This is a genomic window from Vibrio sp. N418, assembly GCF_000222565.1.
GTDB lineage: Bacteria > Pseudomonadota > Gammaproteobacteria > Enterobacterales > Vibrionaceae > Vibrio > Vibrio scophthalmi.
The window spans coordinates 1-57671 of sequence record NZ_AFWD01000044.1; the positions used below are offsets into that span (position 1 = coordinate 1).

Here is a 57671-nt window from a genome sequence, read left to right on the forward strand (position 1 = left end):
AACCTCCATTATCGCTTGGTCTTTACAATAGCCAAGCGCATTGTTAGATGAGCATAACAAGACTGGCTAAATCGCTACCACGAGACGGGAATGAGCACGTATGAAAAAACCGAGTTCAGATTTGCTGACAGGGGAGTTGCTGACCGAGTTTCGCACCGTGTCATTTATGATTGCGATCTATTGCCGAGATCATCATCAAACCCATGAGAAGAATCAGCAAGGCTTGTGCGTTGAATGTCAACGCTTAATGAGTTATGCGGAAGGCCGCTTAGATCGCTGTGCCTATGGGCAGAATAAGCCGACCTGTAATCGCTGTCCTATCCACTGTTACAAGCCTGAGCCGAAAGAGCAGATGAGGCAAGTTATGCGCTATGCAGGGCCCAGAATGCTATTGCCACATCCTATATTGGCATTGCGTCACTTGTTGCACGAACGTAAAGAGGCGCCAAACAAACCGGCTCCGAATCAATCCAATCGTCATTGCCGAATGGCGGATAGAACCAAGTAAAAGTCGAGATAGCAAAAAGGGGCTAAAGAGCCCCTTTTTGTATTGGATAATGTCGCACTAAATCGCTTATTCGCCAGCCATTGCTTGACGCTTGGTCTTGATACTTGCGAATAGCATGTAGATGCACGTTGCCATCAGTGTCGCAAAGAGGTAACCCAATAAGCCTTGCTCACCCAACATAAAGTGATCAGCAAGCACAGGGCCCGCAACAGAGCCGATGCTGTAGCTAAATAGCATCACTTGCGTGACTGATACAATGTAAGCCGGATCAAGCTTGTCACAGCCAAGGTTAATCGCTACTGGGTAAAGGGCAAAAATCGCCATACCCAACACAAACAAGCTAATACCTAAGACGTAAATGCCATTGCCAATCGCGGTAAAACCAATTGCTGCTACACCCAGCAGGCAGAACAGTGCCATTAGCAGAGTACGGCCAAGGTATTTTGATAGCCATGGAACGATAGGTTGAACAGCCATGCCACCTAGAATCACCAACGCCATTAGACTGCCAAGATCACCATTGTCGATGCCACGGTTACGCAGCTCAACAGGCATTAGGCCGTAAATCGCACCCAACGTCATACCAGAAACAATACAGCCAATGATCGCAGCATGGTTTAGTTTGCTGATCTGCTTAAGTGATAGTGCATGGCTTTGCCCTTCTTCTGGCTGATCAGTACGGCCAAAAGCCAATACGATAATCGCTAATACCAACAAAGAAATGATCGCAATAAATGGAATACTGCCTGTTACGCCAAGTGCACCGATACCAAGTTGACCAAGTGAACTACCGCCGTAAAGTGAGCCCATGTACAAACCAAGACGTTTGGCACGCGCGCTTTCATCGCCATGAAGCAACCATGATTCTACGATCACAAATACGCCTGCCACCGCAATACCCGCGACAAAGCGAGCTGACAGCCATGCTGGAGCATTGGTAAAAGCCGGTAGTACAATAATTGTGGCGATAAACGCCAACAAGCAACCAATGAAGGCTTTACGGTGACCGGTTTTATTTACGATTGGCTCAAACACCATCGCACCGACTAACAGACCGGCATAAAATACACTGGCTAACCAACTCGCCAACGAAACGTCCAAACCATAGTGTGGAAGCATTAGCGGGATGATACTCATTAAATAGCCAGACGCCACCGCATATAAAGCAAGCGCAATTACAGGTACTGAAATGCGAGCTGGAGATGCAGGAGCAAGTGTATTTTCCAATGTCGTAGCCTCATGTTACTCGCTCTTATCATGGAGGGATAAGAGACAAAAAAGGGGGAGTTGATGGGCGGACTATGGGGATTTTTTGAACAGGCGTAAAATGAAAAGTTTTTCCCTTGACGATAAAAATTAATTATCGATATAGAGCCTGTATATTTATGCAGATAAATATACAAAAAAGCCGTCAAAAAAGACGATTTGACGGCAGTTAAGTTAGATTAATTTATTTTGTAATAGCTTGTGCAAGCCATTGTTCAAACTGGCTTTTAGGTAGTGCGCCATTGATAAAATCGACTCTTTGGCCGTTTTTAAACACCATAACGGTTGGAATGCTTCTAATCTGATATTGCATAGCCAAGTTTTGCTGTGCTTCGGTATCGATTTTTACAAAACGAATTTTCCCAGATTGTGCTTGAGCAACGTCGGAAAACACCGGCGCAAAACCGACACACGGGTTGCACCAAGGCGCCCAAAAATCGATCACGACAGGTTGTTCGCTATTGAGCAGTGTGTTGAGGTTTAATTCCGTTCCTTCGATCGGAGCACCATCAAGTAACGGGTGCTGACATTTACCACAAACTGGGCTTTCTGAAACACGTTCAACCGGCACGCGATTGACACCTGAGCAAGATGGACAACGAGTATTAAATGTAGACATGGCAACTTCTCTTTTTATTTGAATTCTTTTTGTGTAATCGCGCTCTCTTGAGGGCACGTGCCTATAGTTATACTATCAGGTGAAAGAGAAGAAAATACCAAGGATCGTAATGAGCACCAATAACACTCAAGTACAACCCCAAACAGCAGAACCTGATTATGCACAAACTCGTTTTGCGGAAATAACGGGTTGGGGTAAATGTCTTCCGCCAGCGACGCTGAGCAATGACGATTTAAGCACCTTTCTCGAAACGTCTGACGAATGGATCAGAAGCCGAACGGGCATAGAGCAGCGTCGCATCAGCCATGTTGATACCTCTGAGATGGCAACGGTCGCCGCGCAACAAGCCATCGCGTGTGCAGGATTGGTTGCGCAAGACATTGATTTGATCATCATCGCCACTTGTTCACCCGATTCATTGATCCCAAATATTGCCTCTAAAGTATCGCAAAACTTGGGCATACAAGGCGCCACGGCGTTTGACTTGAATGCCGCTTGTACTGGCTTTGTTTACGGTTTGGAAACGGCGACGCGGCTGATTCAGGCTGGTAACTACCAGCATGCTCTGGTTGTCGGGGCGGAGCGCCTCTCGTTTTATATTGATTGGACGCAGCGCGATACCGCAGTGTTATTTGGTGATGGCGCAGGTGCGGTGGTACTGAGTAAAACAACCCAAGCACTTGGCTTACAACAAGCTCAATTGGGTTGCGATTCACAAGGGCGAGATATTCTTGCTGTACCGAAATTTGGCACTTCAATGGACCGTTTTGCCGCAGATAACGGTTATTGGAGTTTTAACTTCGTTGGTAAAGAAATTTTCAAGCGTGCAGTGAAAGGCATGAGCGCGGCGGCGCAAAGTGTTTTAACTCGCAGTGGATTAACCACTGAGCAAATCGATGTTGTGATCCCACACCAAGCGAATATTCGCATCATTCAAACCTTGTGTGATATTGCGGGCATTGAGCAAGACAAAGCGTTTATTAATATTCAAAACTATGGCAATACCTCGGCCGCGACCGTACCGATTGCTTTGTGTGAAGCGGTTGAGCAAGGAAAAATCAAAGCGGGTGACAACTTACTTTTAGCCGCTTTTGGTGCGGGTTTAACATGGGGCGCTGGCCATATTAAATGGGGTCAACGAGTGACTCCGTTAGAACAAAGTGCTCTCGCATTGCCTGAATGTCAGCAAAGTGCTCTCGAGTTATTAGAAAGCGCGATCGAGCATTGTAAAAACAAGCCGGTATAGCGAAAAACAAAACCATACAGATAGTTACTCTCGCCAGAGAGTGTTAAAATTGCGCCCAAAATAACGATACCGTTAGGGCGCAAATGAAGTTCCTCCACACCTCCGATTGGCACTTAGGCCGACAATTCCACAACGTCTCACTACTTGACGATCAACAAGCGGTTCTCGAGCAAATTATTACTTATCTTGAGCAAAATCCAGTGGATGCCTTAGTGATTGCTGGTGATATCTATGATCGCAGTGTTCCACCAACCGCGGCGATTGAATTGATGAATCATTTTATCGATAAAGTGTGTGGAGAACTCTCACTCCCGATTATTCTCATTCCTGGCAACCATGATGGTGCGCAGCGCCTCGGTTTTGCCGCTAGCCAAATGAAAAATTCGGGCCTGCACATCTTAGCCAATTTTGACGATATGCTCACTCCCGTCGTGATTGCCAGTGATGTTGGCGAGGTGGCCTTTTATGGTATGCCTTACAATGATCCGGAATTAGTGCGCCATTATTACCAGTCTCAATTGGCCTCTGAACCGGATGCCTCCGCCGTTTCTATTAAAGATCACGATGATGCTCATAAATTGTTGGCTGAGCGCATTACTGCACAATTTAACCCGAAGCAGAAAAACGTATTGATTAGCCATTGCTTTGTTGATGGTGCGATTGAGTCTGAATCTGAAAGACCTTTGTCGATTGGTGGATCTGATCGCGTTAGTCATCAACATTTTGTGCCATTTGATTATGTTGCGCTAGGCCATTTACATCAGCCGCAGAAGAAAGGCGAAGAGTATATTCGCTACAGTGGCTCGTTGATGAAGTACAGCTTTTCGGAGCAGCACCAGGCTAAAGGCATGACCTTGGTTGAGTTAGATCAAGATGGCTTTAAGAGCGCGACACATATTCCGCTCACCGCGCCGCACCAAATGCGTATTATTGATGGTGAAATGGAGGCGATTTTAGCGCAAGGTAAGAGCGATCATAATCGCCACGATTACCTATTGGTTAGATTGCAAGATAAGCATGCCATTCTCGATCCAATGGAAAAGTTGCGTAAGGTTTACCCAAATGTTTTACACCTTGAGAAGCCGGGAATGTTGATTGGTGTTGATCAACAACTGGGTAAAGCGCGTTTAGCGCGCGGTGAACTTGATATGTTTAAAGATTTTTTCCTCGAAGCCAAGCAAGATTCAATGACCGAAGCCCAAGAGCAGGCGGTTAGCCAAGTTATCGAGCAATTGACTCGTCACAAGGAGGCTTAACCGATGACACCATTAAAACTCACCATCCAAGCCTTTGGTCCATTTGCAGGCAAAGAAGAGATTGATTTCACCAAGCTGGGTCACGCGCCGCTGTTTTTGATCAATGGCCCAACGGGGTCGGGTAAAAGTTCGATTTTAGATGCCATTTGCTTTGCACTTTATGGTGAAACGACCGGTAGTGAGCGTACCGGCGATCAAATGCGTTGCGATCATGCCGCGGCCGATCTAGTCAGTGAAGTGAGTTTTGAATTCTCGCTTGGTTGCAAGCAATATCGAATCGAGCGCGCCCCTGATCAGATGATGCCGAAAAAACGCGGTGATGGTCTAACTAAAAAAAGCCATACCTGTACCTTGTTTCAAATCGATGCGGGCCAAGAGATCCTCATCGCTAATAAGCCGACACCAGTGGGGAAGGCGATCGTTGAAATTATTGGTTTGGATGTTAAACAGTTCCGCCAAGTGATGGTATTGCCACAGGGCAAATTCCGCGAACTCTTGATTGCCAACTCTAAAGAGCGCGAAGTGATCTTTGGTCAGCTATTCCAAACGCACATCTATTCAGCAATTGAAAAAGCGTTATTTGATAAAGCCGCGCATATCCGCCGTGCTAAAGATGAGTTTGATAATCAAATCAAAGGTGCATTGGATGTTGCTTCAGTCACCAGTGAAGATGATCTCAACGCCCAACGAGACGCGCTAACTCCGCAAATTACTCAAGCTGATGAGCAACTTATTAGTGCGAAACAGGTGCTAGAGAATGCTCAAAGCCAATATAAAAGCGCGGCTGATCTCAGTAGTAAATTTGCTCAGCGCCAAGCCCTGCAAAGTGATCAGCAGCAACATCTAGCCAAGCAACCAGAAATGGAGCAATTGACGCAGCGTCGCAAACAAGCCCAGCAAGCGCAGTCATTGAGCCTACCTTACAGTCAGCAACACCAAGCCAGTGCCAAAAATCACGCTGCGCAAGGAGAGGTCACGCGAACCGAGCAGCAACTTAGTATGGCGCAGCAAAACTTAACCCAAGCGCAGGTTCAAGCTGAGCATGCGAGCCAAGCGGCTATGGTGATTCCTCAATTGAATCAACGCTTATTTACACTCAATGAAGTGACAAAGCGATTGGTTGAGCGTGATAAACAGCAAGCGCATCTCAATCAAGCTGAGCAAAACTGTCGTCAACTTCAGCAACAGTTTGAAGGTAATACTCAGCAAGCAGAGAAGATCGCACAGCAAATTCAAACTCAGCAACAGGCGCTGCAGCAAGCCAAAGAGCAACAAATTGGCTTACCGACAAAAATTGAACAGCTTAAGCAGATCATGAAACAGATCAATACCCATCAAGATCTGTTGAACACTCAGCAAGCCGCGCAACAGTTTCACGCGATTTTACTTACCAAGCAGAGCGAGTTTGACCAAGCTAAGCAGCGTACAGAACAGGCGCAACGCGAGGCCGATCAATTAGAGTACTACTGGCATACTTCCCAAGCGGCGCAACTGGCGAAAACACTGCATTTAGGCGAGCCTTGCCCGGTGTGTGGCAGCAACGAGCATCCGCATCCCGCGACGTTTACCGAACGTGAGGTGAGTAAAGAGCAAGTGGATCAAGCTCGCCTAGTCCAGCAACAACATCGACAGCAGCAAGAGCAGTGTAGCCAAGCGCTGCAGCAGGCGCAGATGGAGGTGGCTAAGGTTGAGCAAGCGGTTCTTGGCTGGCAAGCACAATTAGGCGACTCTCCGAGCTCAATAGAATCGTTAAAAGCGTCGGCGGCAACGTTGAGCCAGCAAATTGAAACCTTACAAACGATCAATGTGGAACAACTTAGCCAAGCGGTGCTCTCTTCAGAGCAGCAGGCTGCGCAGTTGAAACAGCAGTGCCAGTTGGTGGAGAAGCAACTTGATGATGCTAAGCAGCAGGCGGCGACACTGCGTGGTACGTTACATTCATTGATGCAAGATATTGCGCCGAACGAACAAGATATTATCGCCGTCAACAGTGAAAAGCAGATGCTTGAGCAACAACTGCAGAAACTACAGCGTGACGAAAGCCAAACGAAAGCACAGCTTGATAGCGTACAAACACAGCAAGTGGCCGCTTACACCCAGTGGCAAGAAGCGGAGAAGCAAGCGAACAATGCAAAAAGGGATTTAGAGCAAGCACAACAAGCGTGGAGTTCTGCATTAACGCAAAGTGTCTTCAGTGATGATAATAGCTACTTGATGGCGAAACTTGAGCCGCAACAAATTGAAGCGATTGAGCAGACCCTCAATCAATATGCTGAACGTAGCTCGACCCTAAATGGTGCGCTAAGTACCTTAGAACAAGACTTAGCGGGATTAGAGTTACCGAATGTTGAATTGCTTGAACAGCAAAGAGCACAAGCGGATGGTGCTTATCAAGCCAGTTTGGATGTGAAGAGTAAACTGCAATCGGTGCTGGATAACCTCAACAAGGTTGCCGCTCGTTTGAGTGAACTGTATCAGCAGAATGCCGCACTAGAAAAAGAGTATCAGGTGATTGGTACTTTGAGTGATATTGCCAATGGCCGCACGGGATCAAAAGTGAGTTTGCACCGCTTTGTCTTAGGGGTCTTGCTTGATGATGTTCTGATTCAAGCTTCACAGCGCCTGCGAGTGATGAGTAAAGGTCGCTATGAGTTGCGTCGTCGTGAAGAACGCGCGAAAGGCAATGCTGGTTCTGGTCTCGACTTGATGGTGGAAGATGGCTACTCCGGTAAGTTACGCGATGTAACGACGTTATCCGGTGGCGAGTCGTTTATGGCAGCGCTTGCGCTTGCACTCGGCTTATCAGATGTCGTGCAATCATACAGTGGTGGTATTCGTCTTGATACGCTGTTTATCGATGAGGGCTTTGGCAGTTTAGATCCTGAATCACTCGATCTGGCGATTCAAACCTTAGTCGATTTGCAGCAGGGTGGGCGAACCATTGGCTTGATTTCACATGTTAGTGAACTAAAAGAGCAGATGTCACTGCGGGTTGATGTGGTTGCTGAACGAAACACCAGCCATATTAAATTGCATGGTGCCAGCCTCTGAATCTTAAATCAGTCGTGATATTGGCAAATATCACGATTGACGACTTCTTTTTAAATGATAAATTTCTCAAATCGTGTCTAATTAATTAAACTATCGATACGCAGTTGGCTCAATGGTAACAAAGAGCTGAAAAATCGATATGAGAAATATGATGAATTCGGTTCGTAAGGTATATCAGTATGCAGAGCCCAACTTAACCGTCATTGGTTGGATGGGCTTTTTGGGTTTCCCTGCTTATTACTATGTGTGGGCGCAAATGTTCCCGCAAAGTTACGAATCTTTACCTCTGCGTTTGTTTTGTTCATTACTGTTTGGCGTGATTGCTTTGCGTCATTACGTGCCTGCTTATCTACAGCGCTATCTGCCGCTTTATTTTTCGATTTGTGTCCCTATTTGCTTGCCGTTTTTTTTCTCATACATGATGTTTAAGAATGACTGGTCAACGGTGTGGGTCATGTCTTTTATGGCAGCGATCTTAATTCATGTCTTGTTGGTGTATCGAACGGCACTTATGTTGCTGCAAACCACTAGCGCGATTGGTGTTTCGCTTCTACTGGTTTATGGCCCTAATATTGATGCTATTGCCAATCACATCGTATGGCCTTACGTACCAATATTTGCTTTTACTTATACTTTTGGCAACGTCTTCTATCTGCGCAGTCAAACGGAATATCAAAGCCAGGTCTCACTGGCAAAATCCTTTGGTGCCGGTATTGCCCATGAAATGAGAAACCCACTCAGTGCGTTAAAAGCGTCGTTAGATGTACTGGAGTCTCTGTTGCCCAAAATGGCCAGTAAGACCGATTCGGCAACGCCTCTACTCCTTGATAAACAATCGTTATTGTTGGCGAATGAGGTGATCAATGATGCCAACGAAGCGATTCGTAGCGGTACGGAAACCATCGATCTGTTGCTCACTTCGATAGATCAGAACCGGATCACTAATGCGACCTATCGTAAGCATTCAATGCGTGAAGTGGTGGAAAAAGCGATAGCCAGTTTCTCTTATCCAAGTAAAGTGGACAAAAATTGCGTATCGATTTCACTCGAACAAGATTTTTTCTTTTTTGGCAGCGATACGTTGCTTAAATACACCTTGTACAACTTGCTAAAAAACGCGTTTTACTACGGGATACGTGACAATTTCATTATTTCAATCGAGCTCAAGCGATGTAACGGCGTTAACCTCTTAATTGTGCATGATAATGGCGTCGGCATGAGCGCCGACGTGCGTAAGCATATCTTTGAAGACTTTTATACTTATGGAAAAGCGACTGGTCATGGCTTAGGGCTGCCATTTTGCTTTAGAGTGGTTAAAGCGATGGGTGGCGAAATTCGTTGTCGTTCGGAGCTGAATCACTTTACTGAATTTACGATTTCATTACCGCCTTATAGCTCAGCGGCGGTGAATAATATTAAGCTTGATATGATGAAGGCCAAGTCGATACTTTATATTGGCACATCGAGCATGCTGAAACGTATCTTGGAGGATAGTGCTTTTTATCAAGGTTTTAAACTCACTTCAATGACACTAGAAAAAGCCCTCAACTGCGAAGAGTACGAGTTTGAGTACGATGTGGTGATGGTAGATATTGACAAAAATATGGCCAAGCAAGCCAGCCTTGAGGCACTGGAGATGAAATTCAGTTTTACTCAAGCCCGAATTGTCTATCTATACGATAAAGAGTCAGTGTACAGCTATAACATCGAACGCAGTGTTGAATTTTATCCAGTTGAAAAGTGTCAACTCTTAACCCAATGCCGCCAAGTGATGGATCAATTGTGTTTTGAGTCACCAAAAACCAGCCGCAAGCTCGAGCATCGCGAGCAGAGCTACAACGGAAAAACCTTATTGATTGCCGATGATAACCAATCTTTTCGGGCTTATACCGCGATCTTGATGCAGCAGTATGGATTCAATGTACTGCAAGCGCAAAATGGTCAAGGGGTACTTAATCTTTTGGCTCAAGTACCTGTTGATTTGATTGTGATGGATATTGAAATGCCGACGATGGATGGTGTGGCCGCCGCAAGAGCGATACGCTCTAATGAGAGCGAATATGCGTTAACGCCAATCATCGGTTATACCGGAGATTCAACACATAGTATGGCTGAGCGTATCCGCAGTGCCGGGATTAATGATTACTTGGTGAAACCAGCCAACAGTGAACGCTTACTGCAAAAAATTGCTCAGTGGCTCTAATGACTGACTGATCACTACCAATGACTATTCAGATGCTAGCTTTTACTCTCATGGCGGCGAAATCCTTCGGGAAAGTACATTTTTACATATCCAATCGAAACCCAAATCACCAACACAGTGGCGATCGAGAGCTCAAATAAACCGAAGTCGTGCAGCCAGTGCCAACGTGGATGATATTGCTCGAAGAAAGAGGTTAGCCGGTGCATGGCGACGGCGCTGATCACCGACGGAAATGTGACAGCCGCAATCGACGGTTGGAACTTCAATCGCATCAAACGTAAGTAGCATAGGTAGATCATCAACGTCATGGTGATCGCAATACCTGCTAAGGCTCCGGTAAGAATAGGATCGGGCTGCTTAAAGTTAACCAAGTAGGTTGCCAAGGTTAAATTGATTGGTGCCGCCATGATGGCGAGAGTAGGCCTTGCTCTACGCGGTAACATCCCTTCAAAAACCAAGCGATACAAAACCAGTGGTAGCATGAAGAAGTAAATCGTAATACAAATGTTGACCAAGGTTTCTGAGAAGAGCGTATGGCCAAATTGCGTTCCCGCCAGCGAGCTGCTGATGAGTCCCACCGGATACAAAAACCAACTCGGCACAATGTTCGACATTTTGAAATTGGTCAGCTGAAAGCCAAAAAATAGCACCATCATGGTGACATGTAACAGCAATGCAGCAAACCAGATAGGGTAGGCAATAATCGGGGAGATCACCGCGAGATAATCACACAGAATTAAGAGTGCCATACTCATCGGCGCCATCAGGCTACCGCTCAATGGATGGCGTAAATCAGCAATAAAAATTTTTGGATTAGTGAAATACTTGATCAGTACTGGCGCCAGTAGCAGCGCACCTAAGGCGGCAAGATAAGGGCGGATCACTTCGCCTATTTCGGGGATATATAATGCCCACGCATGACCAAGACCGATCATACCAAGAGCTAAAGCCGCCTGAGAAGGGGGAACGTTTTGAAATTGTGTCAGCCTTCTCCAGTTCAAGCCGAGCTCCTAAGATATATATTTTGCACAGCTATTTACTGTACTTGATCGTCAACATGATAGGCAGCGTAGATAGCCCAATCGATAGGCGCAGATAATATCAAGCTCGGTGCTAGTGATGCAATTCTCAATTCCCGTCGCGCGGTAAGTCAGCTTGTCTTAGCTTCTCATTTTTTAGTGTACGGTGGAGTAACTGGCTATAAATCGGTTGGCCACCAAGCATTTGGGCAAAAATTACCGCGCCTAAACTGGTGATGATCAAGGGGAGGATCAAATAGTAGTTATTGGTCATTTCGATCACCAATAAAATACCGGTGATTGGCGCGCGCACTGTGCCTGCAAATAGTGCTCCCATTCCGGCAATCGCGAACATACCCGGAGTGATTGGCAGTTCAGGAAACATTTGTTGTGCGATAAGACCAAAGGCATAACCAAATAGGGTACCTAGGGCCAACATTGGCGCAAAAATCCCACCGGGAGCGCCGGAACCAAAACAGATCATGGTAGTGACGATTCGACCTGCAAATAACAACAACAAAAAGCCTGCCGCGTAATCGCCGTTCGTGATGTTAGGAATGAGCGCGATGCCGCCGCCAGTCAGTTCTGGCATATAAAGCAACATGATGCCAAAACTACCGCCAATCAGTGAACCTGTCAGCAAGTAGCGTTTACGGTCATTATTGTGAAAACGAACAAACAGGTCTTGGGAGAAGGTCACTAATCGGTTGAAGACGACGCCAAAGATACCAAACAGACCGCCGAGCACTAAAAACAGCCATAAGGTATTGAGTTCGGGTGACTGATATTGCGGCATGGTGATCACCGCTGATTGACCATTGATATAGCGAAAAACAATATTGGCCGAAACCGAAGCGATGATCACCGCGCGAATCGAGATAATCGAGTAGCGAAATTGTGGTCGCATCTCTTCAACCACAAACATAATGCCGGCTAAAGGTGCGTTAAAGGCGGCAGCGAGGCCCGCAGCAGCGCCGGAGGCCAGTAATGAATGACGGGTATCATCATTCTTGATCCGGAAAATGTCCGTCACCATGCGACCAATCGCACCGCCCATTTGAACGGTTGGACCTTCACGGCCAAGCACCATCCCTGAGCCTAAAGCGCCCATACCGCCGAAAAATTTCACCGGTAGTACCCGCCACCAACGCACAGGACGGATGCCATCCATTGCGCCTTCAATTTCAGGAATACCAGACCCTGCTGCTTCAGGAGCAAAACGGTGTACTAGATAATAACCCACAAACGCGAGAGCAGCACTGATGATAAACGCCGCTAACCATAATGGTAATGCGCTACCAATCTCGGTTTTTAACCACTGGGTTCGGGTTTCAGAAACAAACTGAACAGCATGTTCAAAGTAGGTGCCAACAAAGCCAGCAAGCACACCCACCACTAAGGACATCAGCAATACGGGGATTGGCGTGGTGTCTTTCGAGAGAAACTGATTAATCGCATCTTTAGGCATTTTTGCAAGAAACGATTGCTTAATTTGCTCTCTTTTAGTCATGGAATGTCGTACCTCTTCACTGGGTGGAACGTAAAATACTCTTGAATTGGATGCTAAAATTATACGCCCTTACACCTCTAACTATAGCGATAAGAATGCAATTTTGATTTCCATATTTGATTATTTGTGACCAATAGGCATTAATGTGTTTTGTTGCTTATTTGTTGGGTTTTTTAGCTGTAAATCACACTTTGAAACTTGCGCTTTAGCTAAATTGAGCCATATTTAAGGTGTAAGGCAATGTGAACCAATTCGCATGGAGGAATAAATGCCTTACCTACAATTTGGATGGAATCAACAATTCATTTCTATAGCCTCGTTTTATATCAGAATGCATCTATAGACACTCTGATTCGCAAACTCACGATTGAGTAACGAGGGATAAGGCGCACTGATGGTGCGCCTTTTGTCGTTTAGAGCATCGACTAATGTAGTGTTGCTAACTATCCGTCTATTATTCAATCGACTAATCAAGCAATTAGCCTTGTAAGGGGCGGTTTTCCTTCATACTGATACTGCAACCAAGCGGAAGATAAGGGTATAATTTACCTAATATCAGTTCGGAGAATCGCAATGACGTTAAGAGTGCCAACCAATATCATCACTGGTTTTTTAGGTGTTGGTAAAACCACCACCATCCTAAACCTGCTAAAAAACAAACCTGCTAACGAGAAGTGGGCAGTATTGGTGAATGAGTTTGGTGAAATCGGTATTGATGGTGCGATATTGACCGATCAAGGCGCGTTGATCAAAGAAGTCCCAGGCGGCTGTATGTGCTGTACCGCAGGTGTGCCGATGTCTGTTGGTATTAATGCGTTACTGCGCCAAAAGCCGGACCGTCTCATCATTGAGCCCACTGGACTTGGCCACCCTAAGCAAGTTGTCGCAACGCTGACTTCCGAGCAGTATCAAAATTACGTTGACCTGAAAGCGACGATTGCTTTAGTTGATCCGCGTAACCTGCTGATTGAAAAGTACACCACCAACCAAAATTTCAACGACCAACTTGATAGCGCTGATGTGGTGGTTGGTAACAAAGTCGATTTGTGTGCGGTGGCCGATATTGATGCGTTCAACGATTGGATCACCAATCAATCGCCGGCAAAGATCTTCAGTAAACTGGTTAAGCAGGGCGATCTCCCACTGGAAGTGTTGGATATCGAACGTGTACACGGCAGCGCATCAAGCCATATTGAACATCACCATCACGATCACGCCAGTCAAGAACCACAATTTGAACTGCCACCGGGTGAAGCTTTTATTCGTCGTGAGAACAAAGGGCAGGGCTACTTTAGCTGTGGTTGGTTGTTTGGCGTAGAATATGAATTTGATTTTGATTTGCTGTTTTCAATGTTGTCAGATCTGACCGCTGAGCGTATCAAAGCGGTGGTGAATACCGATCAGGGTACTTATGCATTTAACGTGGCCAACGGTGTGGTGTCAGTCAATCAGATGAGTCTATCAGGCTTTGAATCACGCCTAGAAGTGATTGACTCTCAACTGATGCCTTGGGGACAATTAGAGGCTATTTTGCTGAAATTGTGCGGTATTACATCATCTGATTGCGACAAATAGTGTCGGGCTATTTTGCCTAGATAAAAAGAAAGGGTGACGTTAGGTCACCCTTTTGCTTGTTCAGAGATCGCGAGGCTATCTCGCGCTAAGCATCAATTAACGTTTGTTCTTCAAGTAACGCTTACGACGCTCTTCTTTCTTTTTGATCTTTTCTTCGAGCTTACGTGCTGTTTCAATTTCAACTTGCACAAGCTCTTCAGTGATCATCTCTGGACGCTCAAGAGTGACTTGGCCCAACGTACCGCTACGCAGTTCATGCAGCAAAATTTCAGAGGCTTTGTGTAAATCAACACGACCACCAGAGCGCAGAGCTCCGCGACGACGGCCAATCTCTTCCATTAGCTCAACATCGCTTTCAGGCAATTCTTCGATCTGGTAACGCTCTTTCAGCTTTTCTGGATAAGCTTGTGCAAGGTATTCAACCGTGTAGAAAGCCACTTCGTCATATTCCATTGCCGTATCTTTTACTGCGCCGGTTGCGGCAAGGCGGAAACCGCTGTGTGGGTTTTCCACTTTTGGCCATAAAATTCCCGGAGTATCCGACAATACAACCCCATTTTGCAGGTTAATACGTTGCTGACGACGAGTCACCGCAGGTTGGTTACCAGTGATCGCAATAGTACGACCAGCCAGTGAGTTGATAATGGTCGATTTACCGACGTTAGGAATACCCATGATCATGGTGCGAATGTTTTTACCAATCTCTTCACGGTGTGGTGCTAGTTTTCGGCACAATTCTAGAATCTTTTGTACTTCTTGCGGCTGTGATGTGGTGATCGCCATCGCTTTAACATTTTGCTCTTTTTCCAGATGCTCAATCCAAAGTTGAGTCATTTCTGGATCGGCAAGATCACGTTTGTTCAGCACTTTTACTACCGGTTTATCACCACGTAGTTCGGAGATCATTGGGTTTTCACTACTAAATGGAATACGAGCATCTAGCACTTCGATGATGACATCGATTTGAGGGATCGCTTCTGCAATCTCCTTCTGTGCTTTGTGCATATGGCCAGGGAACCATTGAATAGACATGAAAATAACCTTGTTTTCTGATTTTGAGCTAATTGTAAGGGGAAATAGCACAGAGTAAAGGATTGAGTCAGTAAAGATCGCGAATCTCACCTTAAATCCACAAAGCCTCGGCGATTGATTCTACTTTAAAGGCTAAGCGAGGGGGCGAAATCAACGTAAACTAATGCTACTGATTGAGCGAATAATGTGTTTGTCGTAGGGTTAAAATTTTTTAGATTAAGAATAGGATAAACCGATTGAACTAATAGGTATTTACAATTAAACAAATAATTCGAATAAATATATAGTTTTAGAGGGCAGAAAAGAGCTTTTGTATGTCCATTGATTAAGTCGATTAATGGATAGCACGCATTGGAGATCAACCATGCAGATGTCAAAAAGCTTTTTACTAATTACAGTTGGTATTGTCAGTACATCTCTACAAGCTCAAACGCTAACAAGAGATAATGGCGCACCAGTTGGCGATAATCAAAATTCAATTACAGCAGGTGAAAACGGCAGCGTTTTGCTACAAGATGTTCACCTGATTCAAAAGTTACAACGTTTTGCCAGAGAACGTATCCCTGAACGCGTCGTCCATGCCAGAGGTACCGGAGTGCACGGTGAATTTGTAGCATCGGATAACTTCAGTGATTTAACACTATCCGCACCTTTTTCAAATAAAGGGAAGGTTACTCCAGTATTTGTTCGCTTTTCAACGGTGATTCATTCGCAAGGGTCGCCAGAAACACTTCGTGATCCACGAGGTTTTGCTACTAAATTTTATACTGAGCAAGGAAACTGGGATTTAGTCGGCAACAATCTGCCCGTATTCTTTATTCGTGATGCAATTAAATTTCCGGATATGGTTCACTCGTTGAAGCCGTCACCCGTTACAAACGTTCAGGATCCAAATCGATTTTTTGATTTTTTCAGCAATGAACCAAGTGCGACAAACATGCTAACTTGGGTTTACAGCAATTTAGGTACACCTGCAAGTTATCGTACAATGGATGGCTTTGGCGTTCATGCCTATAAATGGGTAAATAAGCAGGGTGATGTCAATTACGTTAAATTCCAATGGAAGAGTCAACAAGGGATTGAAAATTTACGTCCAAAGGAAGTTACTAAGATGCAAAGTAAAGACTTTAATCACCTAACTAACGACTTGTATGCTGAAATTGAGCAAGGAAATTTCCCTAAGTGGGATCTCTACGTAAAATTGTTGACGCCTGAAAGCTTAAGTCAGCTTGATTATAATGGGTTGGATGCGACGAAAGTCTGGTTGAATGTGCCGGATCGAAAAGTAGGGACGATGACACTGAACCGCTTACCTGAAAATTTCTTTCTAGATACGGAACAAGCGGCATTTGCGCCTTCTAATCTTATACCTGGTATAGAGCCATCAGAAGATCGTTTGCTCCAAGGAAGATTGTTTGCCTACGCGGATACTCAACTATATCGTCTGGGTGTGAACTTGTTCCAACTTCCAATAAACAAACCACTAAATCAAGTGGTCAATCATAATCAGAATGGAATGAGTAATAATGAGGTTACACAAGGCGATGATGTCAACTATGAGCCAAGTGTAAAGTTGAAACTTGGGCAGGATGATCAATTTAAAATTGTACAAAGCAAGTTGTTTGGAACCACCCAACAAAAAGCTATTACTAACCCACGAAATTTCTATCAAGCCGGTGTTCAATATCGTGCCATGAACGCACTCGATAAAACGGATTTAATAGAAAATCTTGCTGGAGACTTAAATAAAGTAACGGATAAGGACACCAAAACAACGATGGTGAGTTATTTCTATCGTGCAGACAAGGAATACGGAACACGTTTAGCTAAAGCGACAAATACTGCACTCTCATTGGTTGAAAAAAAAGCAGCTATGTAATTTTAAGGTTTGGCCTACAGGAGAATTTAACTGCTCTTTTCTGCCCGAAAATCAGATCTTCTGTAGGCCATTTTAGCAGTTATTAAAGATGATAAATAAATGAAAAAAATAACTATGATTAGTTCGTTTATCTTTTTACTGAGTATGCCTTTGGTCTCAATGGCTTCTGAACAAAAGTCTGAAGAAGAATATCAAGCAATTGTAGAGCTATATTTCGATGCAGCACGGATAGGAAACAATGAAGTGATCGATATGTTTTTGTCTGAGGGATTTCCAGTCGACCAACGTAATCAACAGAGTTATACCGCATTAATGGTAGCTGCATATCAGGGAAACAAAGAAACGGTTAGATTGTTACTTGCTTCCGGTTCTAATCCCTGCTTACAAGATAAGCGAGGAAATACGGCTTTGATGGGAGCATTGATTAAAAGAGAAGTAAGTATTGCAAAGGATCTGTATGTATCCGAATGTTCAAGCGAGGTCAGAAACAAAGCGGGCTTGAATTTATATGAGTTCGCCAAAATATTTGGTCAAAGTGATGTATTAAAAGATTTACAAAAAAAGTAACATAAGCTAAGCCTGTCTATATTTTTATAGACAGGCATTGAATAATGGCTAGATTATTTTTGTATCACAGTTTTCGCTAATGGAATGTATGATTAACGAAGATAGGAACGCAAATCGTCTTCTATCGAGTATTTTAGATATTATTTTCTTCTTTCCGCTTAAACCGAAGTGCTTAGAATGAATTTTTATTTCAATAATGTCACCTTTTTCAAATGTGTAAACATTTTTCTTAAGTAAGTCTTTAGCTTCCTTTCTAATCAAACCCAGATCTAGCAATCTGTTTATTATAATTATGTCCAATTTGTTCTGATTTGTCATATTTATTATTCTTAGGCGTAATTGTTTTTATTGAATAAGTCAGGAATTCTGATTTTTTTCTTTCCCAAGCTAAGTTTAATTGTGTGGATGTCTAGTTTTGAGTGACAATGTTCAGAAAACTGTTTGCTTTTGAATTCTCTAATGCCAATTCTAAATTTAGTCTTGAAGACTCTTACGGCGGTGTTGTAGTTTTTAAATCCGGCTTTGTATATTAAATTATTAACCGGTGTTTTTGGGTACGACAACAACAAGTTTTTTAAAACTTCCACACGATAGTTGTTTACTAATTCAACGAAATTTGTGTTGTTGTTAGAAAGGATGTACTGAACTTTTCTTCTAGACATATAAGCTTTTTCGCAAAGAGAATTAAGATTAAACTCTTCGTTGGATGCGTTTGACTCAATTATGCCTATAAGTTTGGAAAAAGTGCAGTTTAAATTATTCTTGTAATTATCTACGCCAATAATATTTGCAATGGCCATGATTTCATAGAATGGGCTTGGAGAGGATAATAATGCTTCGAGTAATATTCGAACTAATCTTTCATGTATATGTGTCTCTAGAAGATCGTGGAATTTAGGCATTCCAATGTTAACATAAAATGATTTTTCGATGAAAATAAATTGAGTTTTTTCATTTATTTGTGCTTTAAAAGAGTCTTTTACTAGAATCAACTGATTATCATTACAGAGAGTTTTTCTAGTGCCATTTTCGAATGTGATACATTTTTTGCTATTAGAAATAAGTATGATGAATTTACCTGAATATATTGGATTGGAATTGTCGAAGTGAAACTCTCCTCGTGCTCCATCCACATATGTCACTAATTGGTGGTTTATCAACCTGAAATTTTCGGTTTTTATCGTTGATTTTTGGTTAAACAAGAAGTTAACGTCTTTATTTTTATTGTATGTCATTAGGGGATGCATTCCATTTATATCTAATACTATTCCGGCTTTAGCGTCGCTAATGTTGTCAATGAACTTTTTTTATTTTTAATTTTAAGTACTAGTATCTCGTGCGCATTTAATCTGCGACTTAATAATAACATTATCAAGTTAATTTATCTTTATTGCGCAAAATGGGTTATTTATTGCGCATTATGTTAAGTTTTATTTTCTTTCAAAGCTTGGGTGTTAGTGTTGCGCAAAGTGGTGTGTTTATTGCGCAATTTGATGAGTGTGGTTTTAGATGAGCGATTAATATGAGCGGACCAAATGAAAAGTTACCAAAAATTTAGGTTAAAGTTTTTCATAAAGGTATCACGCCTAACTACGGGCAATACTACGAAAGCAAAAGAGAAAGAAAAAATGAAGTCTATTGATACATCAAATAAACCAGCTTTGAACATATTGAAAAAGCAGCGCGGTATGACATTGCTAGAAGTGATTATCGTTCTAGGTATCATGGGTGTCATCGCTGCTGGTGTCGTCGTACTCGCTCAACGTGCAATCGACAACCAGAACGTAAGTAAACTGTCGCAAGCACTAAACGTTATTCAAACATCCATGGTTCAAACATACCGAAGCCAAAAATCTTACCCGCCAATCGCTACGGTGGCTGATTCGGCAAAATTAACCAAGGCACTAATTTCTATGGGTAAAATATCAACTTCTGACATAGTGAACCCATTTACCGGAGCCCAACTAGAAGTTTACACTACCGCTGACAACAAGGCCGCAAACCGCGGTTTTGCGATTAAAGCAGGTAACCTATCTCAAAACCAATGTCGCGCAATTGTATCAAGTAGCAACGAACTATTCGCATTCATACAAGTAGAGCCGGTTGGTGGCACGTTAGCTACTGATATGTATGTGGACCCGAAAGCAAATGAACCAACAGGTGTAATTAAGTCGACTAAAGGCGGTGTAAATCAGTTTGATATTTCAAATCTGGATCAGTTGACAGCGCTATGCGGTGGTGATGCTGGTGCAACAACATATTACGACTTGTTCGTAGGTAACAGATAATTAATTAAAACTATACACCAGGGCTAATTATGAAAGCTAAACAGCGTGGAGCTACGTTGCTTGAAGCAATATTGGCTGTGGCTGTTATAGGGTGGGTGCTTGCATATTCAGGCGCCCAACTTATAAGAACTGCAAAAGAGAAAGAATTAGAGAAAGCAGCAGGAAAAGTTGTTGAGCTACAGTATGTAATTAAACAATATATGACGGATATTTATCTACTGACTGACAAAGATGCGCCACTTGATAAAGTAGTTAATCCAATTCTAGAAATAGATGAACTAGGTCCTGATATACAGCTGTCTAACAAACTTGAATGGTTAAAAAACGCAAGTTGCAAATTTACAGACGGTTCTTCAGGGGACATACCTAGTGATGTATTAAGAAGATACCTAAATTGTAACTATAGTGCAGACGTATTTTCACTAAACTACTTAGGTAGTAGTTTTGATTTTAAACGTTACGATAACATCACTTATCCAAAAGCTAAACGAATCGCAATTGATGGCTCTAGTGTTTACGTAGCTAATTCAGCCAATTTTCAAGATTTTTACAGTGTTGTGGGGAAGCTGACAAATATCGAAGAAGATGATGGTTACAAAATAACGGAAGATAATATAGAGATTGGTGAAATATCCGTATCTGGTGAAAAATACCGTTGGGTTGGTGAAAGAAAAACATTATCAGAATTCTTGTCGAATGACATAGAAGAAATTGATGCTTTTATAAAAAAAATTGAAACATCTGCGAATAAAGTAGGACTGAAAATACGTATATATTATGAAAACGATATTTCGTTAAAGCGTGATGGCTCTATACCTATCGCTATAGGTGCATCATTATGTTGGGATAGTGCATCATCTAGCAGTCGTCCGTGCATTTCTTTGAATAGTAGTAAAGATGAACCGAATAAAGACCATATAGTTATAGATAGTGGTCTGGTGTTTGGTAAAGACAAAAAAAGAACACCAGTGATAATTGATTACCATTCATTTGGTTCAAGCGGTTCTCCAGTAGAAGTTAATTTTTTATCTTGTCCAATAGGTGACCGTTGGAGTAACAAAATTGTTGCGATAAACAGTTCTTTTTCATCAGGTTCAGAAGCAGGAACAAATTTCAGTAATCCAGAAGAAATTATAAGTAAAGGCACTAAAGGTGCAGATGGAAAACATGCTTTTATTTCCGGATTGTCGTTAGAGTGGAAAGCTATTGACGAGAAATGGGAGATCAAGGGCGCGGTGGCAATAGATGCTGCATTTGAAAAAGATAATGGTAATTCATCATTACTCAAAAATCCGAAGTCAATGTCTTTTATAACCATGCAGTGGTGTGAAGAGGAATAATAAAATGAGACTAGCGTTACTATTGATCTCTGTCTTTCTGACAGGGTGTGGAAGCCTAAATAGCAATTCAACAAGTATTGAGCAAGATGAGTCTACGCTACTTTACCCCGATACTAATGGGGAGGAAATACTAGCAAGTGAAGAGAATGTTAATTGGTTTGAAGAAGGCTTTGTTGAAGAAGAATTGGCAGCCGACGTTGAACTACTAAAAAATGAAAACGAGCTAGTGTCATTTGATTCGACAATGAATGGACTGAAATTAACGGATGTTGAAGTAATAAACCAAATAAAAGTCAATTTCGAGTCCGGTGATTCACTAAAAGAAAGGCTTTACGAATTTCTAAGTGAAAATGGATACACGCTGATATGGAAAACTGACAAAAATGTTATTTTTGATAGCCAAGTTATCTATTCGGGAGCTGGTACATTAGATGTAATTAAATCCTTGGCTAATGATCTCAATTTAATGGGTTTAGATCTGCATGTTAATGTTTACAAAAAGAATAGTGTTGTTTTAATTTACTCGGTAAGAGGCTAGTATGAATAAGTTTGTTTTTATTATTGCGACAGTACTTGTTGCAGGTTGCTCTTCGACTGATAATAATGGTCTTAATAAAGATCTATTTAATCAGATTGATGCTGGAGTTAAATCCAGAGATAAAAATATTTCAAACTATTCAGAGTTCGATAATTCTTATCTTTCTATTACTAATAGCACTAAAAAGAGTGATTTTTTAGAATTGCCAATGAGTTTCTATAGTGTGTCACCTATGACTGTAGGTGAGGTATTAGACGTAGTAGAATCACAATTTAAGGTGTCTTATTACCTATCGGATATGCTTTCTCTTTCTGATGAAGACAAAGATATAATAGATGAAAAACGAAAAGTGGCCTTTGAGGGTAAATTAGGTGATTTCTTTACCTATGTAGGCAATTTGTACGGCATGCACCTTGAAATTGATGCAAGTAACATACTAAATGCCAGTCTTTATCAAAGCAAAACATATAGCCTTGACCAATTTATAGATAATACAAAAGCCAAAGCATCGTTATCTGTAGGTGGTGGTGATGGCGCTGCTACAGGATTTAGTGCATCTTCCGAACACAGTGTAGAAAGTGATACGTGGGAAAAAATTGAAGAATACCTAGAAAATTCAATTGGAGAGGATGGTTCAGCAACGATTTTAGAAGATTTTTCAATAGTTAAGGTAAAAGCAAGGCCGTGGGTGATCAAAGATATTGATCAATTATTCGCGAGGCTGAAAGCTGAAAGTCAAATGCAGGTATCTATTCAATATCGCGTTATCAGCATCAATAAATCGAAGTTAGATTACGTTGCAGCAAATCTTGGTATCGATAAAACAGGCGATGATTTCTCAATTACTAGTGAATTAATTGACGTGATTTCATCGAATTCGGTGACTAGTGGTGTTTCGTTTACAAAACGTTCAGTTAGTGGTCGATTAGAAGCAATCGTTAGAACTATTGGACAAGATGTTGTGAGTGAGGGGCAGTTTGTTGGTTTGCCAAACCGAATTATGCCTATCAATTTGACCACAACATCATCATACATTTCAGAGATTGAAAAAACCGATAACGAAAATATCGATAAGTCGACAACTTCGATTAAAACTTCTGAGCTTAAAACTGGTTTAAGCATGCTAATTCTACCTAAAGTTTTAGAGGATGGTCGAATTCAATTGACATCTGGGTTTACTCGCAAGCAATTGATTAGCCTGGTTCGTCTAGACGGTGTGCAATTACCAACAGTGGATGAAAACGAAACGCTATCAACAGTTACTTTGGACTCTGGTGATGTAGAGTTAATTACTCTTTATAGAGGGAATTCGGAAAACTCACAAAAAGCAGCGCAACTGTTTGGTGCAGGATACGAAGATAGCAAAGAAGACAAGGTTATTGCAGTATTGATTGGTGCCGATAGCTACAAACTAGATAGTATAGTATCGAGTAAATAATGTACTTAGAAGACTATTTGTGGATACAAAAAACCGACTCAACATATAAAGAATATGAAAAAAAACAATGGAAGCCGATATTAAGTGTGAAGACGGTAAGCGGGGAAATATACTACTGCCTAGCCAAATTTAAAACACCGATATCAGATGCAGATAAAGAGAGACTACTCGCACCACTTTGTTTGGTTAACGAGGAGTATCGTAGTGGAATTACAAGTATACCAACTAAAGACTTAGGATACTTATGGCTGGATAATAAGTGTTTCTTCCTTGCTAATGATACAGTAAATGAGATTAAAGAATCACTAATAAGTAACACGCTTGATATCAATCTTATGGACGCAAAATCTCTTGAAGGTATGGTTCAATCTGCTGATATAAAAGTAAGGAGCTATATCGGTGCGAGTATATATCTTATTTCTAGCTTAGTGTTGGCTCTAACATTTGTTGGTGGGTTTTATATATGGTTATTTTAGATAAAATTTCTGGTAAATTTAGTAAAGTTATAATCGCGATGTCTGCTTTTATATTTATTTTGATCGTGATTGGTGTGATTTACATGGTTGATAAATATAATAAAGAAGAGGCGGATAGACTTAAAGTTCAACAACAGGTTCAACAAGAAAAAAATCAAAGAGACCGATATATTACTGCGATGGATTCGATATCTCAAACACCTGGAATCCAGGATGTAGAAGGTCTTTTTGATGAACTTGAAGGCGATAAACAAAATCTGCAAAGCTTAGGTTGGAAGATGCAAGAGTTCAGCTGTACAGGGTTCTTTTGTAATATTAAATTCTCTAAGATTGATGGTGCGTTCTTCGAGTACGTAGACATCGTTAAGAAAGGAGAGGTTCATACTCCGATGTTTAATGAGAATGAACTTGTTTTTGAGAATTTACCGTATGATTATATCGAAAGCACAAATGACAGTCCCTTTAAATATCAATCATGCACGGATGCTATCTCTTCTATGTATGAATTTAAATCTATATTCAACAATCGCATTATCAATGACTTGACAGTTTCAGAGCCAGCTCCAGTTTTTAATTTTAGTAAAATTTATGATTGGGCAGATATGAAGGATCTTAAATATATTGATGCTAGTGTTAAGTTTGATAATGTTATTACAATCAATTTGTTGAATGATTTCTATACCGAAGAAGAAGTGTACTTTAATTTTTTCAGCGCAAAAGAGAATTCTTTTGATCTGGGATTGAAAATTTACTGCATGTGAGATGATTATGAAAAATAAATTTATTTGTGTGAGTTTTATGTTGGCTTTTTCTACTGTTTCGTTAGCGCAAGACGTTAAGTTCTACGAGAATAACATTAGTTCAATAGAATCTTTGAAAATGAAGTTAGAACAGTTAGAGCTGAAGAAAAAAATATTAGATGTTGAAATTGAGATAAAAGAAGGTTCAGACAAACTACAACCTACGGTAAGCAAAGCGATTTCTACATCTTCTGAGTCAAAAGCAGTGGTTAGATTAGAATTGTTGAAGGAAGAATCTTTTGATCCTAAATTAGTAAGATTGATGTATTTAGTCGGTTCTGGAGACCACGTTGCGGCAATACTCGCTTACAAAGATAAAACAGAGAATGTCATGAATGGGCGTAGTTATAAAGGGTGGCGTTTAAATATCAAAGATAGGAAAGCATCACTGGTCAAAGGTCCTGAAGTCATCGAATTATGAGAATACGATTCTTAACTGACGACGTTAATCGCAAGTTTATTAAAGAAAACGGGTCTATTATCACTTGCCTTGAAGATAGTCGGTTTCAGGTTGTCTCAGAACGAAACCTGAGTGAAAAATTGATTGATCTACAGTTAATTAATGAAGACGATGTCAATTATCTTTTTACGACTGACGAGCACTATAAATTACTTGATATCAAGTTGGTAGAATCCGTCCAATTAGAGCTTTCTACAAAGACAAAGTCTGAAGAACGAGTAATCAGCGTGTTGAAACAAGCAATATCAAAAGCTGCGAGTGATATCCATTTTATTCGTGATTCTGATACTGCTAAAATTAAATTTAGAGTCAATGGTGAACTGGAATTACAACAAGAAGTATTATCAACTGATTGTGATGAGATGCTATTCGTATTATATAACGTTATGGCCTCGACAAAGGAAACTACGTGGAATACCAAAAGTCCACAAGATGCAAATATCATAATAAGTATTGAAAGTAATCAGTATCGTTTTCGATATGCTCATATGCCAATATTTTCTTCTGGTGTTGGTGGGCTTAGTTATCATGCTGTAGTTCGCGTTATATATCCAAACAAGAAAAATAGTGTTTGTAGAGATTTAAAGCAACTTGGTTTAACTGACCATGAAAGTGTAATCATTGACACAATGTTGTCTAATCCAGCGGGACTGGTGGTCGTTTCCGGCGTCACCGGATCAGGCAAGTCTACATCACTGAAAAATTATATGGAGTATTTATTTAATACCAAATATCAGGAGAAGGGTTGTTTTGTTACCGTAGAAGACCCAGTTGAATATGTTATTGAGGGTGCACAACAATCTTCAGTTGTAAAATCAAAGGAAGATAGCAATTTATTCGCTGAAGCTGTTCGGTCATCAATGAGGCGAGACCCTGATGTATTAATGATTGGAGAAATTCGCGATATAAAAACAGGTCAGGCGTTATCCTCAGCCGTTGAAAGTGGTCATCTATGTATGACTACAGTACATGCAGGTAACGTAGTGGGTGTACTACAGCGTTTATATGGATTAGGTATAGATCTTGACAAGCTTGCGACACCAGGGTTCATTGCTGGAATTATGAACCAAAAATTGATTCCTATTATTTGTAAACATTGTGCAATAAGTAAAAATAATGAGTATGACAAACAAGTAAAAACACAAGGTGCTGGATGCTTAGAATGCGACTATCAAGGTGTAATTGGTAGGACATTAGTGGTTGAATATTTAATTCCTGATTTGTATATACTAAAGTTGATTTCAGAAAGAAAATGGGTAGATATATACTCATATTTGAAATCAAAAAGATCTCATCACTGTTTGGGTGTCGGTTATACAATAAAAGATAAGGTTTATAATTTGTGCTTAGAAGGTATTGTTTGTAGCGATTATTTTAAATCATCATTTGGACCAATGGAAATACAAGATGAAGAGCTCATTTTTTCAGTACATCAGTCAAAAAAACAGATTGATTCTTTATAAGTTATTGTCAGACCTAATCGAGGATGGCGTACCACTATATGATGCATTGTTGATGTTGAAAAACAAAGATGGTGAAGCTGTTTACGGACGGGTTTTTATTAAACAAATGAATACCTTGGTTGATAATATGAAAAAATCAGCATCAGTTACTGAATCACTAACTGGATTAGTCCCAGGGCAAGATTTGATGGTTATCAACGCAGCTGAGCAATCTGGTCAGTTATCTGACGGGTTAAAAATGCTCGTAGACATGATTGTAAAAAGTAACGCGATAAGTAGTAACGTAAAAAAATCTTTGGTGACACCAGTATTACTTTTTGTCGTTGTTCTATTTGTGATTATGGGTTATTCAATGCAAGTTTTCCCGACATTTCTTGGCGTATTACCTATAACCCAATGGCCGTCAGTGACCAAATCACTATATGGTTTTGGAACTTACTTATCTGAAGGGGGATTGGTAACTATACTGCTTTCTTCATTTGTGATTGCTGCAATTATTAGAGCTTCTATGCCTATTTTAAATGGTAAATATCGAACTTTAATTTTAGACAAGATACCGCCTTATAATTATTATCGTCAGATACAACTGGGAATTTTTTTAAGAATGCTCTCGACTCTAATGCTAAATAACATACCAATGGTTGATGCGATTGAATTGATTAAAAGTAAATCGTCTATTTGGTTGAGATCGCATTTGAATTTATTCAACGATAATATGAAAAAGGGGAAAAGTTACAAAGACTCTTTGGATACTGGTCTTGTGACAAAAGAAATGCTTCTGATGATAAACATATATTCTGGTCTTGATTCATTTACTGTTACAGTCAAGAAAATGGCTGATGAAATAGATTTTAAGATTAATAATGATGTTAACAGGTTAAGCGTAATCTTAAAAAATGTGTCACTTGTTGTTTTAGCGAGTGCAGTGATTTGGATTTTTGGTGCGATATTTAGTCTTGTAGATAAGTTAGGTGCGGGGTATTAAAATGAGGTTATTATTGCTAATATTTCTTACAGCTATCACTCAGCCAAAAGTGTGGGCATTTAATAGTGATTATGAATCTCAGTCTTCCTATGATGGACGGAGCTTAACATCAGCTCGGACTATATTTAATGCTCCTTATAGTCTTTGTAGAATGGATGGTATTGCTGACAGTGCATGTAAGCAAGTTTCATTGTCACTGGGCGGAGAAACGTTCAAAAATGTATATTTTTCTGAGGCAGAAGGAAATAAACCAAAATCTTATTTTGAATCTATCGGCCAAAGTTCGCTAGAAAACTTAGTCAAAGATTACAAATTGGAAGGTATTAGTGACAAGCAGTGGTTGGTTCCGACGTTAGGTCAGTTAACGAGTATGATGTCATCAGGGTATATTCCTAAAGTGTATGGTAGAAAATATTGGTATCGATCAGATTCAACAAACGCTTTGAAGATAGCGACGTATGGATATAGTCCATCAAGTGGTTCAAGTGCTGGGATTTACCGTTTAGCTACCTTAGATCAACCAAGTAGTTGCCGAGAAGAAGACTGTTCCCCATGGAGCAATTCATCGCCTTGGATTTTACAGACAAACACGGGCTCCAGTTTCGCAATTAGATATAACTATGGTTATAAAGTGAATGGTAAGAGTTTTAAATGGACTAACCAGTGGGGACGTAATGCACTTCATATTCCTGGTGGTGCTAGTGATGTTTATATTGAAATTTGGCATCACGGTGCGCCAGGTTGGTCTGGTAGAAATTACAATATCGAACGTCAAAGAGGTGCAGCTAGTACGATGTGTATAACGCAATATGGTAGTTTGTTCGTAACGTCAGCGGATTTAACAAAAGGAGCATGTTGGTGAGTGTGTTACATGAAATTTTTGTCGATAATTTTTTAGGTTTAGCTTTGATCAAATCTTTAGATAATGACCAGGTTTTTTATGCTAATTCTCAGTATTTGGATTTTGTTTTTGAACAGAATGTAAAAACTGATTGTTTAGGTCCCGATCATTTGAATATATTGATTAATGAAAGTGCAACGGCAATGAAAGAGTGTGGTTTCCAGTTTTGTAAGTATGTAGATAATGTTTTTAAAGAAACGAAGTTACCTCTGTTTGCAAAAGAAGTGTTAGAAAAAAACAAATACATCACTTACCGAACACTAATTCGTTATAATGGAGAGCCAGCTGTTATGGTGTTGATAAGTATCTGTTCGAAAGATAAGAGTGCTTCTGATATTAATGAACTTCAAAGTATGGATGTTTGTCAAGAAATGATGCAATGCTGCCTAGGACGTTAACGGCATAAATTTTATCTAAGGTTAAAGGAGTTGTTATTTTCTACGTTTGATCTATTTCAACTCCTTTCTCTAATGAGTTTAATTCATGTTTGAATCGATATTGATATATATTTTTAATGAATTTGGTTTTGATGGTTTTTTGTTTCTTCCCCTAGTTATTTTACTTTGTTTGTTTTTTTTGATTCTCATTTTTTTTAAGATTAAATTAATTTAATGTCCATGATTTTTTATTAATGATTTTTCAGTTTCACTCTAAATTTATGTAACATAAGGGTTTCTTGTGGATTTGGTCAAGAAGAACAGTATGTGTATCGATCAGGTTGACATCAACTGTTTGATTTGCCCGATCGCGATGAAATGCGAAATATACTTGAAAAATCGATATCCTGGCTATCAAGTAAGCGTACTTCCTCATCCTTCCAATAATCTTAACGCCATTTTTTTGGAGGAAAGATAAAAACCTCCATTTATAGCTTAAACGAGTTTTTAATCCATTGTGCAATATCATTTTTAGAGGATGTTATAAAGCTGATGTTGCATTTTATAATTTAAGGTCTGAAATATGCTATCCCTGTTTACAAACAAGAATAATGACATCTTAAAAAATCAGTTAGAAATGTTAACTTCAAAGTATGAGATATATGAAAGCGAACAAGTAATCCAAGCGGCTAGCCAAAAGTCCGTTATAGAAATGCTAGAAAATGAAAAAAATAATAATTATGAAATGTTTTCTTTATTACTCAATGGCAGTGGTTTTATAAATGCCATTCGTGATGGTATGGCAATCTGTGCTCAAGAATTAGCATCAGAAAAAATTGCTTTAAAAAAAATGGAAACCATGTTCGTCGATGCAAACTCAGCGACGCAGATCTTGACGAATGAAACTGAAAAAATTAATTTTCTCGCAGTCGATAGCCATAAAGCAGTATTGGAATTGACAGATTCTACCATCGTGATAGGACAACTGGTCAATAGTATAAAAGAAATATCAAAGCAAACAAATCTGTTGGCTCTCAATGCTGCTATAGAAGCGGCTCGAGCCGGCGAGTCAGGTAGAGGTTTCGCTGTTGTAGCGGATGAAGTCCGAAACTTGGCAATCAAAGCCCAAGTAGCAAGTACAGCTATAGAAGAGTTGGTTCGAAAGATCTCTGAACAAAGTGCAACCATAAAAGATGCGGTTGACAAAAGCGTTCAATCTGCGACTGAATTTAAGAGAACGACAAGTCGTATTAAAATTGTCGTTAAAGATGTAATTCTGCACTCAAAAAAAATGCAAGATATCATTAATTTGTCTGCAACGAGAGCTTTTTTGGACACGGTTAAACTTGACCACGCTGTTTGGAAAAATAATGTTTATAAGCATATTTCCACTAACGACAAGAACGCCCGAGTAAATGGACATCGAGAGTGCCGCCTAGGTAATTGGTATTTCGAGGGGGAAGGTGCTAGTTGTTATAGTCATTTTAAAAATTTTAAGGGTTTGAGTATTCCTCACGAAATGGTTCATCACTCCGGAGCTGAAGCATTGAAGTGTGCGAACGATGGCGACCAGTCAGGTGCAATCCGCCACCTAAAATTGATGGAATCAGCGAGTGTAGAAGTGCTTTACCATATTGATAAAATTTTGGAAGAAAGTGAGAGAGTAACAATTTAGTCCTTGGGATTATTAAATCACCACTGTTGGCTGGTGGATAGCTCTTGGATGACAGAGGATAGGTGTCTCATCTAACGGTGTATAGCAAGGTATGACCCTGCGACAATCATCACGGCCCCCGCTCCTTGGTTTAATCTTTTCTGTGAATTTGGTGTTGTTAGTTTTTTCGCGACGACACTAGCGCCCAATGCGACCAGCATAATGGCAGACATTAAAGCGATAGATGAAAGCAAGGAGACAAGAAAAACATCACGAGCTTGCAGCACGGTAAGGTCAATAAAGGTGGGTAAAAACGAAATGTAGAAAAGAATGACCTTAGGGTTGGACGCTGAAATTAAAAATCCTTGAGTAAAGTTTGCCAAAGGCTCCGCAACTTTATCTTGCGTCGGTTTTGATAGGGCGTCTCCTTCAAGATGTTCAGGTAATGCACGGAACATCTTATAGCCGAGGTAGATCAGATAAGCGGCACCTAAATAGCGAACAAGCAAAAAAACGTTCGACCAATTGTCGGCGATTGTCGCGAGTCCAAAACACGCCAGATTCAGATAGACAAGATCACTGGTAATGATTCCTGTCGCTAACATGAGGCACTTTCTTGGTCCATACACGATCGCTCGAGCCAAAATGGCAAAAATACCAGGCCCGGGCGTAATTCCGAATATGAACATGGCAATGAAAAATGTTATGGCAGATTCTAGTGACACTGTATTACTCTACATCATGCTGAGAAAGGCAGGAAAATAGCATATAAAGTTTTCCTATTCGAGCCGTATGTAGCCGCGGCAATGAACGCACCCCCAGAACTTAGAGCGCGAGGATAAGTGACGTTCATTAAACGATGTTTAAGATAATTTTGAGACTTAGCCCTTTTAGTTTAACAAGTCATTAATCGTGCAATCATTTAGACTACTTGGCTGGTATTTTACTTCTTCCTAGGTATTACGAATAAGGAGAAAGCATTGAGAGTTATCGTTATTCTCATGTCATTAATCGTCACTTTTGGCGTTCATGCCACTGAGCGAGACAAGGTCGCCAAACATTATGTTGCGGCAATAGTGAGTCATGATTTTGAACAGGTTGCAGAACTTATCCATCCTGACGCTCTGGCTGTGTTTAAACAGAAAGTAGATAATGCCCTCCAAAGTTCAAAGCAAAATTTGGTTGAGAAAGAGTTGCTTCCGTTGCTCGATGTGGATTCTCGTCAGCAAGCGGTAGAGTTGACGGCTAAACAAGCCTATATTAATTTTTCCCAAAGCCTCATGGCAAAATTCCCAAACCAAGACATAGAGATCGCGAATTCTTCAGTTGAGTACCTTGGTGAGGTCACACATGGTGACACCATCACCGTTACGTACAAAATGACATTTAATATTGGCGGTAAGTCGGCGTCTAATATTGTTCAACATAACTTTAAAAAGTACCAAGATAGCTGGCGCATATTACTCACGCCCGAGACGCTAGTCTATTTTGAGCAATACACATCACCTAGTCGTTAATTTGGATTGGTCTTATTAAAGTCAGAGAGTTGTAGAGCTCATTTTGGTGAGAGATAATCATCATTGGTAAGCGAGGAACAAATGCAATGTTAGCATGGATTTTTGTTGGTCTTGCAGTGCTGTGCTTATGCAGCGTGCTAATTTCATTGAAGATGGGATTTACTCCCACTGACCAAAGGGTCGCTAAGCAAGCATTAGGTGTCCCTATAAAATCAGACCAAGATCATTTTGGTGAGTCGCGCAGATCCTCGGCTGTGAGTCATGAGGCTTATGTGGTGGCTGCTTACGATTATTCCATGGAAAGTATTGTCTCTGCATGGCGTTCAGGTAAACCGGGGAGTGTTATTGCGGTCGTGGGATTGCTTGGGGGATTTTTCGGAATTTTCGTTTTTATAGCTTGCGCGTTATTTGCTGTTGGTACCATGCCTTTTGTTTTCGCTGGATTGATAATGACATGGATGACAATCAAAGGCTTCAAACTGCCAATAAAGGGCTTTCTTGAGGAGAATAAGCGTCAATCGGCTAAAGCCTCAAATTCTTAGCAAGAGATTGATTGCAAAAATGCGCGTTTTTGACGCTATTTTCATCTCACATAGAAGTATTTCTGAGCATTGACCCCAGTGATTGCATTGTGGCAACCCTATCTAAGCACAGGTAATGGTTGCCGCTTCGTTGGTTTCCCCGTGACCCAAATTTTTAACGGAATTCCTTTAAAGTTCGAATTACATGACCACTTAGTCTTGTCACTTAAGTCAAAACACCAAATTGGAAAGCTAAATACCCAATTTAATCGTTCTAGCCACATACCTAAATTCTATTACAACATACATAGGAGACGCATCGAATAGGTTCCAGAGCCAGTCACTAATCTATTGTACTATCGCGACGACTGATGGAATGTTGCTTTAAAAATAGAGGGCGCTTTGGCGGAACGATAATAAGGTGTCAAATAATAAACATGTTGATGGAAAGTTGACACTTTTGCGTATAGGTTCATGGTTTGATATTGAATTATAATGTTAAATGTAAATTGTATAGTTAGTTCAATAGGAACAAAAATTGTTCAAAACGTTTAGCTACCGGGGCGTTGCAGTTCAGAATTTAAGGAATGTCGCTATTATTCACCCTTGCATCATCTGGATAGTTAATGGAGAGAAAAGACTAGCAACCAATGGCAAAATAGAGTTATTAACGTGCGGGGATGGGTTGTTTTTAAGTGCGAATCGAAAAATCGTATTTGAGAATATTCCACATAATGGCTACTTCTCTTCTAGACAGATTAGCTTTATGTCGCCGCCATGCGAAAAATACCTAAAGCAAAGCCGAGACAACAGTCAATACAGTAGTGGTCTTGAGATCCTTCGTTTAGATGATGATCTCACCAGAATATTGGATCTCATTTATCAAGCTGAAAAAATCATAACCAGTAAAGAAGTGAGAAAGCACTGGCTTAACGGTGTTTATTCCTTGCTGGCAGAAAAGGGAATACTGCATATTTTGTTTCCCTATCACAAGATCCAGTTTCACGAAAAAACGTATGATTTATTAGAAAGCTTACCACCTGAAGAGCACAACATCATTCGTGTGTGTGATCAGTTTGGTGTCAGCAAAGCGACTCTAATAAGGCGTTTGAGAAAGTCAGGTACGCAATTTAAACATTTAGTCCGGCAAGTCAGAATGAATCATGCTCTGTTTCTCATTCAAAGTGAAAACTTTCAATTAGAAGAGGTCGCTCTACGCTGTGGTTATCAATCGGTGAGTCGGTTTGAGGCTTATTTTGAAGAGCAATTTGGTATCTCGGCTAAAGCCTATATGGCGTCTTTGCAAAACATAGAGGCAGAGATTGCCACCTAGCAACCCCCCGCGGATTTGCTTGTCCTCTGATGAGTAACACTAGACACAATAGAAATGCAGTGAAAAATTATAATGAACTTAGAACATGCACATATTGTTTATCAATCAAAATTTAAAGCTCAAGAAATTACCGCGGTTGAAGCTCTATTGCGGATTGATGGGTGTTTAGATATCCAAGACTATGTCAAAAATTATCGTAATCCAGTCGAGTTAGATTCAAGAGTCATTGAATTGGTTCAACAAGATCTGGTGAGTCAGCAGCTTGTTATCCCTGTGGCAATTAATGTCAGTTATCACAGTCTGATTAATGATGAGTTTCAACAGCAAGCGATCGATATGCTGAGTGGTTACGAGGTGACTTTAGAGCTTACCGAGCACTTCGATATTGAGGATATTGCCGCACTTCAAGCGAGTATTGAAGCCTTTCGTGCGCATAATATTTCCATTTCATTAGACAATTTTGGGTACGATTTATCAAAAGCTCATTTGCTTGAGCATTTGAAATTTAGTGAAGTGAAGATTGATAAACGTATCGTTGATGGGATTGATAGCGATTTCTGTAGCTATAAACATTTGGCGTTTATCGCCAATAAACTGCGTCAGTTTGGTGTTTGCAATGTGGTTTACAAAGGGGTTGAGCGTCAAACGCAGATCGATTTGATCGCTTTGTTTGATCCCAATGCATTTATTCAGGGCTATTACTATTCTCACCCAATCCCTATTGCTCAATTGAGTGATTCAAACGCGTCGATTGCGCGAGAAAAGGCGCCGCTTTGCATTGGCGAAGAGAATATTGAAAAGCTGGTTTATGATATGGCGCTATCTCAGGATAAAGGCAGTATTAACGATAAGATCCAACAGGTGGATAGTATCGGCACGATATATCATGAGGATTATCGTCAAACGTTAGCGAATTTTAGTGATGTTTATTATCGCAAGAACGATATTTCCATCAATTCAATCCTGAAAATTATCGATAGTAGTTCTAATCTGGTTGTGATTCGAAATGCCTCTGGTCGGGTGATTTATGATAACCAAGCTCATCAAGATTTAATGGGAATGAGTTTAGTGGGATTGAATCCCGAAGACATTACCCAAATCTTCCCGGATTATGAGCGATGCTTGATTGATGATAAGGAACTCATTAGCTCAACGCAGTTTTTCTCGATTAAAAGAGAATGCTTCGATAAAGAGAACTATAAGGTCATCCGACAAAAATTACGCCAAAATGACCAGTGCTTTGTGATTGTTTCGATCTATAAAGAGGAGCATGGTGGCAGTTATTCAACGGATACTTTGACTGGTTGCATGCTGCGTGATTACTTGACTCGTTCTGATATTAAAATGAAGTTTCGCGATAAAGTGGTCGCATTTATCGATTTGAATGGATTTAAATTTATCAATGATAGCAAAGGGCATGAATTTGGTGATGATTGCCTTGTTGAGTTTGTTAATATATTCAAGCTGAACCTTCGTTACACGCATAGTAATGATGTACTCATTCGGTATGGAGGGGATGAGTTTGTTGTGCTGTTTGATTCTTCTGATGCTGAAGCCATCAACAATAAACTTGAGAATATCAACGCTAAAATCAGTCGCTATTTCGAGCAAAAAGAACTTAAATTATCATTCTCATTTGGCACTGTTTTGAATGATATTGATGACATTAAAGGTTCGATCAAAATTGCAGATGATGTGATGTACGAAAACAAAAAGCAGTTCTACAACAAAAGCAGCCAATAGAAGTGCTGTAATCCTTCTCTTATTCTTATCAAGTACGACTAAGCCTCAACCTAGCAAGCAGATCACGCTCTACTGGATTGAGGCTTTTTGATATATCAACACCCATAAAGACATCGATATCAATGCCGGCTAATAGGCGCGCCTAGTACGGTATGAAATCAATTTAATGATTTAGGGTAAAGCTGTTCACAATTACATTTAGTTCTTCAAAAACAGCGTTATTTTATTAAATTGTTATTGCCTGTTCATAATGTTAAATCTTGGCGTTAAATGTAATTGGTTTTCAATCTGACTTTGATTGTTTCCATTAACGCTCTAATGCTGACACTCCCTTGAGTTTCTTTTTGTACAAGGCATTGTTTTTATTGATTTTGTTGGGTTTGTGTTTTTCTGCTAGCAGTAAGGCATCACAAAAAACAAGGCTTTAGAAAAGCAGTGAAATTTATATTGATAGCTTGAATGTTAAATTTGTCTAAGATGTGGGGCACTACAAAGGTTATCGAATTTACACCAGAGAGTCTGACTCTTTAGGCGTAAGTCATTAACGAAAATAACTATATGCCCTAGAGACTTCGAGGTGGTTATTGTGCCTTGGAGCTACTCGGTGACAACTGGAACAAAACAATGCTGAATCTGATTATTTCTACTATCCCGATCATCCTTTTGATCTGGATGATGACGAAGAAAAATGCCCTGCCATCCCATATTGCATTGCCACTCACGGCTCTACTGATTGGATTCATACAACTGTTTTATTTTGGCGCAGACACCACCCATCTTCTCGCCAATATCATTGCCGGCTCCCTTTCTGCGATTACTCCTATTTCTATTATTGCTGGCGCTATCTTATTGAATCGAACCATTGCGATTACCGGCGCTGAAACCGTTATCCGTCATTGGCTGGAAAGTATCAGTCGCAATCAAGTCGCGCAGTTAATGATCATTGGTTGGGCCTTTGCCTTCATGATTGAAGGTGCGTCAGGCTTTGGTACGCCAGCGGCAATTGCGGCCCCTATCCTGGTTGGATTAGGTTTTCCGGCATTGCGGGTTGCAATGTTGGCGTTAGTGATGAACTCCGTGCCTGTTTCGTTTGGTGCGGTGGGTACGCCGACATGGTTTGGTTTTGCAGGACTAGGCTTAGATGAAGCTGCCTTACTCAATATCGGTCAGTACTCTGCCATTTTGCATACCGTCGCGGCCTTTGTGATCCCAGTGATTGCTCTGAGTTTTGTTGTGGATTGGCAGGCCATCAAACGTAACTTCGTTTTCATTCAATTGAGCATTCTTGCTTGTACCATCCCTTATGTGCTGTTTGCCCAGTGGAACTATGAGTTTCCGGCGCTGGTGGGTGGGGCGATTGGCCTTGCGATTTCCACCGTGTTAGCTCGTTACAATGTCGGTATGGAAAAACGTATCGAGAGTGACAATCAGAAAACAGTGTCGGTGTCGTTTGGGCAAGTGTTCAAAGCGATGAGCCCAACCTTGTTGTTGATTGTAATTTTGATTGTGACCCGTATTCAACAGCTAGGGATCAAAGCGCTGCTTACTGACGGCACACCATTGCTGAGTGTGCAGCTAGGAGGATTAGGCGATTTCAGTTTAAGTCACGCCTTGATCATCAAGTTTGCTGATATTCTTGGGACGAATGCGACATGGTCGTACAAAACACTATATGTACCCGCATTAATCCCATTCTTGCTGGTGGTGTTCGTTTCTATCTTTATTTTCAGCATGTCTCGTTCACAGGTGAAACAAGTCTTCAGTGAAACGGGCAGCCGCATCAAAATTCCATTCATCGCCCTGGTTGGCGCGCTGATCATGGTCAAATTTATGATGATGGGCGGTGACCACTCACCAATTATGACCACTGGACGCGCTTTTTCTGAGCTCACTGGCACCAATTGGCAGTTCTTTGCCTCTTATCTTGGTGCGCTGGGAGCGTTCTTCTCCGGCTCTGCGACGGTCTCTAACCTCACTTTTGGTGGCATTCAACAAAGCATCGCACTCAATGTTGGTTTACCTGAACATTTGATTCTGGCGCTGCAATCGGTTGGTGGGGCAATGGGTAACATGGTCTGCATCAACAACATTATTGCGGTATCGACCATTCTCGGCATTGCTAACCAAGAAGGTTACATCATCAAGCGCACTGTGCTGCCAATGCTGTTGTACGGCGCCATTGTAGGCGTGGTTAGCCTAGCGCTTTAGCAATTCATTAAATCTGCCTAGCTTCACGCCAAATTTTATAAAGGAAGCTAGGCTTTACTCATATAAAAAAGATAAATTCCTTAATCGGAGCAATGTTATGAAGGTCAATTTCTTTGTTACCTGTATCTGCGATACGGTGAAATCGGAAGTCGCGAAAAAAACAGTCTTGTTACTAGAAGAGCTTGGTTGTGAAATTCTCTTTCCCAAAAAGCAAGGGTGCTGTGGTCAGCCCTCGTTAAACAGCGGCTATATTGAGCAAAGTAAACCTGCGATGAAGAATTTGATTGAAGCATTTGAAGGTAATGATTATCCCATCGTTACGCCTGCAGGGTCTTGCGCGGCGGCTATTAAGAAGTATCCAGAGTATCTGGTTGATGAGCCAGAATGGGCGCTGCGTGCACAAAAGGTGGCGGATCGTTTGTACGAATTGACGCAATTTATCGTCAATCAGTTGGGAGTAACCCATGTGGGTGCGCGTTTACAAGGTCGCGCGGTTTACCACCCATCTTGCAGCTTAATTCGCAAACTGGGTGTACGTGAAGAGCCTCTCGCGCTGCTTGCTGCGGTGGAAGGATTGGAAATGGTGCCAATCAAAAACCAAGAAACCTGCTGCGGTTTTGGCGGCACATTCTCCGTTAAGATGGCTGAGATTTCAGGTGAAATGGTTAAAGAGAAAGTGCAGCATATTAGCGATGTAGAGCCAGATTTTCTTATCGGTGCTGACAGCAGCTGTTTGATTAACATTGGCGGTCGCGTTTCTCGTGAAGGTAAACCCGTTAAAGTCATGCACATCGTCGATGTGTTGCTAAGCCGATAGGAGAAGCGATTATGTCGATGAAAACCAGCAACGAGAGTTTTAAACAACGTATCGATGTGCATATGAAAGATGACTTTATGTTGAAGTCAGTCGCTAATGCCCAAGAGCGCATGTTCGCTAATCGCCAAATTGCCGCAGATAAGCTCGGTCATTGGGAAGAGTGGCGTGAAATGGGCATGGATATCCGCAATCACGTATTAGAAAACCTCGATTATTATCTTCACCAATTGAGTGAGAAAGTGCTCGATAATGGCGGTCACGTCTTTTTCGCTAAAACTGCTCAAGATGCAACAGACTATATTGAAGGCATTCTCAAGGCGAAAAATGCCAAGAAAGTGGTCAAATCCAAATCGATGGTGACGGAAGAGATTGGGCTTAATCAGATGATTTTGCGCAACGATTGTGAAGTGATTGAAACCGATTTGGGTGAATACATATTGCAAGTGGACGATTGCGATCCACCTTCTCACATCGTGGTGCCAGCACTGCACAAAAATCGCACTCAGATCCGAGATATATTTAAAGACAAGCTTAACTACCAAGGCAGTAATGATCCTGAAGAGATGACGCGTTTTGTACGTAATCACATTCGTCATGATTTTTTAGAGGCGGATATTGGAATTACGGGCTGTAACTTTGCCGTTGCCGAGTCTGGCACGATTGCCCTTGTAACTAACGAAGGGAATGCGCGAATGGCGACCAGTTTGCCTAAAACGCATATCGCCGTGATGGGGATGGAGCGCATGGTGCCCACCTTTGAAGAGTTGGATATCGTCATCAGTCTTCTGTGTCGCAGTGCTGTGGGTTTGCCGTTAACTGGCTATGTTACGGCATTAACCGGTCCACGAGAGGATGATCAATGTGATGGGCCAGAAGAGTTCCACTTAGTGATTGTCGACAACGGGCGCTCGGAGATCTTAGGCTCAGAATTTCGCGATATCTTGCGCTGTGTGCGCTGCGCAGCATGTGTGAATACCTGCCCGGCTTACCGTCATATCGGTGGGCAATCCTACGGTTCTATCTACTCCGGCCCGATTGGAGCGGTATTGTCGCCACTGCTTGGTGGTTATGACGATTTTAAAGAGCTGCCGTATGCCTGCAGTTTGTGTAAAGCGTGTCATGACGTTTGCCCAGTGAAGATCCCATTGTCCGATTTACTGCTGAAGCACCGTCAAAAAATGGCTGAACAGGGCATCACGCCATTGAGCGAACGTGCGGTGGTGAAGGGCTTTACCGTGCTTAATGCTACGCCATTGGTATGGAATGTCGGCGTAAAAGTGGGCGCGGTTATGGGCGGTATGCTGATCAAAAATGGCAAAATGCCGTTCAATATGGGCGCGATTGGCAAATGGTCACAAACGCGTGACTTACCTCAGCCAGACGGAGAATCCTTCCGTAGTTGGTTTGAATCAAGAGCGAAGAAGTAGGAGCTACCATGAATAATATCAACAATAGAGAGCAGCGCTTACACAATCGCAATGCGTTCCTTAGCAACATTGCCAGTCAACTGGGGCGAGATAAACCGCTTGAACAGGTAATACGTCCTGCATTACGCCACACGTGCCACCATGAAGTGATGGCGGATCTAACCCAAGATGAACTGAAAGATGTGCTAGTGGGTTATACCGAAACCTCATTAGGCGCCCATGCCGTCATCACCACTAAAGCGCAGCTCGAAGCGACCTTAAAACAGGTTTGTCTGGATTACTGTAAAGATGATAAGGGTGAAATCAATCGCGGCGAAACGATACTTTCCGCCTCACCAGCTTTGCTGGAGTGGGTTTCACCACAGGCATTAGCTACACCAGAGCATGCGGTGCATGTCTGGGATGTGACGGCGGGGTTTGAGGCGAATATTGCCATCGCAGAGCGAGCCAAAGTGGGCATCGTACTGGCTGAGCAAGCTTTGGCGGAGTCTGGCACCATGGTGCTCTATAGCCAAGCCAAACAAGGCCGCGCAGTGAGTTTATTGCCGGAAGCGTCGGTGTTTGTGGTGGCAAAGAGTACTCTTGCTCCACGTTTGACTCAAGCAACGGCATTGCTTCATCAAAAAGCGAGTCGTGGCGAGCGGATTCCGTCGTGCGTCAACTTCATCTCTGGCCCAAGCTCCACCGCTGATATCGAGTTAATCAAAGTTGTTGGGGTTCATGGCCCTGTCTTTGCCACTTATGTCGTAGTAGATGATATGTGAGTTAATGCGTTGAGCGATGTTGGTTAACTATTTTGGTTAACTATGTTGGTTAGCCGTGTTGTTTAGAAACGGTCGCTCAACGAATGAAAATGCTCTTTGGAACAGGGCGCTAGGGCACACTCTTCGGAGTGTGCCTTTTTTTAACGGCGTGATGATAGGACAAAGGGTATAATCGAGTAAAAGGTGATCGTAACCCATTCCATTATTGATTAGCCGTAGAGAGCAGGGTATGCCACAAATAGATGATCTGGTTTTATTTACACAAGTGGTCGAACATGGTTCATTTAGCCAAGTGGCTCAGGCCAACCATATCACCAAATCGATGGTGAGTAAGCGGGTGAGTAAACTGGAGACAGAGCTCGGCACTCAATTGCTCTATCGCACCACGCGTAAGCTTACTCTCACAGAAGCGGGCGAAGTATTGTACTACCGCTCGAAAGATATCAATGCCACGGCAAAAGCGGCGTTTGATGCGGTGACTGGCTATAACGAAAACCTCTCCGGCCATATACGCATGTCAGTGCCGACCATTTCAGGAGAGTTGCTGTTAGCGGAAGCCATCTCAGACTTTTGCCAGCAAAATCCCGGTTTAAGCGTGGATATGGCGATGGACAACAACTTTGTAGATTTGGTTGCCGACAATTATGATCTGGTGATCCGTACCGGCTACCTGGAAGATTCGAGTTTGATTGCTCGTTTTATCTTTAATTCCCACTGGGCCATTTGTGCTTCGCCTGACTATTTAGCCAAGCAGGGGACTCCTCAGCTACCAACCGACTTACGCAAGCATAACTGCTTAGGCTATACCCATGAAAGTGGCGGAACCTTTGATTGGCAATTTAAAAACAACAGCGACGTTTATACCGTTAAGGTTAATGGCAACTTTTCTTCCAATAACGCTGCCGGCTTGCGCAAGTCAGTGCTTGCCGGCCATGGCATCGCCTATCTGCCAATGTGCTTGATTTACGATGATATACAACAAGGAGATTTGGTCGAAGTGCTTGCGCCTCACAGCGCCAAAGTAGTAGGGGTGTATGCGGTTTATCCCTATACCAAAAAGCCCGCCAAACGAATCCAAGTATTGATTGAACACCTTCGCCAGCGTTATCTTGCCATGCAAGAACGTTTCTAATTGTCTTGTTGCGATGACAATTGAACAGAGATAAAAAAGCCCCTGAACGCGTTCAGGGGCTTTTGATTTTCAGTGAGTAAATCAACACAACGGTTAATTTTCTCAGTGCATTTTATTTAGTAAAGAATGCGCGCTTTAAGCCAAGCTCTAGGCCACGAACTTCAGCAAGACCTTTTAAACGACCAATGGCAGAGTAACCAGGGTTGGTCTTCTTCTTCAGGTCATCCAGCATTTGGTGACCGTGGTCAGGACGCATTGGGATCTTACGCAGATCGCCAGCTTCTTCACGACGCTGCTCTTCTTCAAGAATCGCCATTACTACGCCGTACATGTCCACGTCGCCTTCTAGGTGCGCCGCTTCATGGAAGCTCATTTGGTTCTCTTCACGTTGCGTTGAACGCAGATGAGTGAAGTAAACGCGATCGCCGTGCTTTTTGATCATGTTCACTAGGTCATTGTCACCACGAACGCCGTAAGAACCAGTACACATAGTGATACCGTTGTTCGAACTAGGCACTTTTTCGGTCAACCAATCGATATCTTCGATGGTTGAAACGATGCGTGGAAGGCCTAGGATAGGGCGCGGTGGATCGTCCGGGTGAACCGCCATCTTAATGTTTTCTTCGTCACACACGGTCATGATTTCCGCTAGGAAGTACGCCATATGCTCACGCAGTTTGTCTTTAGTAATACCCGCGTAGCGATCAAGTTGAGCTTGGAATGCTTCTAGGGTGTAACCTTCTTCAGCACCAGGAAGACCGGCGATGATGTTCGCGGTCAGCTGCTTGATTTGCTCTTCAGACATGTTGTTGAAGTACTCAAGCGCTTGTGCTTGTTCCGCTTCAGTGTAATCAGCGTTTGCGTTAGGGCGCTTTAGAATGTGCAATTCAAACGCAGCAAATGCGATTTGGTCAAAGCGAAGTGCTTTTGAACCATCTGCCATTTCGTACTCAAGGTCAGTACGGGTCCAATCAAGGACAGGCATGAAGTTATAACAAACGGTGTCGATACCACATTGCGCTAGGTTACGCAGTGTTTGTTTGTAGTTGTCGATCCAAAGTTGGAAGTCACCCGTTTGAGTTTTGATTTCTTCGTGCACAGGCACACTTTCCACAACCGACCAAGTTAGGCCTTTTGCTTCAATGATTGCTTTACGTGCAAGGATTTCTTCTTTTGACCACACTTCACCATTTTTAATATGGTGTAGAGCATTTACGATGCCTGTTGCGCCTGCTTGACGAATATCGTCGAGAGAAACTAGATCGTTCGGACCGTACCAACGCCACGTTTGTTCCATGACAAATCACCTTTTAATAGGCAGACTTAACCCGCTCAAGCAAATTGAGAGTATTAAGTTGCGAATAACAAATATAAATAACGACTTATTTAGTTTATTTTTTTACTGCTCACGCAGCTTTTTATAGAAGGCGAGGGTTACTCGCCTCCAAATAAGACGACCGGGTTAGAGCTAAAGAGGTAGCCATCAAAATCCGGATCGTCAATATCTGACAGTTCGAGAAGTCGTTGTTTCACATTTTCAAGGTGTTGCCACATAGCGCTTTTTGCCGTGACCGGATCTTTACGCTGCATTGCAGCTAAAATCCGCGCATGATCTTCCATCCATTCCTGACGGTAATCATGGCCACTAATACGTGAGTGAAGCTTTTGCCACATAGGACTTTGCTCGCGACGTTCCCAAGAGTTTTTCAGCATATCGACTAACACAGAGTTGTGGGTCGCTTCTGCAATACTCATGTGGAACTGTTCGTCACCGATGCAATGTTCACTTTGTGCCGCAAGTTCTTGGCGCTCTAATTTGAGTGCCGCACGCATTTTGGCAATATCTCCCGGCGTTACTTGTAATGCTGCAAATTCTGCAATATTACTCTCAAGTAACTGGCGCGCCTGTAACATTTCAAAAGGTCCCGCATCATCAGTGATGATACGTTCACGATGGGGTGATTGGTTTGGAATATTAATCACATATACCCCAGAGCCTTTTTTCACTTCAACAAGATTTTCCAGCTCAAGCATAATGATTGCTTCTCGCACTACAGTACGGCTGACATCAAGTCTTTCCGCAATATCGCGCTCAGGCGGGAGACGATCGCCCACGTTATAGTGGCCATCACTCAATTCTTGTCGTAAAACCAAACCCAGTTCTTGGTAAGGACGTTTGGGTTCAAAAGGCATCATGATGATATTGTCGCTTCTTTCCATTACTATTCACACCATCATAACTAACCAGAATAATTGGTCAACCTATCTCAATAGTTATGTGGCAATACCTTAACTTCTCTAATAAAACGATTGACTAATTTACTTAACTGATTGAATACGCTCGATCAAAGCAAACAGTTCAGGGTTGTTTTTCTTCACATCGTCGTACATTGGTTGAACCGCAGTCACGAATGGTGCTTTATCAACATTAACGAATTTCACACCAATTTCTTCTGCTTTAACGCGTTCTTCTTTTTCAGATTCAGCCCAAAGTGTTTTCATTAGCTGCATAGAGTTCAATGCCGCTGTTTTAACCGCTTGTTGGTGCTCTTCAGATAGACCATCAAAAGCGTCAGTAGAAATAACCAATACGTCAGGAACCATTGTGTGCTCGTCTAGAGAGAAGTATTTAGATACTTCACTGTGACGGCTCATGCCGTATGAAGGAATGTTGTTTTCTGCTGCGTCTACAACGCCTTGTTGTAGTGCCGTGTATAGTTCACCGTACGCTAGAGGTGTTGGGTTGCCGCCTAGTGCTTCAACCATTGCGATCGCTGATGGGCTTGGTTGTACGCGTACTTTAAGACCTTTTAGATCTTCAGGCGTGTTGATTGGTTTATTGGTGTAGAAGCTACGTGCGCCTGCATCGTAGTAAGTTAGACCAATGAAGCCGCTGTCGCGTGATGATTCAAGGATCTCTTCACCAATTTGGCCTTCTTGCGTTGCATAGAAGTGTGCTTGATCACGGAAAAGGTAAGGCATGTTAAATGCAGAGTAGGCCGGAGCAAACGCTTCTAGTTCAGCAGCATTGGTTTTTACCATGTGCAGCGCGCCATTTTGCATCAGCTCCATTGACTCACGTTGAGAGCCAAGCTGTGCATCTGGGTAAATACGAATACGCACTTCGCCATCAGTGGTTTTACGCACTTCTTTCGCCATTGCGTCCATCGCTTTGTGTACCGCGTGGTCACGAGTGTGGTTGTGGCTCAGTTTTAGAGTAGTTGCTGCAAAAGCTTGCGCACTCACACCAAATGTTAGTGCTGCACCGATCACTGCAGTCAGTAGACTCTTACGTGTTTTCATTATTATTTCTCCGTGAGATGGAATCCGTTAATTTTGTAGGGATAACAAGTTTCGAGGCCAATCTTGCGACCAATTTTCGTCACCGTCAAAGAAAAAAAGGCAATTGGTTGAGCAATATCACACTTACAACCAAAGAATTGGTTAACCAATTCAAGTGTGAAGTTGGTCACGGACGATGTGAGAGTAGTGAATATAATGCCCGCAGAAAAAGAAATGTTATTGAGTGAAGGATATGAGCATGAGTTTATATTGGTTGACCAGTAACGATAATTTGCTCGTCATATGACATGACAGCGATGTTAAGGAAACAATAATGAAAAAATTGGTCGAATACATCAATAAAGGCTTGGCAGGGTTTACTGTCTCGCTTTCTACTTTCCTCGTACTGTGTGTAGTTTGGCAGGTGTTGTCTCGCTATATTATTGGTCGCCCAAGTACCGTAACGGATGAGCTAGCTCGCTACTTGTTTATGTGGGTTGCCCTTGTAGGCGCAGCTTACACCACTGGTCAAAAACGCCACCTTGCTATCGACCTATTAACCATGAAGTTAAAAGGTAAACGCAAAATCATTAACGAACTGATTATCCAAATCGCTATTGCTGTTTTCGCTTTCGTTGTACTGGTGTACGGCGGCTCAAACCTAGCAATCAAAACGCTAGCAACTGGTCAGCTAACGCCAGCTCTAGGTTGGGAAATGGGTTACATCTACTTCTGTCTTCCAATCAGTGGCGCATTGATGATTTTCTACTCTGTGGTTTATGCCATCGAAAAAATCCAACAACTTATTTCTGGTGATGTAGCTCTAAGCGACGCACAACAAAACTAATTTCGAAGAGGAATTCCACAATGGAATGGCAATTAATTCTTACTCTATTTGGCACGTTTGGTGTGCTATTGGCACTGGGTATTCCAGTCTCGTTTGCGATTGGTCTGTCTTCGCTTGCGACCATTATGATGAGCTTACCGCTGGAACCTGCGATTGCCGTAGTGGCGCAGCGTATGGCTGCTGGCTTGGATAACTTTGCACTATTGGCAATCCCTTTCTTTATCCTTGCGGGTAACATCATGAACCAAGGCGGTATTGCAATCCGTCTTATTAACTTCGCTAAAGTACTGGGCGGTCAGCTACCAGGTTCACTAGCGCACGTTAACGTTCTTGCTAACATGATGTTTGGTTCAATCTCGGGTTCTGCGGTTGCGTCTGCAGCAGCAGTGGGCGGCACGATGGCGCCACTACAGAAGAAAGATGGCTACGATGAAGCGTTCAGCGCAGCGGTAAACATCACTTCTTGTCCGACTGGTCTATTGATCCCACCAAGTAACACGCTAATCGTATTCTCACTGGTTTCTGGTGGTACATCGATTGCCGCTCTTTTCCTTGCAGGCTACCTTCCTGGTATCTTGATGGGTCTAAGCTTGATGGTTGTGGCAGGTATTATCGCCAAACGTCGTGGCTACCCAGTTGCAGCGCGTCCAACACTGGCAGCAGTTTGGGATACCTTTATTAAAGCAGCACCGTCACTTCTTCTTATTGTTGTGATCATGGGCGGCATCATCGGCGGTATCTTTACGGCAACAGAAGCATCAGCAATTGCGGTGGTTTACACGCTGGTTCTTGCGGTGGGTGTTTATCGTGAAGTAACGGTTCGTGATTTACCAAAAATCGTGCTTGAGTCTGCGGTAACGACGTCAATTGTATTGCTATTGGTTGGCGCTTCAATGGGCATGTCTTGGGCAATGGCGAATGCTGATATCCCTTACATGATTGCCGATGCACTACTAGCGGTTTCAGAAAACCCACTAATCATCCTATTGATCATCAACGTAATCCTTTTGATTGTTGGTATCTTCATGGATATGACACCAGCGGTTCTGATCTTTACACCAATCTTCCTACCAATCGTGTTGGATATGGGCGTGGATCCTGTGCACTTCGGTATCATGATGACATTCAACCTTGCTATCGGCCTATGTACTCCACCAGTGGGTAGTGCACTGTTTGTTGGCTGTTCGGTTGCAAACATCTCTATCGATAAAGTAATCAAGCCACTACTGCCGTTCTACGCGGCGCTATTCCTAGCACTATTGGCGATTACGTTTATTCCACAAATCAGCCTATTACTTCCACAGCTGATTCTAGGTTACTAATCTAGCGCTACAAATTTCGACTTTATACGATTTGATTATCGGATTTGCCTCCATCTAATCGCCTCGCAGTGCTTAATCGGCTGCGAGGCCAAGGAAAAACAATGAAAACAATCGCAAATACCAACTTGAATGAACAAGTCATTCGTCCAACTTTCGCTCGCTCAAACCTGAAAACTCGTATTGTTCACCTTGGTTTTGGTGCTTTCCACCGTGCACACCAAGCGCTATTCACCAATGAAATGCTAGAGAAGACCAACAGTGATTGGGGCATCTGTGAAGTAAACCTATTTGGTGGCGAAGATCTGATTGAGCAGCTGCGCGCACAAGACCACCTATACACAGTGGCAGAGAAGGGCGCAGAATCAACTGACGTAAAACTGATTGCCTCAGTAACTGAATCACTGCACCCAACATTAGATGGTAAAGCAGCGGTATTAGCGAAGATGACCGAAGAGCAAGTGGCTATCGTTTCGATGACCATCACTGAGAAAGGTTACTGCGCTGACCCTGCAACAGGTCGTCTAGACAAAAACAACGGCTTAATCATTGCTGATTTGGCCAACCCACAAGATCCAAGTTCGGCTATCGGTTACATCGTTGAAGCACTGCGTCAGCGCCGTGAAAAAGGCATCCAACCATTTACTGTGATGTCTTGCGATAACGTACAAGAGAACGGCCACGTAGCACGTGCAGCTGTTCTGGATTTCGCTAATTTGGTTGACGTTGAATTAGCATCATGGATTGAAGCGAACGTTACGTTCCCATGCACCATGGTTGACCGCATTGTTCCAGCTGCAACAGAAGAAACGCTGACTGAAATTGCAGAGCTTGTGGGTGTTGAAGACTTGTGCGGTATCGCTTGTGAGCCGTTCCGTCAATGGGTTATCGAAGACAACTTCGTTGCAGGCCGTCCAGATTGGAACGTTGCTGGTGCAGAATTTGTTTCTGACGTGGTACCGTTTGAAGAAATGAAACTGCGCATGCTAAATGGCAGCCACTCATTCCTTGCTTACCTAGGCTTCCTAGGCGGCTACGCGCACATCTCTGACACCATGACGAATGATGATTACCGCAAAGCGGCGTTCGACATGATGATGAAAGCGCAAGCGCCAACACTGAATATGCCGGAAGGGACTGATCTAGAAGCGTACGCAACGCTGCTGATTGAGCGCTTTACCAACCCAAGTCTAAAACACCAAACATGGCAAATCGCGATGGATGGCAGCCAGAAGATCCCACAACGTATGGGTGGCTCGCTACGTCATCACCTAGCGCAAGGTACGGACTTCAAATGGTTGGCAATGGGCATTGCCGGTTGGATGCGCTACGTTGGCGCTGTGACTGAACAAGGCGAAGCAATTGATGTACGCGACCCAATGGTTGAGCAGTTCCAAGCGATTTACGCCGAACATGGCTTGAACGTTTCGGCGGTGAAAGCACTACTTTCAATTGAAGCAATTTTCGGTACAGACCTTATCGCTAACGAAACCTTCGTGAGCGCAGTGACCGATGCTTACCAATTGATCCTTGATAAAGGTGCGCGCGCAGCCGTCGCTTCTCTTTAATCGATATAATGATGCCCTCCTTATGTGAGGGCTTCTTTGCTTTAAATATTGCTGTTGTAAATAGTGCTTAAAATTTCTTTGGTGTGGGCGAGGCCGGCACCTACGGAGTAAAAAATGAAAAACTTTTTGTGTGAAGACTTCTTACTATCTAACGATATCGCTCGCGAGCTATACCATGATTACGCCAAAGCGATGCCGATCTACGATTACCACTGCCACCTAAACCCAAAAGAAGTGGCTGAGAACCGTCAGTTCGAAAACCTAACTAAGATCTGGTTAGAAGGCGATCACTACAAGTGGCGTGGCATGCGTTCAGCTGGTGTACCTGAAGCGTTGATCACAGGCAGCGAAGCGTCAGATTACGAAAAGTTCCAAGCGTGGGCAAAAACCGTTCCGCAAACATTGGGTAACCCACTGTACCATTGGTCACACCTTGAGCTGCGTCGCCCATTTGGTATTACTGGCAAACTGTTTGGCCCAGAAACGGCGGATCAAATTTGGCACGAGTGTAACGAGCTACTGGCAACACCTGAATTCTCAGCACGCGGCATCATGAAGCAGATGAATGTTGTGATGGCAGGTACCACTGACGACCCAATTCATTCACTGGAATACCATAAAGCTATCGCCGAAGATGATAGCTTTGATGTTGAAGTTGCGCCAAGCTGGCGCCCAGACCGTGCGTTCAAAATTGAACTAGACGGTTTTGCGGAATACATGACTTTGCTAGGTGAAGTAGCAGATGTTGAAATCACCCGCTTTACCGATCTACTGACTGCGCTAGAGCGTCGTCTAGAGCACTTTAGTGCACACGGCTGTCGCGCCGCTGACCACGGTATCGAAGTGGTTCGCTACGCAGCAGTACCAAGTGAAGCAACACTGGATGCAATGTTAACGCGCCGTCTGCAAGGTGAAACGCTGAGCGAACTAGAAATTGACCAGTTCAGCACGGCGGTTCAAGTGTGGCTTGGCAAGCAATACGCGAAAATGGGCTGGGTAATGCAGCTGCACATCGGTGCACAGCGTAACAACAGCACGCGTATGTTCCAACTACTAGGCGCTGATGCAGGCTTTGACTCAATCGGTGACCGTCCGTTCGCACTGCAATTGTCTTGCTTAATGAACGCGATGGATATCACCAACGAGCTACCCCAAACCATTCTTTACTGCCTAAACCCGCGCGACAACGAAATGATGGCGACCATGATTGGTAACTTCCAAGGTGGTGGCATCGCAGGCAAGATCCAATTCGGTTCTGGCTGGTGGTTCAACGATCAGAAAGATGGCATGGAACGTCAAATCCAGCAACTTTCTCAACTGGGTCTATTAAGCCAGTTTGTTGGTATGCTAACAGACTCTCGTAGCTTCCTATCGTACACGCGTCATGAATACTTCCGTCGTATCCTTTGTAACATCATCGGCCAATGGGCAGTGAATGGCGAAGTGCCAAACGACATCGCAATGCTGGGCAAAATGGTTCAAGACATCTGCTACCAAAACGCTAAATCTTACTTCGTTCTACCAGGAGAGAAAGCATGAAGCGTATTGCCTTAATCGGGGAGTGCATGATTGAGTTAAATGGCGCGCCGTTTGGCGCCATGACTCAAGCATTTGGTGGCGATTCACTCAATACGGCGGTTTACCTTGCTCGTGTTGCGGGTGAAAAGGTGGCGATTGACTACGTTTCTGCGCTAGGCAATGACGCCATCAGCAGCGGAATGCTTACACGTTGGCAACAAGAAGGTGTCGGCACAGACTTGGTACTGCGTGACGAGACTCGCCAACCGGGTCTATACCTGATCCAGTTAGATGATCAAGGTGAGCGTACCTTCCTTTATTGGCGTAATCAATCAGCGGCACGTTACATGATGCAGCATACGGATTTTGCCCAAATTGAAGCGGCGTTAACCAAGGTTGATATGGTGTATCTAAGCGGTATTAGCTTAGCGATTCTACCCGCAGAAGATCGCACTAAGTTGGTGGCGCTGCTGGCAAACTTGCGTCAACAAGGTGTGGAAGTGGCGTTTGATTCAAACTACCGCCCAGCGCTATGGCGTGATGCTGATGAAGCGCGCGATTGCTACCGTCAAGTGTTTGAGATTACCGATTTGGCATTGGTGACCAATGACGACGAAGCAAACCTATGGGGCGATAGCGATGAGCACGCGACCTTAAACCGTCTACAAGCCGCGGGCGTGAAGAAAGCCGTGGTGAAAATGGGCGCGAAGGGCAATTTGTACCAAGAATTTGCGGCGGGTGATTTTGAGACCATCGCGACCACGCCTGTGGAAACTGTCGTCGATACGACTTCGGCGGGTGACTCATTCAACGCCGGATTCTTAGCAGGCTACCTGCAAGGGAAAGACGCGCAGCAATGTTCGCGTCAGGGCCACCAATTGGCGGGTATCGTGATTCAACACAAAGGCGCGATCATCCCAATACATGCAACAGAAACGATTCGCTTTGTTTAGTCAGCTCGATGATTAGAAATTGATGACTAGATATTGATGTAGAGAAACGGATTTAAAGTAAGGATTTAAACATGACCACGATTGCACAACAACTGGCTGAAATCAAAGTTATTCCAGTCATCGCGATTGACCGCGCAGAAGACATTATTCCTCTGGGTAAAGCACTAGCAGACAACGGTTTGCCAGCGGCTGAAATTACTTTCCGCTCAGATGCGGCAGTAGAAGCGATTCGTCTATTGCGTGAAGCGCAGCCAGATATGCTAATCGGCGCCGGTACCGTACTCAACCGCGAGCAGGCGATTGCGGCGAAACAAGCGGGTGCGACCTTTGTGGTTTCACCAGGTTTTAACCCAAATACGGTTAACGCATGCCGCGAAATTGGTATCGATATCGTACCGGGCGTGAACAACCCAAGCGCAGTGGAAGCGGCGATTGAAATGGGTCTAACCACACTAAAGTTCTTCCCAGCGGAAGCATCGGGCGGTATCAATATGCTGAAATCATTGCTAGGCCCTTACACGCAAATTCAGTTTATGCCAACGGGCGGCATCAGCACTAAGAACGTTAACGATTATCTTGCGATTGATCGCGTGATCGCGTGTGGCGGCACTTGGATGGTGGACAAAGCACTGATCAACGAAGGTCGTTGGGACGAGATTGGTCGCCTTGCACGCGAAGCCGCAGATTTAGTTAAATAAGCTCGCGCAGCAATCGCAACACCCTATTATTAAGGCTTCTTTCTAGAAGCCTTTTTTCGATAAGCCGTTTAGAACGATATCAATTTTTTCTAGTGAGGCACTATGCAGGTTGCTTTTTTACATACCTTAGCGGCTAACCAGTCGTTGTTTGACTCTTTTATCGCATCAAGTGGTTTAGAAAAACAGGCCACTATTCGCCATCATATTGCGTCTCAATTGTTGCAACATGCGAGTAATGTGGGAATTGATGATGAATTGGCATCGATGGTTGAACAGCAAATAGTCCAGTTGGAAGCGCAGGGCGCAGATTGGGTTATCTGCACTTGTTCCAGCATTGGTGCGTTAGCTGAACAGGCAAAAACACGTTTTGCTCAAGTTATGCGAGTCGATAGGCCCATGGCAATCGAGGCGAGCCAAAGTGGTCATATTAAAGTGTTAGCAGCGCTTGAAACCACCATCAATCCTACTATGAACTTATTGGCAGAATACGATGCTGATATCGCACAGCGCGCCACAGTGGAAGTGATCCCCGAGGCGTGGGCACATTATCTGGCAGGAGACAATGACGCTTACCTAGCGACCATCGCGCAATATATTCACGATCATTGCTTAAACGATAGTCGTATTGTATTGGCGCAAGCTTCAATGGCTCCGGCGATTTTGCAGCTCGATCAAGCGACACGTCAACGCACCTTAACCAGCCCAAGTTTGTGCTTGGAGTATCTATTGGCAGAGCTAAAAAGCTCAACGTCAGGCGGAAAACGATGAACGGTATACTTCCTGAATGGGATCTCGCGCAAGCGATAGGGATGTTTGGTTTTGTAATAGGAGCCTTGGCATTTCTTCATCGTGACGGTCAGCGTTTCAGGCTGCATTTGATGGTGTTTCAATTCATCATGTGCGGTCATTTTGTGATGATGGATGCGATGGTCGCCGCTTTTGGTAGTGGCATCAGCGCAATACGCAGTTACAGCTCAACTAAAACTCAATCAACAGCGGTTATGGTGTTCTTCATCATTATGATTTGGGGGATGGGTTTGCCCCAGTTAAATTATTATTATGAGCTATTGCCTATCGTTGGCTCGACAGTGGCAACATTTGCATTATTTAAGTTTCAAGGCTTAACCATGCGACTGCTTATGTTAGCGAGTTCATGCTGTTGGGTCGTTAATAACTTATTGATGGGTTCGATTGGCGCTACGTTGATGGAAATCATCTTTATTGGGGTCAATTGTACCACGATCTTACGTCTTCATTTTAGCGAGAAAATCGCGCGCGCCTAGCGCCGAAGAATAAAAAACGTGCTGAATTAAAAAACCGAGCAATGAAAGCTCGGTTTTTTAATTCACTTCTGCCTGATTAGATGGCGCTTAATTTACCGTCTTTGCAGACCATCGATGGCACCCATGCCAATTTGTCTGCCGACATCTTGTTACCGCAAGGCAGTTTAATGTGATTCACCAACCACACCACACAGCCTTGTTCACCCTCTTGTTCAAGATTGAACAGCACTCGTGCTTGTGAGAACAGGTTGCCATCATCAAACGCTTCAGAGATAGGCATTGCAGCGCCTTGCCATGCCGCGATCAAGGTTTCCACTTTGTGGTCAACCGCTAGAGTGATCAACTCAGGTTCAACATCTTTGACGATACGCATTTCAATGTGAGTACACAGACCTGTTTGCTTGAGTGAAATTTGGTGTGGAATGTTGCTGTCATTCCAAGTCAGTGTTGTCTGCATCGATTGCTCTGCTAGCCATTGGTGAGAGATCTTAATCACCGCTTTACGGATCGCCATCGGCTCATTAACCGCGACCAGTGGACGGTGTGGCTGTTCTGCATTGAAGATAATGAAGTCGTTGACTTGTAGATCGGCAAATTGCTCGTTCACCACATCTTCACTGAATGCAACATCACGCGCTTCAAGCAGATCTTCAGCAATGCTTTGGAAAGGCTGCAGGCTGTAACCAAAACGTTCTTCACCCGCAAGTACGATTTGAACATCGATATACTTACGGTGGATTTCCGATTTACACTCTGTCACTAATTTGCTGTTGTCATCAACCACGAAGAAGAAAACATCATCACCTTCAAGTTGGTAGCGACCATTTTCCACTGAAGCACTTAAGCGCTGTTTTACCTGCTCGATAACTTCAAACATTTTAACCGGAAGGCCCTGACAAGCTTCCAAGTTAGATAAGTTGCCTTTAAACACTAATTACCTCAATAGCCACGCAGTGGCTGCATTAGAAAGGGCTAGTATAAGCGATTAATATAATTGGTTGACCAATTATGGTGAGATTTAAGTAAAGAAGGAGAACTGGATCAATAATTCACTCAATAGCAGGCTTTATAAAGCTCACAGAGTCTCAAATTACCGTGTTCACCGGATATATCTGAGTTTATCAGGTGTTATGTAGAGCCCCGTTACGCTTTCTTAGCTTGGCAGATTGAGCGTTATTCGTTTAGCAAAGAGCCGGGAGGTGCGATCAAAAATGCCTGTGATCGAAACCACAGGCATTTTGCTAAGGTGTAGCCAGAGGCTAAAAGCTAAAACTAAAGGCTCGTTACAGAGCGGCTTGCTTTGCTTCTGCTACCCAAGAGTCAAATAGCGCTTGGTTGGCTTTGATCCAACCATTTGCATGCGCTTCGATGTCAGAAGCTGAGTTTTTACCTTTACTCATGATCATGTTCTGTGCGCTCACATCGTTGATGTTTACTTTGATGATTTCGAACAGTTTAGCCGCTGCTGGGTTGTTGTCAGTAAACTGCTTGTTGGCCACAATGCGCATTGAGTTCATTTCAAAGCCGTAGTTTTTACCATTAGCCAAGGTGGTATCGACATTCTTACGCTCGCCCGGTAGGGCTGAGAACGGCACTTCTAGCCAAACCACATCTTTGCCTGGAACCAACACACCACTGACCCAGTAAGGTGTCCAGGTGTAGTAAATGACCGGATCGCCTTTCTTATAGCGTGAAATCGTATCGGCAATGATGGCTGCATAGTTACCTTGGTTGTGAGAGACCGTATCACGTAATTTGTAAGCATTAAGCTGCTCTTCGATCACCATCTCACAGCCCCAACCAGGGTTACAACCGGTAAGGTCTGCTTTGCCATCGCCATTGGCATCAAATAGAGCGGCAATTTTTGGGTCAGTTAGCTGACCAATGTTTGTGATGCCGTATTTTTCTGCCGTTTTCTTATCAATCAAGTAACCTTGCGCAGCGCCACTGATGAATTGGCCTTTACGGAAGAAGCTGTCATCGCCACCTGCCATCGTGTACTTGTCAGCATGCAAAGGGAACCAGCCTACCGCAAGGAAGGTTGCATCACCGTTCGCGATTGATGTGTAGCCGACGTTGTAGTCCACTTCTTTAGTTTCTTTGACTTGGTAACCCAATGCTTCAAGCGCTTTGTTGACGATCAGCGTTTGGAAAGTTTCTTCTGCAACCGTTGATTGAACCGGTTGTACTGTGACGCCTTCACCGGGCAGTTTTTCAGCCCATGCATGGCTTGAAACAGCAAGCGCAGATACCGCGCTTACGACGAGGGTTTTCTTCCATGAATTATTCATTCAGTTTTCTCCTGGATTGAGTTTCCCAACGATTTATTAGCCGGCAGCTTGAAAAATATCGAAGCTGGACCTGTGTGATACCAACGTTGTTTTGTATTTTGAGCATTAATGCCAAGTTGCTGTGTTACGCGATCAAGCAAAATAGCAAGAATAACGATGCCTAAGCCGCCGACAGCAGCAAGGCCCATATCAAGTCGTCCAATACCGCGCAGTACCATTTGACCAAGTCCACCAACCGCAATCATAGAGGCGATCACAACCATTGAGAGTGACAGCATCAAGGTTTGGTTTACCCCGGCCATAATCGTGGGCATCGCCAACGGTAATTGGATTCGATACAGCATTTGTTTACGACTGGCACCGAACGAATGTCCTGCTTCAATCAACTCATCAGGTACTTGTTGAATGCCGAGAATGGTTAAGCGCACCACAGGGGGCAGGGCAAAGATGATGGTGACCACCACGCCAGGTACGTTACCAATACCAAACAGCATGACTATTGGCACTAGGTAGACAAAAGCGGGTGTGGTTTGCATTGCATCGAGTAGCGGTCGCACCACTTTGGCGGCCGTCTCACTTCTTGCCAGCCATATTCCCATGGGCAAGCCGATCAGCAGGCAGAAAAACACCGAGGTCATTACTAGCGATAAGGTGGTCATCGCTTGGCCCCACGCGCCAATCAAACCAATTAGTACTAATGATACCAACGTGGTCGCGCCGAGCTTTAAGTTGGAAAACTGCCAAGTGATGAGAAACAGCACTAACAACATAATTGGCGCGGGGGTCGAGACCAGCGCGGTTTCAAATGAGCTAAGAATAAAATCAATCGGAACTCGGATGGCTTGGAACAGTGGGCGGCCATGATTGACCAGCCACTCTAAACCGGTTTCAACCCAAACATCGAAGGGGAGAACGGCATGAGCAAATGGATCCATGATATCGAAAGGCGCTTGCTCAATACTTTCAGAAGAGAGCCAGTTTTCATCACCAGAAGGCGCTTCTTGTGCCCATGGATTGCTTTCCGGGGCTGCAGGCGTTGCCCAAGGGTCGTTTGCAGTTTCTTGTGCTGACATGGTGATTAATCCCTATCCAATGCTTGAAGTAAGCGTGATTTCGACACAATGCCGAAATATTGGCCGTTCTCGTCGACAACGGGTACCGAATAAGAGACTCCCGCGACATCACCTAGAATGTCATTAATCGGTTGTTCAGGTGACAGCGTGATGGTTGACTCAAGTTGAGCACTGACCAAACAACGATTTTCTTTGTGCGCTTGGCGTAGCGACTCAATGGATACCAAACCAGAGAATTGATTGGTTTTATCGACGACCACGCCGAATTCGCGATCATTGTCCGTGAGAATTTGTAGGGCTGAAGCGGGACCATCGTGCTCTGATTTTTTAAACACCGCCGCGGGATTTTTGCGCGCAATATCTTTAGCGGTTAGCACGCTGGCGATGTTCACACCACGGAAGAACGCTTCCACATAATCATTGGCAGGATTATTTAAGATTTCATCGGGTGTTCCAACTTGAACCACCACACCATCTTGCATAATGGCGATACGGTCACCAATGCGCATTGCTTCGTCCAAATCATGCGAGATAAACACAATGGTGCGTTTGTCATCATTTTGCAGCCGAATCAGTTCGTCTTGCATTTCTGTTCGGATAAGAGGGTCAAGTGCAGAGAATGCCTCGTCCATCAACAATATATCAGGGTCGCAAGCAAGCGCGCGAGCAAGGCCAACGCGCTGCTTCATCCCGCCGGAGAGCTCATCTGGATAAGAATCGGCGTAGGCATCAAGACCAACACGAGACAGAGCAGACAATGCGGATGCATGTCGAGTTGGCACATCGACGCCTGCGAGTTCAAGGCCAAAAGAGGCATTTTCGATAACCGTCATATGCGGCATCAATGCGAAGTTTTGGAAGACCATCGAGATGTTGTTGCGGCGCACTTGGCGTAAGTCGTCTTCAGAGATGTGAGCGATGTCTTT

51 protein-coding genes and 1 pseudogene (1 of these 52 running past the window's edge) are annotated in these 57671 nt (G+C 43.1%); 38 read left to right on the top strand and 14 right to left on the bottom strand.

The genetic code is table 11. The features are described from left to right. Positions 1-100: 100 nt before the first annotated feature. Entirely contained in the window at positions 101-508 is a 408-nt protein-coding gene (locus RH86_RS08225; protein WP_009385880.1) for a nitrous oxide-stimulated promoter family protein, read from the top strand. Between the two features lie 66 nt (positions 509-574). Here RH86_RS08225 and RH86_RS08230 read toward each other — a convergent pair whose 3' ends face one another. Then, entirely contained in the window at positions 575-1735 is a 1161-nt protein-coding gene (locus RH86_RS08230; RefSeq protein ID WP_005598735.1) for an MFS transporter, read from the bottom strand. A 223-nt stretch (positions 1736-1958) separates the two neighbouring features. Then, entirely contained in the window at positions 1959-2393 is a 435-nt protein-coding gene (gene trxC, locus RH86_RS08235; protein WP_009385881.1) for a thioredoxin TrxC, read from the bottom strand. Positions 2394-2502: 109 nt separating this feature from the next. Here trxC and RH86_RS08240 point away from each other — a divergent pair, with 109 nt between their 5' ends. From RH86_RS08240 to RH86_RS08255, 4 genes are all read left to right on the top strand, one after another. Continuing rightward, positions 2503-3639: a ketoacyl-ACP synthase III gene (locus RH86_RS08240; protein ID WP_009385882.1), complete on the top strand. Its 1137-nt coding sequence runs from the start codon at positions 2503-2505 to the stop codon at positions 3637-3639. Positions 3640-3722: 83 nt separating this feature from the next. Beyond that, a complete protein-coding gene (locus RH86_RS08245; RefSeq protein ID WP_009385883.1) occupies positions 3723-4895 on the top strand; it encodes an exonuclease SbcCD subunit D in 1173 nt (390 codons plus the stop codon). Positions 4896-4898: 3 nt separating this feature from the next. Next, positions 4899-7946, top strand: a complete 3048-nt coding sequence (locus RH86_RS08250; RefSeq protein WP_009385884.1) for an AAA family ATPase — start codon at positions 4899-4901, stop codon at positions 7944-7946. Positions 7947-8097: 151 nt separating this feature from the next. Continuing rightward, the gene (locus RH86_RS08255; RefSeq protein ID WP_009385885.1) at positions 8098-10149 is read left to right on the top strand and encodes a hybrid sensor histidine kinase/response regulator; all 2052 of its coding nucleotides are present in this window, start codon (positions 8098-8100) and stop codon (positions 10147-10149) included. A 35-nt stretch (positions 10150-10184) separates the two neighbouring features. Here RH86_RS08255 and RH86_RS08260 read toward each other — a convergent pair whose 3' ends face one another. Continuing rightward, positions 10185-11150 (bottom strand): TDT family transporter, encoded by a 966-nt coding sequence (locus RH86_RS08260; RefSeq protein WP_038219452.1) that lies wholly within the window; start codon positions 11148-11150, stop codon positions 10185-10187. Between the two features lie 127 nt (positions 11151-11277). Then, on the bottom strand, positions 11278-12678 hold the full coding sequence (gene clcA, locus RH86_RS08265) for a H(+)/Cl(-) exchange transporter ClcA (protein ID WP_009385887.1): 1401 nt from the start codon (positions 12676-12678) through the stop codon (positions 11278-11280). 573 nt (positions 12679-13251) lie between these two features. Here clcA and RH86_RS08270 point away from each other — a divergent pair. Beyond that, complete coding sequence (locus RH86_RS08270; RefSeq protein WP_009385888.1) at positions 13252-14253, top strand: CobW family GTP-binding protein; 1002 nt, start codon at positions 13252-13254, stop codon at positions 14251-14253. Positions 14254-14349: 96 nt separating this feature from the next. Here the strand turns inward: RH86_RS08270 and ylqF are convergent, their stop codons facing one another. Next, the gene (ylqF, locus tag RH86_RS08275; RefSeq protein WP_009385889.1) at positions 14350-15285 is read right to left on the bottom strand and encodes a ribosome biogenesis GTPase YlqF; all 936 of its coding nucleotides are present in this window, start codon (positions 15283-15285) and stop codon (positions 14350-14352) included. Positions 15286-15649: 364 nt separating this feature from the next. Here ylqF and RH86_RS08280 point away from each other — a divergent pair, with 364 nt between their 5' ends. Together RH86_RS08280 and RH86_RS08285 are read left to right on the top strand one after the other, a co-directional pair. After that, a complete protein-coding gene (locus RH86_RS08280) occupies positions 15650-17164 on the top strand; it encodes a catalase (protein WP_009385890.1) in 1515 nt (504 codons plus the stop codon). A gap of 99 nt (positions 17165-17263) precedes the next feature. Then, positions 17264-17731 carry an ankyrin repeat domain-containing protein gene (locus RH86_RS08285; RefSeq protein WP_009385891.1) on the top strand — a complete coding sequence of 156 codons (468 nt, stop codon included), beginning with the start codon at positions 17264-17266 and terminating at the stop codon, positions 17729-17731. Positions 17732-18060: 329 nt separating this feature from the next. Here RH86_RS08285 and RH86_RS08295 read toward each other — a convergent pair whose 3' ends face one another. After that, positions 18061-18966 carry an AraC family transcriptional regulator gene (locus tag RH86_RS08295; protein ID WP_009385893.1) on the bottom strand — a complete coding sequence of 302 codons (906 nt, stop codon included), beginning with the start codon at positions 18964-18966 and terminating at the stop codon, positions 18061-18063. Positions 18967-19266: 300 nt separating this feature from the next. On the opposite strand from RH86_RS08295, the gene RH86_RS08300 reads away from it, so the two are divergent. The 13 genes and pseudogenes from RH86_RS08300 to RH86_RS20830 all read left to right on the top strand — a co-directional run bounded on the left by RH86_RS08300 (position 19267) and on the right by RH86_RS20830 (position 30472). After that, complete coding sequence (locus RH86_RS08300; protein ID WP_317623638.1) at positions 19267-20019, top strand: type IV pilus major pilin; 753 nt, start codon at positions 19267-19269, stop codon at positions 20017-20019. A 29-nt stretch (positions 20020-20048) separates the two neighbouring features. Continuing rightward, complete coding sequence (locus tag RH86_RS08305; protein ID WP_009385896.1) at positions 20049-21359, top strand: type II secretion system protein; 1311 nt, start codon at positions 20049-20051, stop codon at positions 21357-21359. Positions 21360-21363: 4 nt separating this feature from the next. Then, the gene (locus tag RH86_RS08310) at positions 21364-21897 is read left to right on the top strand and encodes a TcpQ domain-containing protein (protein WP_009385897.1); all 534 of its coding nucleotides are present in this window, start codon (positions 21364-21366) and stop codon (positions 21895-21897) included. Between the two features lies 1 nt (position 21898). Then, positions 21899-23335, top strand: coding sequence for a toxin co-regulated pilus biosynthesis outer membrane protein C (locus RH86_RS08315; RefSeq protein ID WP_009385898.1), 1437 nt, complete (start codon positions 21899-21901; stop codon positions 23333-23335). Next, positions 23335-23811 (top strand): hypothetical protein, encoded by a 477-nt coding sequence (locus RH86_RS08320; RefSeq protein ID WP_009385899.1) that lies wholly within the window; start codon positions 23335-23337, stop codon positions 23809-23811. Before RH86_RS08315 ends, RH86_RS08320 begins: the two co-directional genes overlap by 1 nt. Beyond that, positions 23799-24572: a hypothetical protein gene (locus RH86_RS08325; protein WP_009385900.1), complete on the top strand. Its 774-nt coding sequence runs from the start codon at positions 23799-23801 to the stop codon at positions 24570-24572. Before RH86_RS08320 ends, RH86_RS08325 begins: the two co-directional genes overlap by 13 nt. A gap of 7 nt (positions 24573-24579) precedes the next feature. Further along, positions 24580-25032: a hypothetical protein gene (locus RH86_RS08330; protein ID WP_086026438.1), complete on the top strand. Its 453-nt coding sequence runs from the start codon at positions 24580-24582 to the stop codon at positions 25030-25032. A 119-nt stretch (positions 25033-25151) separates the two neighbouring features. Beyond that, entirely contained in the window at positions 25152-26534 is a 1383-nt protein-coding gene (locus tag RH86_RS08335) for an ATPase, T2SS/T4P/T4SS family (protein ID WP_317623639.1), read from the top strand. Further along, positions 26479-27519: a type II secretion system F family protein gene (locus RH86_RS08340; RefSeq protein ID WP_009385903.1), complete on the top strand. Its 1041-nt coding sequence runs from the start codon at positions 26479-26481 to the stop codon at positions 27517-27519. The genes RH86_RS08335 and RH86_RS08340 overlap by 56 nt, the downstream gene beginning before the upstream one ends. 1 nt (position 27520) lies before the next feature. Beyond that, positions 27521-28381, top strand: coding sequence for a hypothetical protein (locus RH86_RS08345; RefSeq protein WP_139047637.1), 861 nt, complete (start codon positions 27521-27523; stop codon positions 28379-28381). Next, on the top strand, positions 28378-28818 hold the full coding sequence (locus tag RH86_RS08350) for a hypothetical protein (protein ID WP_139047638.1): 441 nt from the start codon (positions 28378-28380) through the stop codon (positions 28816-28818). Before RH86_RS08345 ends, RH86_RS08350 begins: the two co-directional genes overlap by 4 nt. A gap of 838 nt (positions 28819-29656) precedes the next feature. Further along, positions 29657-30052 (top strand): annotated as a pseudogene (locus RH86_RS20825) (methyl-accepting chemotaxis protein); the annotation flags it as partial. A 36-nt stretch (positions 30053-30088) separates the two neighbouring features. Then, positions 30089-30472 carry a CZB domain-containing protein gene (locus RH86_RS20830; RefSeq protein ID WP_223296332.1) on the top strand — a complete coding sequence of 128 codons (384 nt, stop codon included), beginning with the start codon at positions 30089-30091 and terminating at the stop codon, positions 30470-30472. Positions 30473-30543: 71 nt separating this feature from the next. On the opposite strand, the gene RH86_RS08360 is transcribed toward RH86_RS20830, so the two are convergent. Then, entirely contained in the window at positions 30544-31176 is a 633-nt protein-coding gene (locus RH86_RS08360) for a LysE family translocator (RefSeq protein WP_038219454.1), read from the bottom strand. A gap of 255 nt (positions 31177-31431) precedes the next feature. On the opposite strand from RH86_RS08360, the gene RH86_RS08365 reads away from it, so the two are divergent. From RH86_RS08365 to RH86_RS08405, 9 genes are all read left to right on the top strand, one after another. Then, entirely contained in the window at positions 31432-31968 is a 537-nt protein-coding gene (locus tag RH86_RS08365) for a hypothetical protein (protein ID WP_009385910.1), read from the top strand. Between the two features lie 86 nt (positions 31969-32054). Then, positions 32055-32510 carry a hypothetical protein gene (locus tag RH86_RS08370; RefSeq protein ID WP_009385911.1) on the top strand — a complete coding sequence of 152 codons (456 nt, stop codon included), beginning with the start codon at positions 32055-32057 and terminating at the stop codon, positions 32508-32510. A gap of 517 nt (positions 32511-33027) precedes the next feature. Then, the gene (locus RH86_RS08375) at positions 33028-33822 is read left to right on the top strand and encodes a helix-turn-helix transcriptional regulator (RefSeq protein ID WP_009385912.1); all 795 of its coding nucleotides are present in this window, start codon (positions 33028-33030) and stop codon (positions 33820-33822) included. A gap of 72 nt (positions 33823-33894) precedes the next feature. After that, entirely contained in the window at positions 33895-35565 is a 1671-nt protein-coding gene (locus RH86_RS08380; RefSeq protein WP_009385913.1) for a GGDEF domain-containing protein, read from the top strand. 624 nt (positions 35566-36189) lie between these two features. Then, positions 36190-37773, top strand: coding sequence for an L-lactate permease (locus RH86_RS08385; protein WP_009385914.1), 1584 nt, complete (start codon positions 36190-36192; stop codon positions 37771-37773). Between the two features lie 97 nt (positions 37774-37870). Continuing rightward, a complete protein-coding gene (locus RH86_RS08390; protein ID WP_009385915.1) occupies positions 37871-38590 on the top strand; it encodes a (Fe-S)-binding protein in 720 nt (239 codons plus the stop codon). An 11-nt stretch (positions 38591-38601) separates the two neighbouring features. After that, positions 38602-40017 carry a LutB/LldF family L-lactate oxidation iron-sulfur protein gene (locus tag RH86_RS08395; protein ID WP_009385916.1) on the top strand — a complete coding sequence of 472 codons (1416 nt, stop codon included), beginning with the start codon at positions 38602-38604 and terminating at the stop codon, positions 40015-40017. Between the two features lie 8 nt (positions 40018-40025). Then, positions 40026-40781, top strand: coding sequence for a lactate utilization protein C (locus RH86_RS08400; protein WP_009385917.1), 756 nt, complete (start codon positions 40026-40028; stop codon positions 40779-40781). Between the two features lie 229 nt (positions 40782-41010). After that, entirely contained in the window at positions 41011-41913 is a 903-nt protein-coding gene (locus RH86_RS08405) for a LysR family transcriptional regulator (protein WP_009385918.1), read from the top strand. 112 nt (positions 41914-42025) lie between these two features. On the opposite strand, the gene uxuA is transcribed toward RH86_RS08405, so the two are convergent. The 3 genes from uxuA to RH86_RS08420 all read right to left on the bottom strand — a co-directional run bounded on the left by uxuA (position 42026) and on the right by RH86_RS08420 (position 45216). Beyond that, on the bottom strand, positions 42026-43210 hold the full coding sequence (uxuA, locus tag RH86_RS08410) for a mannonate dehydratase (protein ID WP_009385919.1): 1185 nt from the start codon (positions 43208-43210) through the stop codon (positions 42026-42028). 137 nt (positions 43211-43347) lie between these two features. Next, the gene (locus RH86_RS08415; RefSeq protein WP_005595461.1) at positions 43348-44133 is read right to left on the bottom strand and encodes an FCD domain-containing protein; all 786 of its coding nucleotides are present in this window, start codon (positions 44131-44133) and stop codon (positions 43348-43350) included. Between the two features lie 99 nt (positions 44134-44232). Then, on the bottom strand, positions 44233-45216 hold the full coding sequence (locus tag RH86_RS08420) for a TRAP transporter substrate-binding protein (RefSeq protein ID WP_009385920.1): 984 nt from the start codon (positions 45214-45216) through the stop codon (positions 44233-44235). Between the two features lie 313 nt (positions 45217-45529). On the opposite strand from RH86_RS08420, the gene RH86_RS08425 reads away from it, so the two are divergent. From RH86_RS08425 to RH86_RS08460, 8 genes are all read left to right on the top strand, one after another. Further along, positions 45530-46042, top strand: coding sequence for a TRAP transporter small permease (locus RH86_RS08425; RefSeq protein WP_009385921.1), 513 nt, complete (start codon positions 45530-45532; stop codon positions 46040-46042). A gap of 20 nt (positions 46043-46062) precedes the next feature. Further along, positions 46063-47364: a TRAP transporter large permease gene (locus tag RH86_RS08430; RefSeq protein WP_005595464.1), complete on the top strand. Its 1302-nt coding sequence runs from the start codon at positions 46063-46065 to the stop codon at positions 47362-47364. A 101-nt stretch (positions 47365-47465) separates the two neighbouring features. Next, positions 47466-48929, top strand: coding sequence for a fructuronate reductase (locus tag RH86_RS08435; RefSeq protein WP_009385922.1), 1464 nt, complete (start codon positions 47466-47468; stop codon positions 48927-48929). Between the two features lie 114 nt (positions 48930-49043). Continuing rightward, on the top strand, positions 49044-50468 hold the full coding sequence (gene uxaC, locus RH86_RS08440; RefSeq protein WP_009385923.1) for a glucuronate isomerase: 1425 nt from the start codon (positions 49044-49046) through the stop codon (positions 50466-50468). Beyond that, positions 50465-51400, top strand: coding sequence for a sugar kinase (locus RH86_RS08445; protein ID WP_009385924.1), 936 nt, complete (start codon positions 50465-50467; stop codon positions 51398-51400). The genes uxaC and RH86_RS08445 overlap by 4 nt, the downstream gene beginning before the upstream one ends. A gap of 71 nt (positions 51401-51471) precedes the next feature. Beyond that, positions 51472-52098, top strand: a complete 627-nt coding sequence (locus RH86_RS08450; RefSeq protein ID WP_006714279.1) for a bifunctional 4-hydroxy-2-oxoglutarate aldolase/2-dehydro-3-deoxy-phosphogluconate aldolase — start codon at positions 51472-51474, stop codon at positions 52096-52098. A 102-nt stretch (positions 52099-52200) separates the two neighbouring features. Further along, positions 52201-52866, top strand: coding sequence for a hypothetical protein (locus tag RH86_RS08455; RefSeq protein WP_009385925.1), 666 nt, complete (start codon positions 52201-52203; stop codon positions 52864-52866). After that, positions 52863-53381, top strand: a complete 519-nt coding sequence (locus tag RH86_RS08460) for a YgjV family protein (protein ID WP_009385927.1) — start codon at positions 52863-52865, stop codon at positions 53379-53381. Before RH86_RS08455 ends, RH86_RS08460 begins: the two co-directional genes overlap by 4 nt. 76 nt (positions 53382-53457) lie before the next feature. On the opposite strand, the gene RH86_RS08465 is transcribed toward RH86_RS08460, so the two are convergent. The 4 genes from RH86_RS08465 to proV all read right to left on the bottom strand — a co-directional run. Continuing rightward, positions 53458-54312 (bottom strand): YhcH/YjgK/YiaL family protein, encoded by an 855-nt coding sequence (locus RH86_RS08465; RefSeq protein WP_009385929.1) that lies wholly within the window; start codon positions 54310-54312, stop codon positions 53458-53460. A 352-nt stretch (positions 54313-54664) separates the two neighbouring features. Next, positions 54665-55672: a glycine betaine/L-proline ABC transporter substrate-binding protein ProX gene (proX, locus tag RH86_RS08470; RefSeq protein WP_009385930.1), complete on the bottom strand. Its 1008-nt coding sequence runs from the start codon at positions 55670-55672 to the stop codon at positions 54665-54667. Continuing rightward, a complete protein-coding gene (gene proW / locus RH86_RS08475) occupies positions 55669-56745 on the bottom strand; it encodes a glycine betaine/L-proline ABC transporter permease ProW (RefSeq protein WP_009385931.1) in 1077 nt (358 codons plus the stop codon). The genes proX and proW overlap by 4 nt, the downstream gene beginning before the upstream one ends. Positions 56746-56750: 5 nt before the next feature. Beyond that, on the bottom strand, positions 56751-57671 hold the 3' portion of the coding sequence (gene proV, locus RH86_RS08480) for a glycine betaine/L-proline ABC transporter ATP-binding protein ProV (protein ID WP_009385932.1). Its footprint extends 267 nt past the window's final position; the window shows 921 of its 1188 coding nt (coding positions 268-1188); its start codon lies off the right edge, out of view — the gene reads right to left on this strand; its stop codon occupies positions 56751-56753.

Bases quoted from the DNA above. Each gene is read 5' to 3' on its own strand.
- trxC (WP_009385881.1), bottom strand. From the start codon at position 2,393: ATGTCTACATTTAATACTCGTTGTCCATCTTGCTCAGGTGTCAATCGC.
- RH86_RS08450 (WP_006714279.1), top strand. From the start codon at position 51,472: ATGACCACGATTGCACAACAACTGGCTGAAATCAAAGTTATTCCAGTC.
- RH86_RS08340 (WP_009385903.1), top strand. From the start codon at position 26,479: ATGAAGAGCTCATTTTTTCAGTACATCAGTCAAAAAAACAGATTGATT.
- RH86_RS08445 (WP_009385924.1), top strand. From the start codon at position 50,465: ATGAAGCGTATTGCCTTAATCGGGGAGTGCATGATTGAGTTAAATGGC.
- RH86_RS08305 (WP_009385896.1), top strand. From the start codon at position 20,049: ATGAAAGCTAAACAGCGTGGAGCTACGTTGCTTGAAGCAATATTGGCT.
- RH86_RS08245 (WP_009385883.1), top strand. From the start codon at position 3,723: ATGAAGTTCCTCCACACCTCCGATTGGCACTTAGGCCGACAATTCCAC.
- RH86_RS08425 (WP_009385921.1), top strand. From the start codon at position 45,530: ATGAAAAAATTGGTCGAATACATCAATAAAGGCTTGGCAGGGTTTACT.
- RH86_RS08405 (WP_009385918.1), top strand. From the start codon at position 41,011: ATGCCACAAATAGATGATCTGGTTTTATTTACACAAGTGGTCGAACAT.
- RH86_RS08380 (WP_009385913.1), top strand. From the start codon at position 33,895: ATGAACTTAGAACATGCACATATTGTTTATCAATCAAAATTTAAAGCT.
- RH86_RS08345 (WP_139047637.1), top strand. From the start codon at position 27,521: ATGAGGTTATTATTGCTAATATTTCTTACAGCTATCACTCAGCCAAAA.
- uxaC (WP_009385923.1), top strand. From the start codon at position 49,044: ATGAAAAACTTTTTGTGTGAAGACTTCTTACTATCTAACGATATCGCT.
- RH86_RS08390 (WP_009385915.1), top strand. From the start codon at position 37,871: ATGAAGGTCAATTTCTTTGTTACCTGTATCTGCGATACGGTGAAATCG.
- RH86_RS08395 (WP_009385916.1), top strand. From the start codon at position 38,602: ATGTCGATGAAAACCAGCAACGAGAGTTTTAAACAACGTATCGATGTG.
- RH86_RS08455 (WP_009385925.1), top strand. From the start codon at position 52,201: ATGCAGGTTGCTTTTTTACATACCTTAGCGGCTAACCAGTCGTTGTTT.
- RH86_RS08430 (WP_005595464.1), top strand. From the start codon at position 46,063: ATGGAATGGCAATTAATTCTTACTCTATTTGGCACGTTTGGTGTGCTA.
- RH86_RS08460 (WP_009385927.1), top strand. From the start codon at position 52,863: ATGAACGGTATACTTCCTGAATGGGATCTCGCGCAAGCGATAGGGATG.
- RH86_RS08285 (WP_009385891.1), top strand. From the start codon at position 17,264: ATGAAAAAAATAACTATGATTAGTTCGTTTATCTTTTTACTGAGTATG.
- RH86_RS08315 (WP_009385898.1), top strand. From the start codon at position 21,899: ATGAATAAGTTTGTTTTTATTATTGCGACAGTACTTGTTGCAGGTTGC.
- RH86_RS08250 (WP_009385884.1), top strand. From the start codon at position 4,899: ATGACACCATTAAAACTCACCATCCAAGCCTTTGGTCCATTTGCAGGC.
- RH86_RS08325 (WP_009385900.1), top strand. From the start codon at position 23,799: ATGGTTATTTTAGATAAAATTTCTGGTAAATTTAGTAAAGTTATAATC.
- RH86_RS08295 (WP_009385893.1), bottom strand. From the start codon at position 18,966: ATGACATACAATAAAAATAAAGACGTTAACTTCTTGTTTAACCAAAAA.
- RH86_RS08300 (WP_317623638.1), top strand. From the start codon at position 19,267: ATGAAAAGTTACCAAAAATTTAGGTTAAAGTTTTTCATAAAGGTATCA.
- uxuA (WP_009385919.1), bottom strand. From the start codon at position 43,210: ATGGAACAAACGTGGCGTTGGTACGGTCCGAACGATCTAGTTTCTCTC.
- RH86_RS08310 (WP_009385897.1), top strand. From the start codon at position 21,364: ATGAGACTAGCGTTACTATTGATCTCTGTCTTTCTGACAGGGTGTGGA.
- RH86_RS08240 (WP_009385882.1), top strand. From the start codon at position 2,503: ATGAGCACCAATAACACTCAAGTACAACCCCAAACAGCAGAACCTGAT.
- proW (WP_009385931.1), bottom strand. From the start codon at position 56,745: ATGTCAGCACAAGAAACTGCAAACGACCCTTGGGCAACGCCTGCAGCC.
- RH86_RS08225 (WP_009385880.1), top strand. From the start codon at position 101: ATGAAAAAACCGAGTTCAGATTTGCTGACAGGGGAGTTGCTGACCGAG.
- RH86_RS08420 (WP_009385920.1), bottom strand. From the start codon at position 45,216: ATGAAAACACGTAAGAGTCTACTGACTGCAGTGATCGGTGCAGCACTA.
- RH86_RS08320 (WP_009385899.1), top strand. From the start codon at position 23,335: ATGTACTTAGAAGACTATTTGTGGATACAAAAAACCGACTCAACATAT.
- clcA (WP_009385887.1), bottom strand. From the start codon at position 12,678: ATGACTAAAAGAGAGCAAATTAAGCAATCGTTTCTTGCAAAAATGCCT.
- RH86_RS08385 (WP_009385914.1), top strand. From the start codon at position 36,190: ATGCTGAATCTGATTATTTCTACTATCCCGATCATCCTTTTGATCTGG.
- RH86_RS08270 (WP_009385888.1), top strand. From the start codon at position 13,252: ATGACGTTAAGAGTGCCAACCAATATCATCACTGGTTTTTTAGGTGTT.
- RH86_RS08400 (WP_009385917.1), top strand. From the start codon at position 40,026: ATGAATAATATCAACAATAGAGAGCAGCGCTTACACAATCGCAATGCG.
- ylqF (WP_009385889.1), bottom strand. From the start codon at position 15,285: ATGTCTATTCAATGGTTCCCTGGCCATATGCACAAAGCACAGAAGGAG.
- RH86_RS08255 (WP_009385885.1), top strand. From the start codon at position 8,098: ATGAATTCGGTTCGTAAGGTATATCAGTATGCAGAGCCCAACTTAACC.
- RH86_RS08415 (WP_005595461.1), bottom strand. From the start codon at position 44,133: ATGGAAAGAAGCGACAATATCATCATGATGCCTTTTGAACCCAAACGT.
- RH86_RS20830 (WP_223296332.1), top strand. From the start codon at position 30,089: ATGCAAGATATCATTAATTTGTCTGCAACGAGAGCTTTTTTGGACACG.
- RH86_RS08330 (WP_086026438.1), top strand. From the start codon at position 24,580: ATGAAAAATAAATTTATTTGTGTGAGTTTTATGTTGGCTTTTTCTACT.
- RH86_RS08280 (WP_009385890.1), top strand. From the start codon at position 15,650: ATGCAGATGTCAAAAAGCTTTTTACTAATTACAGTTGGTATTGTCAGT.
- proX (WP_009385930.1), bottom strand. From the start codon at position 55,672: ATGAATAATTCATGGAAGAAAACCCTCGTCGTAAGCGCGGTATCTGCG.
- RH86_RS08435 (WP_009385922.1), top strand. From the start codon at position 47,466: ATGAAAACAATCGCAAATACCAACTTGAATGAACAAGTCATTCGTCCA.
- RH86_RS08370 (WP_009385911.1), top strand. From the start codon at position 32,055: ATGTTAGCATGGATTTTTGTTGGTCTTGCAGTGCTGTGCTTATGCAGC.